Annotated in this window: 48 protein-coding genes (2 of these 48 only partly in view); 26 read left to right on the top strand and 22 right to left on the bottom strand. The window is 73.6% G+C overall.

Translation table 11 applies throughout. The annotated features are described in order from the left end of the window. Positions 1 to 168 carry the 3' portion of a caspase family protein gene (locus WMF43_RS27640; protein WP_437668998.1) on the top strand. 1557 nt of this gene lie to the left of the window's left edge, so the window shows 168 of its 1725 coding nt (coding positions 1558–1725); the start codon falls outside the window, past its left edge; it ends in the stop codon at positions 166 to 168. Here the strand turns inward: WMF43_RS27640 and WMF43_RS27645 are convergent. After that, positions 155 to 2698, bottom strand: a complete 2544-nt coding sequence (locus WMF43_RS27645) for a protein kinase domain-containing protein (RefSeq protein WP_437669000.1) — start codon at positions 2696 to 2698, stop codon at positions 155 to 157. The two genes, WMF43_RS27640 and WMF43_RS27645, sit on opposite strands and share 14 nt — an antisense overlap. Positions 2699 to 2797: 99 nt before the next feature. Here WMF43_RS27645 and WMF43_RS27650 point away from each other — a divergent pair, with 99 nt between their 5' ends. After that, on the top strand, positions 2798 to 4384 hold the full coding sequence (locus WMF43_RS27650; protein ID WP_437669002.1) for a sigma 54-interacting transcriptional regulator: 1587 nt from the start codon (positions 2798 to 2800) through the stop codon (positions 4382 to 4384). Here the strand turns inward: WMF43_RS27650 and WMF43_RS27655 are convergent. Beyond that, positions 4336 to 4605 carry a hypothetical protein gene (locus tag WMF43_RS27655; protein ID WP_437669004.1) on the bottom strand — a complete coding sequence of 90 codons (270 nt, stop codon included), beginning with the start codon at positions 4603 to 4605 and terminating at the stop codon, positions 4336 to 4338. The genes WMF43_RS27650 and WMF43_RS27655 overlap by 49 nt on opposite strands. A gap of 23 nt (positions 4606 to 4628) precedes the next feature. On the opposite strand from WMF43_RS27655, the gene WMF43_RS27660 reads away from it, so the two are divergent. The 6 genes from WMF43_RS27660 to WMF43_RS27685 all read left to right on the top strand — a co-directional run bounded on the left by WMF43_RS27660 (position 4629) and on the right by WMF43_RS27685 (position 9412). After that, entirely contained in the window at positions 4629 to 5228 is a 600-nt protein-coding gene (locus WMF43_RS27660) for a hypothetical protein (RefSeq protein WP_437669005.1), read from the top strand. A gap of 117 nt (positions 5229 to 5345) precedes the next feature. Beyond that, positions 5346 to 7397: an OPT family oligopeptide transporter gene (locus tag WMF43_RS27665; protein ID WP_437669007.1), complete on the top strand. Its 2052-nt coding sequence runs from the start codon at positions 5346 to 5348 to the stop codon at positions 7395 to 7397. Between the two features lie 198 nt (positions 7398 to 7595). After that, positions 7596 to 7838: a hypothetical protein gene (locus WMF43_RS27670; protein WP_437669009.1), complete on the top strand. Its 243-nt coding sequence runs from the start codon at positions 7596 to 7598 to the stop codon at positions 7836 to 7838. 55 nt (positions 7839 to 7893) lie between these two features. Continuing rightward, positions 7894 to 8130 carry a hypothetical protein gene (locus WMF43_RS27675; protein ID WP_437669011.1) on the top strand — a complete coding sequence of 79 codons (237 nt, stop codon included), beginning with the start codon at positions 7894 to 7896 and terminating at the stop codon, positions 8128 to 8130. Between the two features lie 48 nt (positions 8131 to 8178). Next, positions 8179 to 8349: a hypothetical protein gene (locus WMF43_RS27680; RefSeq protein ID WP_437669013.1), complete on the top strand. Its 171-nt coding sequence runs from the start codon at positions 8179 to 8181 to the stop codon at positions 8347 to 8349. Between the two features lie 130 nt (positions 8350 to 8479). After that, complete coding sequence (locus tag WMF43_RS27685) at positions 8480 to 9412, top strand: LysR substrate-binding domain-containing protein (RefSeq protein WP_437669015.1); 933 nt, start codon at positions 8480 to 8482, stop codon at positions 9410 to 9412. Between the two features lie 103 nt (positions 9413 to 9515). Here the strand turns inward: WMF43_RS27685 and WMF43_RS27690 are convergent, their stop codons facing one another. Further along, entirely contained in the window at positions 9516 to 10724 is a 1209-nt protein-coding gene (locus tag WMF43_RS27690) for a PAS domain S-box protein (RefSeq protein ID WP_437669017.1), read from the bottom strand. Positions 10725 to 11133: 409 nt separating this feature from the next. On the opposite strand from WMF43_RS27690, the gene WMF43_RS27695 reads away from it, so the two are divergent. The 4 genes from WMF43_RS27695 (at position 11134) to WMF43_RS27710 (ending at position 14941) form a co-directional block, all read left to right on the top strand. After that, positions 11134 to 12222, top strand: coding sequence for an ABC transporter substrate-binding protein (locus WMF43_RS27695; protein WP_437669019.1), 1089 nt, complete (start codon positions 11134 to 11136; stop codon positions 12220 to 12222). A 2-nt stretch (positions 12223 to 12224) separates the two neighbouring features. Next, on the top strand, positions 12225 to 13094 hold the full coding sequence (locus WMF43_RS27700) for an ABC transporter ATP-binding protein (RefSeq protein WP_437669021.1): 870 nt from the start codon (positions 12225 to 12227) through the stop codon (positions 13092 to 13094). Next, the gene (locus WMF43_RS27705; RefSeq protein ID WP_437669023.1) at positions 13087 to 13920 is read left to right on the top strand and encodes an ABC transporter permease; all 834 of its coding nucleotides are present in this window, start codon (positions 13087 to 13089) and stop codon (positions 13918 to 13920) included. Before WMF43_RS27700 ends, WMF43_RS27705 begins: the two co-directional genes overlap by 8 nt. Positions 13921 to 14011: 91 nt before the next feature. After that, a complete protein-coding gene (locus tag WMF43_RS27710) occupies positions 14012 to 14941 on the top strand; it encodes an aldo/keto reductase (protein WP_437669025.1) in 930 nt (309 codons plus the stop codon). A gap of 71 nt (positions 14942 to 15012) precedes the next feature. Here the strand turns inward: WMF43_RS27710 and WMF43_RS27715 are convergent, their stop codons facing one another. The 5 genes from WMF43_RS27715 to WMF43_RS27735 all read right to left on the bottom strand — a co-directional run bounded on the left by WMF43_RS27715 (position 15013) and on the right by WMF43_RS27735 (position 21103). Further along, a complete protein-coding gene (locus WMF43_RS27715) occupies positions 15013 to 15924 on the bottom strand; it encodes an alpha/beta fold hydrolase (protein ID WP_437669027.1) in 912 nt (303 codons plus the stop codon). Continuing rightward, entirely contained in the window at positions 15921 to 16565 is a 645-nt protein-coding gene (locus WMF43_RS27720; protein ID WP_437669029.1) for a TetR/AcrR family transcriptional regulator, read from the bottom strand. The genes WMF43_RS27715 and WMF43_RS27720 overlap by 4 nt, the downstream gene beginning before the upstream one ends. 237 nt (positions 16566 to 16802) lie before the next feature. Further along, the gene (locus tag WMF43_RS27725) at positions 16803 to 18101 is read right to left on the bottom strand and encodes a hypothetical protein (RefSeq protein ID WP_437669031.1); all 1299 of its coding nucleotides are present in this window, start codon (positions 18099 to 18101) and stop codon (positions 16803 to 16805) included. Further along, positions 18040 to 19092 carry a matrixin family metalloprotease gene (locus tag WMF43_RS27730; RefSeq protein ID WP_437669032.1) on the bottom strand — a complete coding sequence of 351 codons (1053 nt, stop codon included), beginning with the start codon at positions 19090 to 19092 and terminating at the stop codon, positions 18040 to 18042. Before WMF43_RS27730 ends, WMF43_RS27725 begins: the two co-directional genes overlap by 62 nt. A 1-nt stretch (position 19093) precedes the next feature. After that, positions 19094 to 21103 carry a hypothetical protein gene (locus WMF43_RS27735; protein ID WP_437669034.1) on the bottom strand — a complete coding sequence of 670 codons (2010 nt, stop codon included), beginning with the start codon at positions 21101 to 21103 and terminating at the stop codon, positions 19094 to 19096. A 111-nt stretch (positions 21104 to 21214) separates the two neighbouring features. Between WMF43_RS27735 and WMF43_RS27740 the strand changes: the two genes are divergently transcribed. Beyond that, positions 21215 to 21835: an FKBP-type peptidyl-prolyl cis-trans isomerase gene (locus WMF43_RS27740; protein WP_437669035.1), complete on the top strand. Its 621-nt coding sequence runs from the start codon at positions 21215 to 21217 to the stop codon at positions 21833 to 21835. A gap of 132 nt (positions 21836 to 21967) precedes the next feature. On the opposite strand, the gene WMF43_RS27745 is transcribed toward WMF43_RS27740, so the two are convergent. Together WMF43_RS27745 and WMF43_RS27750 are read right to left on the bottom strand one after the other, a co-directional pair. Beyond that, on the bottom strand, positions 21968 to 22825 hold the full coding sequence (locus WMF43_RS27745; protein ID WP_437669037.1) for a serine/threonine protein kinase: 858 nt from the start codon (positions 22823 to 22825) through the stop codon (positions 21968 to 21970). 213 nt (positions 22826 to 23038) lie between these two features. Next, positions 23039 to 23455: a hypothetical protein gene (locus WMF43_RS27750; protein ID WP_437669039.1), complete on the bottom strand. Its 417-nt coding sequence runs from the start codon at positions 23453 to 23455 to the stop codon at positions 23039 to 23041. A 202-nt stretch (positions 23456 to 23657) separates the two neighbouring features. Here WMF43_RS27750 and WMF43_RS27755 point away from each other — a divergent pair, with 202 nt between their 5' ends. Continuing rightward, complete coding sequence (locus tag WMF43_RS27755; RefSeq protein ID WP_437669041.1) at positions 23658 to 24374, top strand: tetratricopeptide repeat protein; 717 nt, start codon at positions 23658 to 23660, stop codon at positions 24372 to 24374. A 20-nt stretch (positions 24375 to 24394) separates the two neighbouring features. On the opposite strand, the gene WMF43_RS27760 is transcribed toward WMF43_RS27755, so the two are convergent. Together WMF43_RS27760 and WMF43_RS27765 are read right to left on the bottom strand one after the other, a co-directional pair. Beyond that, the gene (locus tag WMF43_RS27760; RefSeq protein ID WP_437669042.1) at positions 24395 to 24763 is read right to left on the bottom strand and encodes a hypothetical protein; all 369 of its coding nucleotides are present in this window, start codon (positions 24761 to 24763) and stop codon (positions 24395 to 24397) included. A gap of 12 nt (positions 24764 to 24775) precedes the next feature. Next, positions 24776 to 25141 (bottom strand): hypothetical protein, encoded by a 366-nt coding sequence (locus tag WMF43_RS27765; RefSeq protein ID WP_437669044.1) that lies wholly within the window; start codon positions 25139 to 25141, stop codon positions 24776 to 24778. Between the two features lie 343 nt (positions 25142 to 25484). Between WMF43_RS27765 and WMF43_RS27770 the strand changes: the two genes are divergently transcribed. After that, entirely contained in the window at positions 25485 to 26195 is a 711-nt protein-coding gene (locus tag WMF43_RS27770) for a nucleotidyltransferase family protein (RefSeq protein WP_437669046.1), read from the top strand. On the opposite strand, the gene WMF43_RS27775 is transcribed toward WMF43_RS27770, so the two are convergent. From WMF43_RS27775 to WMF43_RS27785, 3 genes are all read right to left on the bottom strand, one after another. Next, positions 26184 to 27329, bottom strand: coding sequence for a DegT/DnrJ/EryC1/StrS family aminotransferase (locus WMF43_RS27775; RefSeq protein ID WP_437669047.1), 1146 nt, complete (start codon positions 27327 to 27329; stop codon positions 26184 to 26186). The genes WMF43_RS27770 and WMF43_RS27775 overlap by 12 nt on opposite strands. Before the next feature lie 65 nt (positions 27330 to 27394). Next, entirely contained in the window at positions 27395 to 28393 is a 999-nt protein-coding gene (locus WMF43_RS27780) for an SDR family NAD(P)-dependent oxidoreductase (RefSeq protein WP_437669049.1), read from the bottom strand. Positions 28394 to 28454: 61 nt separating this feature from the next. Further along, a complete protein-coding gene (locus WMF43_RS27785) occupies positions 28455 to 28898 on the bottom strand; it encodes a hypothetical protein (RefSeq protein ID WP_437669051.1) in 444 nt (147 codons plus the stop codon). A gap of 111 nt (positions 28899 to 29009) precedes the next feature. On the opposite strand from WMF43_RS27785, the gene WMF43_RS27790 reads away from it, so the two are divergent. Then, a complete protein-coding gene (locus WMF43_RS27790) occupies positions 29010 to 29870 on the top strand; it encodes an endonuclease/exonuclease/phosphatase family protein (RefSeq protein WP_437669053.1) in 861 nt (286 codons plus the stop codon). 182 nt (positions 29871 to 30052) lie between these two features. Beyond that, positions 30053 to 30943 carry a cysteine synthase A gene (gene cysK, locus WMF43_RS27795; protein WP_437684095.1) on the top strand — a complete coding sequence of 297 codons (891 nt, stop codon included), beginning with the start codon at positions 30053 to 30055 and terminating at the stop codon, positions 30941 to 30943. Here the strand turns inward: cysK and WMF43_RS27800 are convergent. The 4 genes from WMF43_RS27800 to WMF43_RS27815 all read right to left on the bottom strand — a co-directional run bounded on the left by WMF43_RS27800 (position 30931) and on the right by WMF43_RS27815 (position 38761). Continuing rightward, on the bottom strand, positions 30931 to 32502 hold the full coding sequence (locus WMF43_RS27800; protein ID WP_437669055.1) for a complex I subunit 4 family protein: 1572 nt from the start codon (positions 32500 to 32502) through the stop codon (positions 30931 to 30933). The two genes, cysK and WMF43_RS27800, sit on opposite strands and share 13 nt — an antisense overlap. After that, complete coding sequence (locus WMF43_RS27805; protein ID WP_437669057.1) at positions 32499 to 33950, bottom strand: NADH-quinone oxidoreductase subunit 5 family protein; 1452 nt, start codon at positions 33948 to 33950, stop codon at positions 32499 to 32501. The genes WMF43_RS27800 and WMF43_RS27805 overlap by 4 nt, the downstream gene beginning before the upstream one ends. Continuing rightward, on the bottom strand, positions 33940 to 37017 hold the full coding sequence (locus WMF43_RS27810; protein ID WP_437669059.1) for a YbcC family protein: 3078 nt from the start codon (positions 37015 to 37017) through the stop codon (positions 33940 to 33942). Before WMF43_RS27810 ends, WMF43_RS27805 begins: the two co-directional genes overlap by 11 nt. 79 nt (positions 37018 to 37096) lie before the next feature. Continuing rightward, entirely contained in the window at positions 37097 to 38761 is a 1665-nt protein-coding gene (locus WMF43_RS27815; protein ID WP_437669061.1) for a SulP family inorganic anion transporter, read from the bottom strand. Between the two features lie 290 nt (positions 38762 to 39051). On the opposite strand from WMF43_RS27815, the gene WMF43_RS27820 reads away from it, so the two are divergent. The 3 genes from WMF43_RS27820 to WMF43_RS27830 all read left to right on the top strand — a co-directional run bounded on the left by WMF43_RS27820 (position 39052) and on the right by WMF43_RS27830 (position 42375). Then, the gene (locus WMF43_RS27820; protein ID WP_437669063.1) at positions 39052 to 39639 is read left to right on the top strand and encodes an RNA polymerase sigma factor; all 588 of its coding nucleotides are present in this window, start codon (positions 39052 to 39054) and stop codon (positions 39637 to 39639) included. Next, a complete protein-coding gene (locus tag WMF43_RS27825; protein ID WP_437669065.1) occupies positions 39636 to 40244 on the top strand; it encodes a hypothetical protein in 609 nt (202 codons plus the stop codon). The genes WMF43_RS27820 and WMF43_RS27825 overlap by 4 nt, the downstream gene beginning before the upstream one ends. A 229-nt stretch (positions 40245 to 40473) precedes the next feature. Next, positions 40474 to 42375 carry a hybrid sensor histidine kinase/response regulator gene (locus WMF43_RS27830; protein ID WP_437669067.1) on the top strand — a complete coding sequence of 634 codons (1902 nt, stop codon included), beginning with the start codon at positions 40474 to 40476 and terminating at the stop codon, positions 42373 to 42375. 129 nt (positions 42376 to 42504) lie between these two features. Here WMF43_RS27830 and mazG read toward each other — a convergent pair whose 3' ends face one another. Continuing rightward, the gene (mazG, locus tag WMF43_RS27835; protein ID WP_437669069.1) at positions 42505 to 43359 is read right to left on the bottom strand and encodes a nucleoside triphosphate pyrophosphohydrolase; all 855 of its coding nucleotides are present in this window, start codon (positions 43357 to 43359) and stop codon (positions 42505 to 42507) included. A 268-nt stretch (positions 43360 to 43627) separates the two neighbouring features. On the opposite strand from mazG, the gene WMF43_RS27840 reads away from it, so the two are divergent. Continuing rightward, on the top strand, positions 43628 to 44902 hold the full coding sequence (locus WMF43_RS27840; RefSeq protein ID WP_437669070.1) for a hypothetical protein: 1275 nt from the start codon (positions 43628 to 43630) through the stop codon (positions 44900 to 44902). 742 nt (positions 44903 to 45644) lie between these two features. On the opposite strand, the gene WMF43_RS27845 is transcribed toward WMF43_RS27840, so the two are convergent. Continuing rightward, entirely contained in the window at positions 45645 to 46631 is a 987-nt protein-coding gene (locus WMF43_RS27845; RefSeq protein ID WP_437669072.1) for an Rpn family recombination-promoting nuclease/putative transposase, read from the bottom strand. Between the two features lie 234 nt (positions 46632 to 46865). Here WMF43_RS27845 and WMF43_RS27850 point away from each other — a divergent pair, with 234 nt between their 5' ends. Then, positions 46866 to 47693, top strand: a complete 828-nt coding sequence (locus WMF43_RS27850) for a Cof-type HAD-IIB family hydrolase (protein WP_437669074.1) — start codon at positions 46866 to 46868, stop codon at positions 47691 to 47693. 21 nt (positions 47694 to 47714) lie between these two features. Here the strand turns inward: WMF43_RS27850 and WMF43_RS27855 are convergent, their stop codons facing one another. Next, on the bottom strand, positions 47715 to 51071 hold the full coding sequence (locus WMF43_RS27855; protein WP_437669076.1) for a hypothetical protein: 3357 nt from the start codon (positions 51069 to 51071) through the stop codon (positions 47715 to 47717). Between the two features lie 154 nt (positions 51072 to 51225). Here WMF43_RS27855 and WMF43_RS27860 point away from each other — a divergent pair, with 154 nt between their 5' ends. The 4 genes from WMF43_RS27860 to WMF43_RS27875 all read left to right on the top strand — a co-directional run. After that, positions 51226 to 52584: a hypothetical protein gene (locus WMF43_RS27860; protein ID WP_437669078.1), complete on the top strand. Its 1359-nt coding sequence runs from the start codon at positions 51226 to 51228 to the stop codon at positions 52582 to 52584. Next, a complete protein-coding gene (locus WMF43_RS27865) occupies positions 52581 to 53807 on the top strand; it encodes a DUF3500 domain-containing protein (RefSeq protein ID WP_437669080.1) in 1227 nt (408 codons plus the stop codon). The genes WMF43_RS27860 and WMF43_RS27865 overlap by 4 nt, the downstream gene beginning before the upstream one ends. A 545-nt stretch (positions 53808 to 54352) precedes the next feature. Then, positions 54353 to 55390, top strand: coding sequence for a deoxyhypusine synthase family protein (locus tag WMF43_RS27870; RefSeq protein ID WP_437669082.1), 1038 nt, complete (start codon positions 54353 to 54355; stop codon positions 55388 to 55390). A 42-nt stretch (positions 55391 to 55432) separates the two neighbouring features. Further along, positions 55433 to 56408, top strand: partial view of an NAD-dependent epimerase/dehydratase family protein gene (locus WMF43_RS27875; RefSeq protein WP_437669084.1) — the 5' portion only. 68 nt of this gene lie beyond the right edge of the window; 976 of the gene's 1044 nt are visible here — the first part of the coding sequence; it begins with the start codon at positions 55433 to 55435; its stop codon lies beyond the right edge, outside the window.

Raw genomic sequence — 56408 nt, forward strand, 5'->3', positions numbered from 1 at the left:
AACGTGTCGCGGCCTCTTGGCGCGTGGGCCGGCGAGGTCGAGTTCGTGCGGAGAAACTGGGGCACCTCACTCCTCTTCATCACGGACGAGCCCCGCTCCTGGGACCTGCACGGCAGCAGCGCGCTCGGCGCGGTGTACCGTTACAGAAGGACGATCAACACGACCTAGCCACCCGGAAGCCCACCACCGGCCGGCGGATCGACGGCCGCCCGCCGAAGCGGGCCGCCGCGCGGCCCATGATCATCCCGCCGGCCCACGCGCCGCCCTTGATCACCCGGAAGTCCGGGTCGTCCAGCGCCGCGGCTTCGAGCCGGAGCCGCCCTCCCTCGACGCACGGCCCCTCGTGCTTCCAGACGTTCTGACACCAGTCGCGGGTGTTCCCCGCGAGCCCGCGGACGCCATGAGGGCCCTCGTCGAACGGATGACCGTTCACCCCCTCGAGGCTGGGCTCGTCGGGGGTCGAGCCGACCACACAAGCGAAGGTCGGCTCGACGTGATCGCCCCACGGCAACAGGCGACCGTCCACGCCGCGCGCCGCCTTCTCGCGCTCCAGCTCGTCGGGCAATCGCCACGGGAGCCCCGTCCGCGCGGCGAGCCATCGCGCATACGCCGTGGCGGCGTGCCAGTCGACGAGGACCACCGGCCATTCGGGGCGAAAGCGCAGCCCATCCCGATCCGGCGGCAAGCAGAACAGCCCGGACCGATCGCGATCGAGCGCGGGCTCGCCGGCGCCCTCCGAGAGGGCCTCGTGAGGCCTCGGGCAGGCCGCAAGCGCCTCAGCCTCGCGCCCGCTCGCGACGAGGTCGTTCAGGAACTCGAGGTATTCACCGGTCGTGACGGGAAACCGCCGCATCACGAACCCATCGATCCACACCCGCTGGCGCGGCAGGCTGTCCGGCGTCGCCGCGTCGCCGCCGATCCAGCACCACCCCGCCGGCACGTACACATCGTCCGGCCCGAGATCTGCCTCGGCCGGCAGCGCGATCGGGCGCGGCCTCTCCTCCGCCGGCGCCCACCCGTCCCAGCAGCCATCCCGCTCGATCAGCACCGGATACCGCACCTCGGCGCGCCCCGGCGCGCGCAGCCGGAGCAGGTAGCTCCCCCGCTGCAACGGGGCCTCGACGAGCGGCGTCGGGCCCAGCACCCGCTCGCGCGCGAGCACGAGCCGCCGGTCCTCGAGCACGAACCGCTCGACGATCACCGCCGCGCCCGGCGGCTCCGTCGCCAGCGTCAGCGCCCCGTCGCCCCGCAGGAACGCCGCGTGCCGGCCCCGATCGTGGATGCGCAGCATCTCCTCGGCGCGCGCCGCGTCCTCGTCGCGGTGCCCTAGCTCCGCCTCGACGAGGCGCGCCCGGTGGTGATCCGCCAGCATCACGTGCGCCTCGGGCAGGTCGCGATCCAGGCTCAGCGCGCCGTGCACCGCCTCCAGCCACCGCGCCTCCGCGAGCGCCGCGGCGCGGCCCATGCGCGCGGCCTCGTCCTCCTGCGCCCACGCCGGGCGCTTCTTCTCGATGGGGTCGAAGGGGCGCAGCTCGGCCTGCAGCGCGCGCGCCCTCGCCTCGGCCCCGGCCGCCTCCGCGCGCAGCGCCGCGATCTCCGGCGCGAGCGAGCGCGCCTGATCCAGCGCGGCCATCGCCTGCTCGCGCCGCCGCACCCCGTCGAGCCACGCCACCACGTCGGCCGCGAGCGCCTCGGCGCTCGGGTAACGCTCGGCGATCTCGCGGCGCATGGCCCGCTCCACCACCGCGCACAGCTCCGCCGGCACCGGCGGGCCGCCGCGCGCCGCCTCGATGACGGGCCGAGGGGGGCCCGCGAGCAGCGCCGCGAGGATCTCCCGGCCGTCTCGGCCGCGGTACGGCGGCGCGCCCGTGAGCAGGCCATACAGCACCGCGCCCAGCGCGTAGACGTCGCTCGCCGGGCCGTGCAGCGCGGTGTCGCCGCGGGCCTGCTCGGGGGGCATGTACGCGGGCGTGCCGAGGACGTCGCCGTAATGCGTCAGGCCCTCCGCGAGGGCGCCCCCCGGCGGGCCGCTGATCCCGCCCTCGTCCGGATCGGCGACGTCGACCCGGCGCGCGAGGCCCCAGTCCATCACCAGCACCTCGCCGAACTCGCCGACCATCAGGTTCTCGGGCTTGAGGTCGCGGTGGACGACGCCGCGGCTGTGCGCGTACGCGATCGCCTGGGCGACACGCACGAACGCGTCGACGAGGCGGCGGAAGGTCCAGCCCGTCGGCGTGGCGCCGAAGCCGCCCTGGCCCGAGCTCGCGTGCAGCTCGTCGATGACGGCGCGCAAGGTGCGGCCGCGGACCTCCTTCATGGTGAACCACAGCCGGCCGTCCGGGAGCTCGCCGCGGTCGTAGAGCGCGACGATGCCGGGGTGCTGCAGCGCCGCGGTGATGCGCGCCTCGACGAGGAAGCGGCGGCGCAGGTGGGGCGCCGCCGCGTGCTCCGCGCGCAGGAGCTTGATGGCGATGACGCGATCGAGCAGGGTGTCGCGCGCGCGCCGCACCTCGCCGAACGAGCCGGCCGCGATCGCGCCGAGGTCCTCGTAGCGGGCGGGGAGCTGGACCTCCAGGGCCGCGCCGCGCGCCGACGCCGTCCGCACGACGGCGCTGCCTCCGCCGCCGCGGTCCACCTCTATCGTCTCGTCGAACGGGGCGGTGAGGTCTCCGGCCGGCTCGTCGTGGGGGCGCGCCATGAAGGTCCCGGGTGCTCGGGGAGATTACCACCAGGCGTTGACGGCGGATCGAGCGCGCGCGTATGACCGAGGCTTCGGATGGCGCGGACACCGCCCGGCATGCCAGAAGGCTCCTCCACCCTCGACGCCGGCAGCGCGAGCGCGGCGGTCCCGGCGGAGCGCGCGGAGGTGCTGGCGCTGATGATCGCGTGGGCCCCCGCCGAGCCGGATCGCGCGGGCGAGGTGGCGCTGTTCGAGCCGGAGGGCGGGGCGCGGATCCTGGGGCGCGGGGAGCCCGCGGGCGGGGCGGGCGGCGAGCGGGTGGTGTTCGTCCGGCAGCGCCCCGGCGCGCAGCAGCGCACGGCGCCCCTCGCGAGCCCGGGGCTGTCGCGGGAGCAGCTCCGCGTCACGCTGGAGCACGGCGCGCTGCGCGTGCAGCGCCTCGGCAAGTGCCCCATGGAGGTCGGGGGCGAGGGCGTCGAGCGCTGCACCCTGCGGCCCGGCGACGCGCTGCTGCTCCGGGGTCAGCTCCTGCTGCTCTGCACGCGGCGGCCGTGGGCGATCGAGCCGCTCCGCAGCGCGAGCCTCGCCGGCGCGCCGCCCTTCGGCGCGGCGGATCGCTTCGGGATCGTGGGGGAGAGCCCCGCGGTATGGCGGCTGCGCGACCGCATCGCGTGGACGGCCTCCGTGGACGAGCACACGCTGGTGCTCGGCGGGAGCGGATCGGGGAAGGAGCTCTGCGCGCGGGCGGTGCACGCCCTGTCGGCCCGCGCGAGGGGGCCGTTCATCGCGCGGAGCGCGGCGACGATCCCGGAGAGCCTGATCGACGCGGAGCTGTTCGGGAACGTGAAGGGTTATCCGAACCCGGGGATGCCGGAGCGCCCTGGCCTCGTCGGCGCTGCGAGCGGGGGGACGTTGTTCCTCGACGAGATCGGGGAGCTGCCGCAGGAGCTGCAGGCGAACCTCCTGCGGGTGCTCGACGAGGGGGGCGAGTACCACGCGCTCGGCGCGTCGTCGGCGCGGCGCTCGAGCTTCCGGCTGATCGGCGCGACCAACCGGGACGCGTCGGCGTTGAAGCACGACCTCGGGGCCCGGCTGGTGGTGCGGCTGGAGGTGCCGGGGCTCGACGAGCGGCGCGACGACATCCCGCTGCTCGTGCGCCACCTGCTCGCGCGCGCGGTCGAGAAGAGCCCCGAGGCGATGCGGCGGTTCCTGCCCGCGGGCGGCGCCGCCGAGCCGCGGGTCAAGGCGGGCCTCCTCTCGCACCTGCTCGCGCGCCGCTACGCGACGAACATCCGCGAGCTCACCGCGCTGCTGTGGCAGGCGATGTCGGCGAGCGCGGGCGACGCGATCGAATGGCGGGGCGACGCCATCGAAGGGAGGGGCGGCGCGATCGAAGGGAGGGGCGACGCGATCGAAGAGAGGAGCGTCGCGCTCGAAGGGAGGGGCGGCGGGGCGACGCGCTCGGATGGCGAGGCGGCGCCGGCGCCGCCTGCGGCGCCGGAGGTGAGCGCGGGGGACAGGCCGCCTCCGGCGGAGCCGAGCCCCCCCGAGGCGCCGGAGCCGTCCGCCGAGGAGGTGCGGGCGAGCCTCGAGCGGCACCGCGGCAACGTCACCCGCGCGGCGCAGGCGCTGGGGCTGTCGAGCCGGTACGTGCTCTACCGGCTGATGAAGCGATACGGGATCGGGTCGGAGGAGGGAGGCTGAAGCTTCGTCACACCTTCGCGATCGACGACCACGCTCTCCAGGTCGCCCGGCGCAAAGAAGAAGCGCTCGCGGAGCTGGACGAAGGGCGCGTCGAGGTGCTCGTCCTCGTGGCCCTCCGGGCGCGACCGGCTCGCCAGAAGACGCTGCCGGTCGCGCGCAAAGCTGGTAGACTGAAGCCGCCTTGAACGATTACGCGGGCCGGTGCGGAAGCTGCGCGGCATACACTCGGGTGCATGAGGATCCCGTGCGCGGCCGCGTCGGCGAGTGCGCGCTCGAGGTGTACCCCCCGCCGATCAAGGCGACCGCGACGTGCGCCCGCTACCGCCCGAAGGGCGCGCCCCCGCCGCCCCCGCCGCCCCGGGCCGCAGGCCAGCCGCGCGGCTCGGGCGGCAGGTCGCGCGCGCCGGAGCGGGCGCCGTCGCCGGAGCGCCGGACCGGCGCGCCCGCGGCGCCCCTCCGCTCAACGCTTCCAAGGGAGATCGACATCGACATGGATATCGACGAATTCCGCCGCGTGCTGCGCGAGGTGCTGTCCGAGGAGCTCGGCGTCGGGCGCGCGGAGATGGGCGGCCGCTGGGAGGGCGGGGAGCTCGTGCTCCGCCCGGGCAAGGAAGGCACGGCCGAGAAGCGCATCCCGCTCGACGTGTTCTTCCACAAGATCGTCATGCTCCGCGACAAGCTCCGGGTGCTGGAGCAGAAGCTCAACGCGCACGAGGGGCTGAGCGACGCGGAGAAGGTCCAGCTCCAGGCTTACATCACCGGCTGTTACGGGACCCTCACCACGTTCAACGTCCTCTTCTCCCGCCGCGAAGACGGCTTCATCGGCAGCGGCAAGGACGACTGAGCATCTCCTGAGCCGACCAGCCGGCCAGAGCGGCGGCCAGCGCGGCGGCCAGCGCGGCGGAAGGCCCGCGCCGCGTGCAGCCCACCATGGTAGAAGGCGCGCGGAGGTCGCCGCGCCATGGCCATCAAGCAGCTCACGCCCGAGCAGATCCAGACGATGTCCCTCGAAGAGAAGGACACGTGGTGGCTGAAGAACGTCTACCGCGGCGACATGCCCCAGCTGACGTGGCGCTCCGCCGTCACGGGCATGCTCCTCGGCGCCTTCCTGTCGCTCACGAACCTGTACATCGGCGCGCGCACCGGCTGGGCGCTCGGGGTCGGCATCACGAGCGTCATCCTGGCCTTCGCCCTGTTCAAGGTCCTCTCCAGGCTCGGCCTGGGCCGCGACATGACCGTGCTCGAGAACAACGCGATGCAGTCGATCGCGACCTCGGCCGGATACATGAACATGCCGCTCTTCACGAGCCTCGCGGCCTATTCGATGGTCACGACCACCATCATCCCGATGGGCCAGGCGATGGTCTGGATGTTCGTCCTCGCCGTGCTCGGCGTGCTGTTCGCCTTCCCGATGAAGAAGCGCTTCATCAACGACGAGCAGCTCCCCTTCCCCGAGGGCATGGCCGCCGGCGTCGTCATGGACGCGCTGCACGAGAGCGACGAGAAGGAGGGCCTCTTCAAGGCGAAGCTCCTGATCGGCAGCGGCCTCCTCGGCGCGGCCATCGAGCTCCTGCGCGACGAGAAGGTGATGCGCGTGCTCTTCGCGCTGAAGAACATCCCGCTCTATTACGACGAGTTCCTCTATAACGGCCGCTTCGCCGAGCTGCTCAAGCGCTGGGGGCTGTCCCCCGCCCTCCGGGGCGTGCCCCTGAACGAGCTCACGATCCGGTTCGACACGAGCCTCATCTTCATCGCCACCGGCGGCCTGATGGGCATCCGGGCGGGCGTGTCGCTCCTCGTCGGCGGGGTCCTGAACTACTGGATCCTGGCCCCGATCCTGATCGAGCGCGGGATCATCCTGCCGAGGAACGGCCATTACGGCCTCGGGCAGATCACCATCTGGGCGCTCTGGGGCGGCGTCGCGTGCATGACGACGTCCTCGCTCTACGCCTTCTTCTCCAAGCCCAAGGTCATCCTCGACGCGTTCAGGGGGATCGGCAAGAGGGGGGGGAGGACGGACGTGCTCGCGGACATCGAGCTGCCCATGAAGGTGTCGCTCATCGGCGTGCCCGCCGTCGGCCTGGTCGTCGTCGCGCTCGGGCACCTCTGGTTCGGCATCTCCTGGTGGCTCGGGGTGATCGCGATCCCGCTCGTCTTCGTCTTCTCGCTCATCGCCGTCAACTCGACGGCGATCACCGGGATCACCCCGATCGGCCCGCTCGGCAAGCTGACGCAGCTCAGCTACGGGTTCCTCGCGCCGAAGAACATCTCGACCAACCTGATGACCGCCGGGATCACGGCGGAGGTCACGGGCAACACCGCGAACCTGCTCATGGACATCAAGCCGGGCTACATGCTCGGCGGCAAGCCGCGCCACCAGGCCGTGGGGCACGTGCTCGGGGCGGTCTCCGGGCTCGTCCTCTCGGTGCCCGTCTGGTACCTCGTGCTCATCCAGGGGGACATCGGCCGCTACGGGACGGACAAGATGCCGGTCCCCGCCGCGCTCACGTGGAAGGCCGTCGCCGAGGTGCTGATGAAGGGGCTCGACTTCCTCCACCCGACCGCGAAGTCCGCGATCCTGATCGGCGCGATCGTCGGCGTCCTCGTCGAGATCACGCGGCAGCTCACGAAGGATCGATTCCCCCTCTCCGCGGTCGCCCTCGGCCTCGCGTTCATCCTGAGCTTCACCGACATCTGGACGATGTTCCTCGGCTCCTTCGTCTTCTGGCTGCTCCAGCGGCGCGCCGCGCGGTGGTCCGCGGCGCAGGAGCGAGAGGAGCGGCTGAGCCAGACGTCGCCCGGCGGTCTCGGCGCGTCGCCCGCGGAGGCCAAGCGGCCCTGGTACACCCTGGCCGCGGACAACACCGAGGCCATCTGCGCCGGCGTGATCGCCGGCGGCTCGCTGATGGGCATCGGCCTGAGCGTGCTCGGCGTGCTGGTGCTGCCGGACGTGCTGGAGGCCGCGCGCATCTCGAAGGCCGTCGAGCAGCTCCTCGGCGGCCTGCCGAAGTGAGCGGCCGCGGATTCGCCCCAGTGTGACAGAAATGCGCGTCGCCTCGGCCGCGGGCGAACCGTCGCGAGCCGCTCACGAAGCGGCGCGTCGCGGTCGTGCAACGGGCGGCGCGACGCCGCTGCTGGCGCGGTTCATGCAGTCCTGATCTCACCGCGTCAACACGAACCCACGAGTGGACGCGCGAGGAAAGGACAGTCGATGCCGGTTACCCCGCCCCCGTCCCGAGGAATGCCCACCCCCGCGCCGGTCGGTGACCCCGACACGGAGCTGCCGGTCATCGATCCGGTGCCGGCAGAGCCCCCGCGCGGTGATCCCGACCCGGACGAACCGCCGCGTCGGGATCCCCCGCCGCCTCCGCCCGAGCCGGGAGAGCGCTCGCCGGAGATCGAGGACCCGCCGGCGCCGGGACAGCCTCCGAAGGATCCCGGCGTGATCGCCTAGCCGAGCTGCGTCGGCCGGGCGGTCGAGCGGCATCCCCAACCGCCGAGAGGTTTCCATGACCACGTGTGACTGCTGCGGCAATACGTACGACAAAGCCTTCCAGATCATGGTGGGCGGCGCGACTTACACGTTCGATTGCTTCGAGTGTGCGATTCACAAGCTCGCGCCCGTGTGTGCCCATTGCGCCTGCAGGATCGTGGGCCACGGCGTCGAGGCCGGCGGGGCGTTCTACTGCTGTGCGCACTGCTCGAAGCAGGAAGGCATCGACGGCGCGATCGATCGCGTCGCGTGAGCGGACGCCGGGCGCTGGAAAGAGCGGCTCACCTCGACCGCCGGCGCCGTGGGATCGCAGCGCGAGCACGGCGCCGATCCGCTGCCCGTCGGCGGCGCGGCCGGCGAGGGCCGCGCCGCCGACGTGGCGCTCTCCGCGGGGGGCGGCGACGCGACCACATCGACGGCCAGCGCCGAGCCGAGGACGAGGAACAGCGCCGCGGCGCCCAGGTGGCCGTGAACCAGCGTAAGCATGGATCCCTCCTTCGACGCGAGGCGGGCGCCTCGCTCACCAGGAAACTAGCCCTCGAAGGGGGGCGTGATAACCCTGGTCGGCCGACGAAGATTGCGTCGCGGAGGGAAACAATCGCATGGATCCGGCGAGCGGCCACCTGGGCGAGATGAGGGCGTTCCTGGAGGTCGCGCGCCGACAGAGCTTCTCGGCGGCGGCGAAGGCGCTCGGGCTCACGTCGTCGTCCGTGAGCAAGCAGGTCGCGCGCCTGGAGGAGCGCCTGCGCGTCCAGCTCCTCCGGCGCACCACGCGCCGCGTGGGCCTCACCGACGCCGGGCACCTCTTCGCCGAGCGCGCCGGCCGCATCCTCGCGGACGTCGAGGAGGCGGAGCGCGCCGTCGCGGACCTCGACGGGACGCCGCGGGGGACGCTGCGCATCTCCGCGTCCACCGTGCTCGGGCAGATCCGCGTGGCGCCCGCCGTGGTGGCCTGCCGCGCGCGGTACCCGGAGCTCCGGATCGAGCTCGATCTCACCGACCGGATCGTCGATCTTGTCGCCGAGCGCGTCGACGTGGCGGTCCGCCTGGCCGTCGAGATCTCCCCCGCGTCGCTGGTCGCGCGGCGGCTCACCGGCGACGTGCGGGTGCTCTGCGCGAGCCCCCGGTACCTGCGCCGCCACGGGACACCGCGGCGCCTCGAGGACCTGGCCGACCACGACTGCCTCACGTTCAACCTCGAGCCGGTCGCCCGCTGGACGCTCGTGGGCCCCGAGGGGGAGCGCGTCATCCCGGTGAGCGGCTCGCTCCGCTCCAGCGACACGCTGATGCTGCGCGACGCCGCGGTCGCCGGCCTGGGCCTCGCCAACCTGCCGGACTACGCGGTCCACGAGCAGCTCGCGGACGGCAGCCTGCGGCAGGTGCTGCCGGAGTACGGCCGGTCGAAGCGCTCCCTCTTCGCGGTCCACGCCGCGCCCGCGCGCGCCGCGGTCCGCGTCTTCGTCGAGATGCTGGCTAAGATGATGGCGCCGCCCGGCGCGGCGCGGCCCGCGCGGGAGCCGCCCGGGGGCGGTTGACCGACCTGGCCCTCTGCGGGTCTGCCCTCTGCGGGTCTGCCCTCTGCGGGCCTGACCTCTGCGGGCCTGACCTCAGCCCACCTTGCCCTTAGCGGGCTTGCCCTCAGCCCACCTGCCCTCTGCGGGCCTGCTCCGCCGCGCGCTCCTTGCTCATCTGGCGGATGCAGTGCTGGAGCGCCGCCCGGAGGTTCGACAGCGTCGTGATGCTGTTCAGATCGATCCCGAGCGACACGATCGTCTGGGCCACGTTCGACCGGATCCCCGTGACGATGCCCTCCGCGCCGAGCAGCCGTATCGCGCGGACGAGATCGAGGAGGTAACTCGCGGTCTTCGTGTCCACCATCTCGACGCCGGTGAGGTCGAGGATGGCGTACCGCGCGCTCGTGCGGACGACCGCTTCGAGCAGCGTATCCATCACCTCGGCGGTCCTCGAGCTGTCGAGGATCCCGATCATCGGCAGCGTGAGCACGCCGTCCCAGACCTGGATGATGGGCGTCGACAGGTCGCGGATGACCTGCTGCTGCCGCTCGATCAGCTCCAGCTTGGCCCGGAGCTCCTGCTCCCTGCGCTTCGTGTCGCTGACGTCGAGCGTGAGCCCGACGACCGAGCCCACCTCGCCTCGCTCGTCGCGGATGGGGATCTGCCAGTTCTCCCAGGACACGCCGTGCGTCGAGGTGCTCGAGTACCCCGGCTCGCCCGCGAGCGCCCGCCGCATCACATCGAGCCCGGCGTCCTGGCCATAGAGCTCGAGCACGTTCTTGCCGATGTGTTGCCCCTGCTCGAGCCCCGCCTGCTCGAGCGCCTTGCCCTCGTGGAACGTGAAGATCCCGTCGCGATCGGTCGCCCAGACCACGATCGGGAGCGTCTCCGTGATCGTGCGCAGGATCTGCTCCTTCTCCCGGTAGCGGCGGGTCTGCGCGCTCCGCGCCGTCACGTCCTGCCCGAACGCCCCGACGCCGCGCACCTCCCCGCGTTCATCGACGACACGCGCGGCGCTCCACTCGAAACACACCTCGGCGCCGTCCTTGCGGAGGTGGGTCCATGTGCGGAGATGAGGAGAATCCTCTTCCAGGAGCCGCCGCCACGCCTCTGGCTCGCCCGACGCCGGCAAGAGCTCGTCCACGCGGCGGCCGAGCGCCTCCTCCCGCGGGTAGCCGAGCAAGCGCTCGGCCGCCGCGTTCCAGCCCTCGATCGTGAGGTCGCGGCGGTACTCGACGATCGCCAGCGGGGCCTGCTGAAGCAGCAGCAACGCGCGCTGCCGCGCCAGCGCGTCGGCGTCGACTTCCTCCGGAGACGCGGGGCTAACACCCATGATGTGAAAATTTAACCCGAACGTTCGCCAGCCGTCGAGATCTGCCTCCGGCCGCCTCGGCCTGCCCGCTTGCCCCCGGCGGGACCGCGCCGGAGCCGCCTGTTTGCTGCTGAAGCAGCACCTCCCGCGCATCACCTGCTGCGGGAGCAACAACCCGCCGTCCAAGATAGCGGATTTACGTCTGTAGGATGGACCCCGGGTTGGTACGTCGCGTGCTCATCACCTCCCGCACGCTCGACGAGGGCGCCCCGCAGCCTTGGCTCGATGAGCTCAGCGCAGCGCCGCGGTGTGCACCAGGTTGCGGGATTCACAGGCTTTTATGCAGGATGGGCTCGACTTTCGACATGCACCTGGGCCGCTCGGCCCAGCCCCTTACAGCCCCCCACCCCTCGTCGCGCCCCACCTCGTCGTGCCCCGTGCCGCGGAGCCCCGTGTCGTCGAGCTCGCGTGGCGGAGCCTCGCGGCGCTGCTCGTCGCGCTCGTCGTCGCCGGCTGCTCGAAGGGCTCCTCGCCGGCGGCCGGCGACGGCGCCGAGGGCTACGAGAAGCTCGAGCTCCGCTACGAGGGGGGCGTCGGCGTCTCGTTCCCCGAGCTCGCCGAGGACCTCGGCTTCCTCGCGCCGCTCAAGTTGAACTTCGTCGGCAGCTCCATCAGCGGACCACACAACATCCAGTCGGTCGTGACGGGTGACACCGACTTCGGCGGCGCCTTCAACGGCGCCGTCATCAAGCTGTTCGCGGCCAGGGCGCCGATCCAGGCGGTGATCGGCTACTACGGCGTCGACCGGGAGACCTGGAGCGGCTTCTACGTCCTCGACGACAGCCCGATCAAGAGCCCGCGTGATCTCATCGGCAAGAAGATCTCGGTGAACACGCTGGGTGCGCACTCGGAGTTCATCCTGAAGGAGTACCTGCTCCGGAACGGCCTGAGCCGCGAGGAGGTGAGCCAGGTGACCCTGGTGGTCATCCCGCCGATCAACAGCGAGCTCGCGCTCCGGCAGAAGCAGGTCGACGTCGCCACGCTCGGCGGCATCCTGCGCGACAAGGCGATCGAGCGGGGCGGGGTCCACCCGCTGTTCACCGATTACGACCTGTTCGGCGCGTTCACCGCGGGCAGCTACGTGCTCACGAAGGAGTTCATCCGCGACAACCCGAGGAGCGCGCGGAAATTCGTGGAGGCCGTGGCCAAGGCCATCGACTGGGCCCAGCGCACGCCGAGGCAGGAGGTCATCGCGCGGTTCGAGAAGATCGTCGCGCAGCGGGGCCGGAACGAGGACACGTCCATCCTCAAGTACTGGCGGAGCACCGGGGTGGCCGGCAGAGGGGGCCTCATCTCGGACAGCGAGTTCCAGGTGTGGATCGACTGGCTGGTGAGGGACGGCGAGCTCAAGCCGGGGCAGGTCCAGCTGGGCGAGCTGTACACGAACGAGTTCAACCCGTTCTGGAAGGCCGATCCGAAGGCGGATCGCGCCGTCCTCCAGCGCGGGCAGCAGGAGTAGCCATGATCAACAAGATCCAGTTCCAGAGCGTGAGCAAGACGTTCGCCGTCAAGGGCGCGGCGGGGAGCAAGGCCGCGGCGCGGTTCACGGCCATCGAGGACCTCTGCCTCGACGTGCGGGCCGGCGAGCTGATGGTGATCGTCGGGCCGAGCGGCTGCGGCAAATCCACGCTCATCGACCTGCTCGGCGGCCTCTCCGAGCCGACGACCGGCCGGCTCCTGCTCGACGGCAAGCCGATCAAGGGCCCGGCGCTCGACCGGGGGATCGTGTTCCAGCAGTATGCGCTGTTCCCCTGGCGGACGGCGCTCGGGAACATCGAGTTCGGCCTCGAGGCCAAGGGTGTGCCGGAGGCGCAGCGCCGGGACATCGCCCGGAGGTACCTGGACCTCGTGAGCCTCTCCGGCTTCGAGGACCGTTATCCGCACGAGCTGTCCGGCGGCATGAAGCAGCGCGTGGCCATCGCCCGGAGCCTCGCCTACGACCCGGACGTGCTGATGATGGACGAGCCGTTCGCGGCGCTCGACGCGCAGACGCGGGAGTCGCTGCAGGCGGAGCTGCTCCGGATCTGGGAGAAGTCGCGCAAGACCATCCTCTTCATCACGCACAGCATCGACGAGGCGGTGTTCCTCGGGCAGCGGGTCGCGATCATGACGTCGCGGCCTGGCCGGGTGAAGCGGATCATCGACGTCCCGCCGGAGCTCCGGCAGGTCGAGGACGCGCGGTCGTCGCCGGAGTTCGGCCGGCTGCGCCACGAGATCTGGACGCTCCTGCGCGAGGAGGTGCTCAAGGCGGAGGAGCAGGAGCGGAGCAAGAAGCTCAAGGTGGCGGTGGAGAGCCGCCCGGTCGCGGGCGTGGTGGCGGTCAATGGCTAGTTTGGAACAGTCGATCGAGCTGCACGGGCAAGCGCAGCAACCCGACCTCGTGAGCGACCTGGGGCGGCGGCTCGGCCGCGCCGTGGCGCGGTCCTGGATCCTGCTCCTCGTGGCCGCGATCTGGGAGACTGCGCCGCGGGTAGGGCTCGTGGAGGCCGCGTTCCTGCCGCCGCTGTCCGAGGTGCTGGCGACGGGGTGGCAGCTCCTCCGGAACGGGCAGCTGCTCAGCCATATCAAGGCGAGCCTGTCTCGCTCGCTGCTCGGCTTCAGCCTGGCGATCCTGATCGGCGTGCCGCTCGGGCTCGCGATCGGGTGGTACAAGGCGGTCGCGGACGCGATCAACCCGCTGCTCGAGGTGCTGCGCAACACCGCGGCCCTCGCGCTCCTGCCCGTGTTCCTGCTCCTGCTGGGGATCGGGGAGGCGTCGAAGGTGGCGCTCGTGATCTACTCGTGCACCTGGCCGATCCTGCTCAACACGATCAGCGGGGTGCGCGGGGTGGATCCGCTGCTCATCAAGTCGGCGCGGACGATGGGGCTGTCGCCGCTCCAGCTGTTCCGGAAGGTCATCCTGCCGGCGGCGGTGCCGACGGTGTTCGTGGGCATCCGCCTGGCGGGCGCGTACTCGCTGCTCGTCCTCGTGGCGGCCGAGATGATCGGCGCCAAGGCGGGGCTCGGCTACCTCATCATCTACGCGCAATACAACTTCCAGATCCCGAGCATGTACGTCGGCATCGTGACGATCACCGCGCTCGGGCTGACGTTCAACCAGCTGCTCATGCGGCTGGAGCAGCGCTTCACCTCGTGGAAGGTCGCTCCGAAGGAGTGACCCCCGGGGCGGCGACGTCGCCGCGGCGGCGTCGCGGCGTCGCGGCGTCGCGGCGTCCAACGCTCATCGAACCACAGAGAGAGAGGACCACGTGAATCGCATCGTCCTGGGCCGGACCGGCCTGGAGGTCAGCGTGCTCGGCCTGGGCGCCGGGGGCGACAGCCGCCTCGGCTCCGGGCGCATCGCCGAGGCGGACTCGATCCACCTCGTCCGCGCGGCCATCGAGCGCGGCGTGAACTTCATCGACACCGCGGAGGCGTACGGGACCGAGGGGATCATCGGCAAGGCGCTCCGCGAGGTGCCGCGCGACCGCGTGGTGATCTCGACGAAGAAGACGACGCGCCTCGACGCGCCGCTGCGGGCGGAGGACGTGGTCTCGTCGCTGCACGCGAGCCTCGAGCGGCTCGGCACGGACCACGTCGACATCTATCACCTGCACGGCGTGCTCCCGCACCACTACGCCGACCTGCGCGAGCGGATCGTCCCCGTCCTGCTGCGCCTGCGCGAGCAGGGCAAGCTCCGCTTCCTCGGCATCACGGAGGCGTTCGCCGCCGATCCGTCGCACGCGACGCTCGAGCAGGCGCTCCGCGACGACCTGTGGGACGTCGTGATGGTCGGGTTCAACCTCCTGAACCAGTCGGCGCGGGCGAAGGTATTCCCGCTGACGCGGGCGAAGAACGTGGGCACGTTGATCATGTTCGCGGTCCGGCGCGCGCTGAGCCGGCCCGAGCGCCTGAAGGAGCTGCTCGACGAGCTGGCGGCGCGGGGCAAGGTGCCGAGCGAGCTCGCCGCCCGAGGGCTGGAGGGGCTGCTCGCGGGGGCGGACGTCGCGTCGCTCCCCGACGCGGCGTACCGCTTCTGCAGGGACGAGCCCGGCGCCCACGTGATCCTGTCGGGGACGAGCAGCGTGGCGCACCTGCTCGAGAACGCGCGCTCGATCGAGGCCCCGCCGCTCCGGGAGGAGGTCCGCGCGCGGCTCGTCGAGGCGTTCGCGCACGTGGACGACGTGTCAGGCCACTGAGCGGTCCGCGCCGGCGGGCGCTCGGCTGGCCTCACGCGCTCACGCGCTCACGCGCTCACGCGCTCACGCGCTCACGCGGCCGGGGCGGCGAGCCCGGGCGAGGCGGCGGGCGGCGCGAGGAAACGCGCGATGCGCGCGCCGAGGCGCGCGCGGAAGGCGTCGTCGGTGGGGGGCGAGTGGCGGCACCCCTCGAGCAGCTCGGTCTCGGCGCGGGGCATCAGCGCCTTCGCGCGCGCGATCAGCTGCGCGCCGGGGAACTGGACGTCCTCGTCGGCGCCGAACACGAGCGCCGGGCGCGTGAAGCCGGCGAGGGTCTCGGGCTTGGCGAGCGGCGGGAGCCGGAAGTCGAGCCGGTAGCTCCGCAGGGCGTCGCCGATGTAGGGGATCCACACGTCGTCCTGGGTGGTGAACATGCCGGCGGCGACGCGGGCGAGGCGCTTCTCGGAGGGGAACGCGCGGTAGAGGGCCATCGGGATCCCGACGCGCACCATGCCTTGCCACACCGAGCCCGTCACCAGGCCCCCCGGCACGATGAGGACGAGCCGGTCGATCCGGGCGGGCGCGAACTCGGCCGCGCGCAGGGCCACGAGGCCTCCCCAGCTCACGCCGAGCAGGTGCACGCGCGCGAGCCCGAGCGCGTCGAGGACGTCGGTGAGCCACTCGGCGTAGGCGGGGCCGCCGGGCGGGACGCGGACGTCGGCGCTCTTGACGGACTGGCCGATCACGTCGACCGCGTAGACGCGGAAGCGCTGGACGAGCGCGCCGAGCTCGCCCATGAGGTGCGCGGAGCTCGCGAGCGCGCCGTGCAGGCAGACGAGCGGCGGCGCGTGCTCGGGGCCGGCGACGAGCACGTGCGTCGCGCCGAAGCGGGTCGCGACCTCGCGCGACTGGGTCGGGAACGTGAGCCTGTCGCGGAACCGCTCGTACCAGGACGCGATGCGCGCGCGCGCCTCGGGGCTTTCGAACATGATCGATGACGTCATCGAGACCTCCCGGTGTGCTCTGCGGGGCGGAGGCCGCAGAGGTGCTGTGCGACGAGCCGATCGAGGAGCGCGAGGGGCGCCGGATGGGCGCCCTGGACCCACGCGATCAGCGTGAAGTAGTAGAAGGAGAAGAACGCGACCCCGAAGAGCGCGGCGTCGGCGCCCTCGGCCACCTCCCCGCGCGCGCGCGCGGCGTCGAACAGCGCGGCGACGCGGGCGTGCACCGAGGCGACCTGCCCGGTGAAGCGCTCTTGCCAGGGCGGGTCGGCGAAGAGCGCCTCGCGGAGCAGCGTCTTCGAGAGCGCCGGCCGGCGGGCGTAGTACGCGAAGAACGCGGCCGCGAGCCGGTGGAGCTGCTGCTCGAGCGTCCCCGGCTGCTCGTCGGCGACGGCCTCGGCCGCGGCGGCGGCGAGGTCGTCGAAGAGCGCGGCGTGGAGCAGGTCGCGCTTGTCCTGGAAGTGGAGGAGCACCGTGCCCGCCGCGACGCCCGCGTCCGCGGCGATGGCGCGGACGTTCGCCGCCTCGAACCCGTGGCGCTCGAAGTGGTCGCGCGCGGTCTCGAGGATCCGGGCGCGCGTCGCCTCCTTCTGGGCGTCGCGGCGACCCTGAGCGCGGTCTGGCTTTTCAGTGAACGCGTTCACTGAACATGTTCATTACATGGATGAGGCCGGCGTGCAAGCGGATCGCGGACGCCGCGCGCGGACCCGGCGCGCCGAGGCCACACGCGGCGCTCAGCGCGGAGCGCGCGGGTGGAGGACCGGGATCGGCGCGCCTCGGCGGCTGCTCCGGAATCGGCGCGCCTCGGCAGCCTGCTCCGGGATCAGCTCGCCTCGGCGGCCTGCTCCGGGATCAGCGCGCCTCGGCAGCCTGCTCCGGGATCAGCTCGCCTCGGCAGCCTGCTGCGTCTGCGCGCGCGCGCGGAGGCGCTGCCGCGCCGAGGGCCCGCCGGGGTGGCGCACGGAGGCGACGGCGCGGTCCGTGGCGGCGCGCCAGTACTGCGCGACGTCCTCGCGGTCCGTGAGGAGGACGTCGATCGGGCCGTGGTCGCTCTCGATCTCGACGGCGAAGCGGTCGCCGCGAGGCCTCGCGTGCACGCCGTGGACCTCCCCGGCGGAGATGGCGGCGCCGAGCCTGCCCTCGGGGCGCAGATCGATCGCGCCGGTGCGGCTCACCCAGGGGGCGACCACGAAGCGGCCCGGCGCGAACGACGCGACCGGCGCGGAGCGCGCGGCGTACCGCGACGAGAACCTGGCGACGCCGAGGAATGCGTAGCCCGTGAGCGAGAGCAGCGCCGCGGCGCTGCCGACGCCCAGGGCGACGCCGCCGTCGCCGGCGGACGCGCTGCGCATCACCTGGATCCAGAGGGCGAGCGCGGCGATCAGCAGCGCGCCGCCGATGAGCCCGTTGCGCGTCGCGGACCCGCGCGGGCCGCGGCTCGCGTGGTCCCGCAGGACGAGGAGCTCGCCCTCACTGCGGATCGCGAACCGCGCGAGCGCGCCGGCGGAGAGCGGGGGCGCGGGCTCGGGCGCGGCCTCGGGGAGGGGTCGCGGCGCGATGGCGTCCGGCGGCTCGGTCCCGCGCGCGGTCTCCAGCGGGACGCGCAGCGCGGCCGCGAGCGGCGCGGCCACCGCCTCGACGAGCGCGCCGGCGCGGGCGGCGTCGAGATCCTGCGCCTCGGCGACGAGCAGGCGCTGCGCGGCCCCGGCGCGCGCGCTGGAGGACGGAGGCGCGGCGAGCGCGAGCCAGGCGGCGGCGTAGGTCCGCTCGCGGGCGCACGTGGCCGCGCCGCAGCACGGGCGTTGCGCCGCGGTCACCTCGACGCGCACGGCCTCGCGCGCCCCGGCCGCGCCCTCCCCTGCCCCGCCCGCCGTGAACCGCGCCACGTCGCCGGCGAGCCTCAGCGGGGCGAGCCGGACGGCGCTCGCGCCGGGCTCGATCCGGAGCCAGACGGGGTCGCGCGGCGCCGGGGCGAAGGCCGTGTGCTGGTCGCGGCCCGGCGCGCCGAGCTCCGGCGCGACGCGGAGGAGCAGCGGCGCGGCGCCCGGCGCCGAGAGGGCGCGCGCCGCGCCGGCCGGATCGCCGAGCGGGTCGAGGGCGGGGGCGTCGCTGTCGGCCTCAAGACAGCGGAGGGCGCGCGCGACCTCCGCGTCGAACGCTGCAGGGCTCGGCTCGGGCATGGCGGCACGTTTGCCCCGGCTGCGCTGGGTTGTAAAGCGGGCCCTCCCGCGTGGATCCCGCCGCCGCGGTGCCGTGGCGCCGGCGCCGGCGCCACGGCAGCGCGGCGACCGCGGGGACGAGCAGCGCGCCGCCGGCGCCCCGCCGCGAGCCGGCGGCCGCGCAGGCGCAGCCCGCGTCGTCCTCGGCATCCCCGCCGCCGGCGCCGCTCGCCGGCGCCTCGTCGGCCCCGGTCCCGGCGCCGCCCGCGCCCGCCGTCGCGCTCGCGATCGGCGCCCCGGAGGCGGGGTAGAGCGCGCAGACGCCCTCGAGGTCGTCGTCCTCGAGGGAGCGCGGCGACACGCCGCCCGGGTAGAACACCAGCATCGTCGCGCCGAGCACGTTCGTGTGGCCGAGGCCGAGGAAGTGCCCCTGCTCGTGGGTGGCGAGCGACTGCACGTCGACGCAGCCGCCGTCGCCGCCGTCGTTCCAGCAGAAGCCCACGTTGTTGAAGACCGTGTCGGCGTCGTCGATGACGTCGTCGGGGTCCCACACCGGCATCGTGATGGCGAGGACCGCGTCGGCGTCGCCGAGCGCGGCCGGCCAGCTGTCGCTGATCCAGTGGAACACGTTCTTGCCGTCGTCGAAGTCGTAGGTGTCGTCCGTGTCGCCGAGGAGCTGGGTCGCCCACGCCGTGCACGGGGGGCTCGACCAGGCCGCGAACCCGGCCTCGATGCTGGCGACGGCGAAGCCGGAGACCTCCGCCGGGATCGTCTTCTCGTTGACGTGGTAGCGGACGGGCAGCTCGCCCCAGCGGGGGACGACCTCGAGGTCGAGCGGCGACCACGCGGCGGCCTCGCGGGATCCGGCGAGAAGCGCCAGGGCGGCGAGCAGCGCGGCGCGCGCGGAGGGGCGCCCCGCGGCGGCGGCCGCCGGCGACGCGCGCCGCGCGAGCGCGGCGGCTCGCGCGAGGACGGCGGCTCGCGCGAGGACGGCGGTCGCGCCCTTCGTCACCTCATCGGCCCTCCGGCACCACCTCGAGCTCCTCGGGCGCGGCGCCGTCGAGGGGAAGCGTCACCTCCACCCCCTCGTGGACGGGCAGGGTCGCCGCGACGGGCCAGGCGCGCGGCGCTCGGCCCTCGCCCGCCGCCACCTCGCGCACGGCGACGCCGCGCAGCGGGGCCACGCCGCCGTTGAACAGGCACGCGCGCAGCCGCCCTGCCTCCGCCGCGACCGAGCACGGGATCACGTCGGCCGTCGCGCGCCGGATCCGCTCGAGCGTCGCCTCTTCCGCGGCGGCGGCGGGCATGAGCGACAGGACCGCCTCGCGGGCGCGCGGGTCGCGGAGCCAGGCGAGCATCATGGCCGCGTGGATGCGCACCACGCGGTAACGCGCGCGCGTGAGCTGGAAGAAGGCGTCGGGCGATGCCACCCCGGTCTCGCCGTTGAGCAGGCCCGTCACGCCCGGCTCGATCTTCACCTCGGTGCCGGGCGCCTCGACGTGCCACTTCACCGCGCGCCCGGGCCCGAGCGCGCCCTCCCAGAAGAGCCCGCGCTCGGTGATCCCGGCGCGCTCGCCGCGGGCGTCGCGCCGCGCGAACGTGAGCAGCACGCGGAAGTCGCTCAGGGGAGCGCCGCTGTTGTTGACCACCGCGAGATCGAAGTCGTAGCGGCCGCGCGCCGGCCGCCGCGCGCCTCCGCCTGCGCCCGCGTCGGCCGCCTCCGCGCCGCGCGCATCCTCCGCGCCGCGCGCCGCCTCCGCGCCGCGCGCCGCCTCCGCGCCGCGCGCCGCCTCCGCGTCGCGCGCCTCCTCGCCGTCGTCATCTTCAGCGCTCTCCTGCCGCAGGATCGGCGCGATCACCCCGGCGCCGTCGTCGGGCCCGGTCGCCCCGAGCACGCTCAGGATCGGCACCCCCTCCTTCCAGAGCGGCGAATCCGCGCGGTCGCAGAGGCAGTGCGGGAACGCCGGCTCGGCGCGCTCCTTCAGCTCGCTGGCCAGGAGCGCGGCGGACGCGCTGCGGGCCGCCGGCTGGACGCCGCGCGCCGCCTGCGGCCGGCCCTGCGGCGCGTCCCGGGGCGCCGCAAACCGCTGCACGAACGCCATCGTGGCCACGATGCCGACCACCGCGAGCGCCGCGGGCACGAGCACGCGGGCCCGGAGCGGGAGGGCGGCGAGCCCCTCCTCGGCGCCGCGGGGCACGGCGGCGGGCGGCGGGGCGAGCGGCGTCGGCCGGGGCGCGAAGGCGACCGCCGCCGGCGCGCCGGACCCGGTCCGGGCGCTGGACCCCGCCGGCGCGCCGGACCCCGCCGGCGCGCCGGCCGCCGCGAGCCGCCTCGCCTCGGCGGTGAGCCGCTCCGCCTCGGCGGCGAGCCGCTCCGCCCCGGCGGCGAGCCGCTCCGCCCCGGAGGCGAGCTGCTCCGACGACGCGAAGCCCATGCGGCGCGACAGCTCCGCCACGAAGGCGTCGCGCAGGCGGTCCGAGGGCGGGCCGCCCCAGGTCGCGAGCCGCGCGGCGAAGCGCAGCGCGAGCCAGGTCGCGAGCGCGAGGAGGAGCGCGAGCGACGCGGTCCCGAGCGGGCCGCTCGCGAGGTCGTCCGGGGACAACGCGGCCGCGAGCACGCCGACCGGCGCCGGCGCGATCCAGCTCGCCAGGCGGGCGCGGAGGCGCGCGCGGTACGCGCTCTCCATGGCCTCCATCGCCGCCGGCGAGGTCACGCCGGGGAGCTCGGGGAGGTCGCCCTCGAAGCGCGCGAGCACGAAGCAGTTGTGGGGCGAGCACGCGGACGGATCGAGCGCGACGCACAGCGCCTTGCCGCGCCGGAACAGGCCCCGGATCCCGGTGTACGGCACCCCGAAGCGGACCGGCGCCGCCACGGCGCCCAGGGCGAACCCCTCGGCGTAGCCGGCGACGCGGACGAGCTCGACCTCGAGTTCCGCCTCGCCGCAGGTGAGGCGCACCGCGCCGACGGCATTGGCGCCGCCCTCGGCGATCGCCAGGGCAGCGACGGAGAACGCGCGAGCCACGGTGGCCGCACCCTAACCGCGCGGGCCGGAGCGCTGCAACGGAAACCCGGGCCGGCCGGGGCGGAGGGTGACCGTTGATCGCCCCGCGCCGGGTGCGTAAGAGGTGGCGCCATGAATCTTTCGCGAATCGCCCTCGCCCTGTCCTGCGCTGTCGTCCTCGGCCCGGTCGCGGGTTGCGAGGAGAAGGTCCCCGAGCCGGAGCTCGCCATGCCGGTCGTGAAGCCCCCCGAGCCCGAGCCGGCCGACCTCATCAAGGAAGACGTCGTCGTGGGCACCGGCCCCGAGGCGAAGGACGGGGACAGGGTCCGCGTCCACTACACGGGGCGCCTGCTGAAGACCAACGCCGAGTTCGACTCGTCGGTCGGCCGCGAGCCGTTCGAGTTCACGATCGGCGGGGCAGAGGTCATCAAGGGCTGGGACCAGGGCGTGGTCGGGATGAAGGTGGGCGGCAAGCGCAAGCTCACCATCCCCTCCAGCCTCGGTTACGGCGAGGCGGGCAGCCCGCCGAAGATCCCGGGCAAGGCGACGCTGGTCTTCGACATCGAGCTGCTCAGCGTCGGCGGCAAGGAGAGCGCGGCCGAGGGCGCGGACGCGGCCGGCGACAAGGGCGGGAAGACGGCGCCCGCAGCCGACAAGCAGGCCAAGCCCGCAGCGAAGGCGGACGCGGCCAAGGGCGACAAGGGCGGCGCGGCGCCGGCCGAGAAGAAAGAGGCGCCGAAAGAAGCGAAGTGAGCGCGGCGGCCACCCCGCTCGACGGGGCGGGCCGATGCGCGCCGGCCCCGCGGAGCGCGCGTGATGCCGGCGCGGCGCGGCGCGGCGTGATGCCGGCGCGGCGCGGCGCGCGTGATGCCGGCGCGGCGCGCGTTACGCCCAGCGGAGCTGCCGCAGGTCGTCCCAGACGTCGCGCGCGGCGTGGTAGCGGTAGGCGTCGCGGCGGCGCAGCATCTTGGCGATGACCTGGCTGAGCGGCGTGCCGAGCGCCTCGGCCTTCTGCCGCGGCGTGCCCTCGGCGATCTGCCGCGTGATCTCCTCGTACGGGGCGTTCACGTCGATCGCCGGCTGGCCGGTGTGCATCTGGTACATGAGCAGCCCGAGCTGGTAGAGGTCGCTCTGCGTCGTCGTGTAGCCCGCCGTGACGAGCTCCGGCACGAGGATCTTCGGGTTCGCGACCTGCGGGCGGAACCAGCGGGTGGTGCCGTCGAGCTGGTGGGCCACCCCGAAGTCGGTGAGCTTGACGAGCGGCCGGTGGTCGAGCTGGGAGATGAGCACGTTGCCCGCATGCAGATCCGAGTGCACGACGCCGTTGTCGTGCAGGTACTGCAGCGTCATCAGGAGCTGGCGCGCGAGCTCGACGAGCAACGGCGGCTGGAACGGGGTGCCGAGCAGCGCCCGGAGGCTCGTGTCGCAGCGCTCGAGCGCCAGGTAGAAGAGGTAGTTCACCTCGAAGGCGTCGTGGATGTAGACGATGTTCGGGTGGCGGAAGCTCTCCAGGCGGAGCATCTCGCGCGACCACTCCTCCTTGACGACCTGGTACGGCTTGTTCGCCGGCCGCAGCATCTTGAGGGCGTACGGCTGATCGAACGGCCCGATGCACTCGTAGACCGAGCCGTACTGGCCGTCGCCGATGAGCGCGCCGATCACGTACGTCCCCCGGGTGGAGGTCAACGCCGAGCCCGGGACCGGAAAGGGGATCAGGAAGCTACCGGTGGAGGACCAGCTCACGGCAGCGCCATCGTACCCGAAAACGACAGCGCCGGTTCACCCCGCACCGCGCTCCGGAAGAACCAGGCGCCGGCTCCCCCGCGCCGGGCTCCGGAAGAATCAGGCGCCGGCTCCCCCCCGTTGCGCCTGGGTCGGCTCCCGGGCCGCCCCGGGCGCGACGCGCTCCGGGGCGCGGCGGCAGGCTCCTCAGGAAGCGGCGAGCTTCCGCAGAGCTCAGGAAGCGGCGAGCTTCCGCAGGAGATCCACGGCCTCGGTCTGGTCGATGTCGAGCGCCGCGGCGACCTCGAGCAAGAGGTCGCGCTCGCTGGTCCTGACGACCCCGTCGGCGACCACGACCTGCACGGCGAGGGAGAAGGCCACCTTCCGGGCCGGCGGGCTGGCGAGCCGCTCCTTGAGCGACGCGAGCAAGGCGGGGCGGCCCTCCTTCTGGAGCCGCTCGATGACCCCATGGATGAGCTCGTCCATCGTGCTCTGGGGGATGCGGCGGTCCGTGAGCGACTCGACGCTGCGGACGAAGTGCAGCTTCTCTTCCTGGCTGAACTCGCCGTCGGCGAACGCCGCGAGGAACATCAGCTCGATGAGCGCCTCGAGGTTGGGCTCATCAAGCTTCTTCAGCGGAGGAGGGCTCATCAAGGGCATTCGCAGCGTGTACACCGGGGAACGGCGCGGGACCAGCCCCGGAGAGCGCCCGATTTTCCCGGTTCGCCTGCCCGCGCGGTTTGCCTGGCCGCGCGGCTCGCATGCCCACGCGGCTCGCCTGGCCACACGTCCGAGGCAGGCGCGTCCGTGGCGGCGTTTGGGCGAGCGCTGCGTGTATGTCATGAGTTCGAGCATGCACGTGCGCGAACTCGCCCAGGCGCTCCTCGGCGCGCTGTTCCTCTGCGGCTGCGGCGCGGCCGCCTCGACCCAGGCGCGCCACGCCGCGCCGCCCTCTTCATCCGCCTCCGCGAGGGCGCCGGCCGCCGCGGCGACGGCGGAGGCGGCGCCGCTGCCGTTTCGGCTGCCCTGCGAGGAGGACGACCTCGCCGGCTGCACGACCGGCTGCGAAGAGCACCAGGTCGAGGACTGCGTGACCCTCGGGGCGATGTACCTCCGCGGCGAGCGCGTCTCGGTCGACGTGGAGCGGGCGATGGGGCTGTTCAAGGAGGCGTGCGGCGAGGGGAGCGCGCGCGGGTGCCTGCGGCTGGGGGACGTGTACCACGACCGGATCGCGGACGGAGACGGGGCCGGCGAGGCGGCGCTCTACTGGCACGTGCGCGCCTGCCACGCGGGCGCGAACCTCGGCTGCCTCGCGGCCGGCAGGGCGTACCTCCGCGGCGAGGGCGCGAGCGCCGACCCGGAGCGCGCGGCCCTTTTGTTCCGCCACGTCTGCGACCGCGGCAACGCCCCCGCCTGCGTCGAGCTCGGGCACCTCCACGAGCAGGGCGCTGGCGTGCCGCTCGACGCGCCGAAGGCCGTCGAGCTGTTCACGAAGGCGTGCAAGCTCGGCTTCGACGAGGGCTGCCTGCTCGCGAGCCGATCCGGCGACGTGCTCCCGCCGCGCGACTGAGGCGGCGCGCCCCGCCGCGATCAGTCGGCGCGGCGGCGCTGCGCGATGTCCAGCGCGGCCGTGATCATCGCGGTGAGCTGCGTGTCCGAGACGCTCTCGGACGGGAGCACGACGAGCTCGGCGCCGATGCGCCGCGACAGCTCGACGAACCCCTCCGGATCGAACGCCCGCACGTCCTGCGTCATCACGATGGCCAGCGGGTTGAGCCAGGCCGCGCTCCCTCGCAGCGACACGAGATCGCAGGCGAGCAGGTCGGCGCCCTCGACGAACACCAGCCGCCGGCAACGCTCGGCGAGCTGCTCGCTCGCGCTCACGAGCAGCACGACCGAGGCCGATGCCGTCCGCTTGCTGCGCCCCGCGGGGCGCGTCGGTTGTTCTCGTGTGCTCATCGGCAGGCCCGGTCAGCGAGCGAGGAGCGGGAGGCCATAAGGGATCGGCGCGGCGGCGCCCTGGCCGGGCGCCCGGGCCCGCGCGCGCGCCTCGTCGTCCAGGGCGAGGTCCATGAGGAAGGAGCCGAACGGCAGGCGGAAATCCCGGTCGTTCGGCCTGGTCGCGTAGAACGCGAGCAGCGAGAGCACGGTCCCGATCTGCGCCGCGGCCGGATCGTCCTCGACCGCGGAGAAGCGGTCAGCGAGCGCGCAGAGCTGCCGGAAGAGCGGGCCGCCCGGGAGCGGGCCGGGGCTGCACATGGCGAGGGTGCCGCTGCCGCGGTATCCGAGCTTCCGGCGCTTCCTGGCGGTGGTTCGGGAGGAGGGTACCATCGTCATGATTGCTGCCCATATCGCCTGTGAGGGTTGAACCCACCCGCGCAGGGGCCAGCCTGACGCGGGGCGTTCTTCGATCACTAAAGAGCAGCCGGAAGAGAGTCAATCGAAGAGGATGTGGACGGCCGGAAGAGGGCGTCGGCGCCTCGTCCTCGCCGCGTCCTCGCCTCGTCCTCGCCTCGTCCTCGCCGCGTCCTCGCCTCGTCCTCGCCTCGTCCTCGCCGCGTCCTCGCCTCGCCCTGGCCGCGTCCTCGCCTCGCCCTGGCCTCGCCCTGCTTTCGCCTGGATCCCGCGGCGCTCGCGGAATGGCCCCCCGTCCGAGCGGCGCGTGGGTATACGTCACCGCATGAAGGCAGTCGTGCTCGCCGGCGGCAAAGGCTCCCGGCTCCGCCCCTACACCGCGCTGATCCCGAAGCCGCTGATGCCGATCGGAGATCACACGATCGTCGAGATCCTCCTCCGGCAGCTGGCGCGCGCCGGGATCAGCGACGTGGTGATGTGCATCGGCCACCAGGCCGCCCTCATCGAGGCCGTCGTGGGCGACGGGGGCCGGTACGGGCTGCGGATCTCCTACCACCGCGAGGAGACGCCGCTCGGGACCGTGGGCCCGCTCCGGGTCATCGAGCGCGACCTGCCGGAGCGCTTCCTCGTGATGAACGGCGACATCCTGTGCGACCTCGATTTCACGGCGCTCCACCGCGCGGGCGAGGCGTCCGGCGCGCCGCTCACGGTCGCCGTCTGCGAGCGGGCGTCGAAGATCGATCTCGGCGTGCTCGACCTCGACCCCGGCGGGCGCGTCGTCGGCTTCCGCGAGAAGCCCACGTACACGTTCTGGGTCAGCATGGGGATCTACGCCATGAGCCGCGGCGTGCTGCCGTTCATCCCGGAGGGCCGGCCCTTCGGGTTCGACAACCTCATGCACGCGCTGCTCGACGCCGGCGAGGAGGTGGCCACCCTCCCCTTCCGGGGCCACTGGCTCGACATCGGCCGGAGCGACGATTTCGCCGAGGCGCAGGAGGAGTTCGAGAAGAACCGGCAGCGGTACCTACCGGAGTGAGCCGGCGAGCGCCTCGCACACCGCGTCGACGTCGGCCTCCGAGAGGCGCGGGTGGAGCGGGAGCGTGAGCTCGCGGTCGGCGATCGCGTCGGTCCGCGAGAGCCCCTCCTTGCGCACCCGCCCGGACGCGCCGTGGTGCGAGAAGCGGTGGATCGGCGGGTAGTGCACGCTCGTCTGGATCCCGCGCGCCTTCATGGCCGTCATCACGGCCTCCCGCGAGGCCCCCTCGGGCAGGAGCACCGGCATGAGGTGGTGCGCGCTCTCGCCCAGCCCGCGCGCGTAGAAATCGCGGTACGGGAGCGCGACGCCGCGCAGGCCGGCCAGGCGCTCGTGGTAACGCGCCGCGAGCGCCCGCCTCCGCGCGTTGCCCTCGGCGAGCCGGCCGAGCTGCACGAGCCCGATGGCGCTCCGGATCTCGTCGATGCGGTAGTTCATGCCGGCGTCCAGGACGTCGTACGTGAACGCGTGGCCCTTGTGCCGGTCGAGGGTGAGCGTCGTCATCCCGTGCGCGCGGAGCAGCCGCATGCGCGCGTGGAGCGCGTCGTCCCTCGCGATCACGGCGCCCCCCTCGCCGACCGCGAGGTTCTTGTTCGAGAAGAAGCTCATGCAGCCGACGTCCCCGAGCGTGCCGAGCGCCCTGCCCCGGTAGGTCGCGAGCGGCGCGTGCGCCGCGTCCTCGACCACCGCGACCCCGCGCTCGGCCGCGATCGCGGCGATCGCGTCCATGTCGCAGGGGTAGCCGGCGTAGTGGACGACCGCGATCGCCCGCGTCCTCGGGGTGATCTTGCGGGCGACGTCGGCGGGATCGAGGCCGAGGTCGCCCTCGCCGACCACGTCGGCGAGCACGACCGTCGCGCCGCAGAGGAGCGCGGCGTTGGCGGTCGCCACGAACGTGAGGCTCGGGCAGATCACCTCATCGCCCGGACCCACGCCGAGCGCGACGTACGCGAGGTGGAGCGCCGCGGTGCCGTTGGTCACGGCCAGCACCCGCGGGGTGCCGAGCGCCTCGCCGAGCTTCTGCTCGAAGAGCGCCGTGCGCTCCCCCATGGTCAGCCAGCCCGAGGCGACGACCTGGCGCGCGGCCTCCGCTTCTTCAGGCCCGAACGAGAGATCGCTGAGAGGTATCTTCCACATGGCGTTCCATCCAGCCGGAGGGCGGGGCGCGGGGCGGAGGCCGCCGCCCCGCGCGGCGCCGCGCGTCAGATCGCGTACTCGCGCGGGCGGTAGTCGGCAAGGTGGCGCTCGACATAGGCGTACGTGCGCGCGAGGCCCTCCTCGAGCGTCACCCGGGGCGCGTAACCGACGAGCTCCGCGGCGCGGCGGAAGTCGGCGAGCAGCACCATCACCTCGCTCGCGTCGGGGCGCACCCGCGCCTCGTCCGTCACGAGCTCCGCGCGCTTGCCGGTCACCTCGAAGATGAGCCTGACCAGATCGCCGATCGAGATCGCGCGGCCGCTCCCCACGTTGAGCGTCTGCCCGACGGCCCGCGGGCTCGCGCCGACGAGGAGGAACCCCGCGACGGTGTCGGTCACGAAGTTGAGATCCCGCACCGGCGCGGTGCTCCCGATGCGCAGCGCGGCGCTCCCGGCGGCGAGCTGCTGCATGACGCTCGGGATGATGGCGCGCGAGGACTGCCGCGGGCCGTAGGTGTTGAACGGGCGGATGGTCGCGACCTCGAGGCCGAAGGAGAGGTGGTAGCTCTCGGCGAGCTTGTCGGCGCCGATCTTCGTGGCCGAGTACGGGGACTGGCCCGTCAGCGGGTGCGCCTCGTCGATGGGCGTGTAGCGCGCCGTGCCGTACGTCTCGCTGGTCGAGGTGTGCACCACGCGCGCGCCGTGCTCGCGCGCCGCCTCGAGCACGTTCAGGGTGCCCTGCACGTTCGTCGCCACGTACTGCTGCGGGGCCACGTACGAGTACGGGATCCCGATCAGCGCCGCGAGGTGGAACACGACGTCGGCGCCGCGCACGAGCGCGCGGACCGCGCCCGCGTCCTCGACGTTGCCGGGGACGACCTCCACCCCGGCGAGCGCGTCCTCGGGGAGCCGGTCGAGGTGCCCGCGCCGGGAGCCCGAGGTGTACCGGACGAGCGCCCGCACGCGCGCGCCCTCCCGGACCAGCGCCTCGACGAGATGGCTGCCGATGAACCCGCCGGCGCCGGTCACCACGGCGCGCTTGCCCCGATAGAAACCCTCGATCACGGCCGCGTCCGTGGCCCCTGCGGGCCCGGGCGTCAAGCGTGTACCGGGGCGCGGGGCCGGATCACTGGATCTGGATCTGATCGGTGGGCGTGTTCCCGGCCCCCTCGCCCGTGCCGAGCTCGCGGTGCACGCAGAGCCCCTGCTTGCAGTACGACTGCGGCGGGCTCTTGCAGTCGACCTTCGGCTCGTCGCACTTGCCGGTCTTGTAGCTCTCCGCCATGGGCTTGATCTTGTCGAAGGTCGCCTGGCTGACGGGCTTCGCGCAGCCCGGCCACTCGCTCTGGCGACAGTCGGCGTCCGTGTTGCAGTGCTGCGCCTTGTTCACCAGCTCGAAGGCGTCGCCGCGGAGCTTGTCGCACTCCTTGGCCTCCATCTTGCTCTCGCATCCGGCGACGGCGCCGGCGAGGAGCGCGAGCAGGGCGAGGGCTCCGGCGAGGCGGAGCGAGGTTCGAGAACGCAGGGCGGGCAGGTCTGGCCGCCCCCTTCGAGGAGCACACGCGATCATCCAGGGTTCTCCCGGTCAAGGTCGCCCTCCCACGCTGGGAGGGCAGCGGCTTGCGCCGTGCCCTTCGTATCACGGCTGGATCCGGGCGCGCAGCTGGCGTAGCCCGTCGGCATGGATCGTCCTCGAGAAGGCTCCGGGATCCGCGACGCAATGCAGAGCAGCTCCGGCATCGTCGTCCGCCACTCCCTCCGGGTGCTCACCCTGAACATCTGGAACCGGCAGGGCCCGTGGGAGGCGCGCCTCGCGCTCATCCGGAGGGGCCTCGGCGAGCTCTCGCCCGACCTCGTCGGGCTGCAGGAGGTCCTCTCGCACGAGGGCCGCTCGCTCGCCCACAGCGTCGCCGAGGGGCTCGGCTACGACGTCGCCTTCGGGATGGCGCACGACCTCGGCGGCAACGTGCTCTTCGGCAACGCCGTGCTGTCGCGCTGGCCGATCGCGCGGAGCCAGACGTTCCCCCTGCCCACCGGCGACACCGACGAGAAGCGCGCGCTCCTGTTCGCCGAGATCGACTCGCCGCACGGCGCGCTCCCGCTCTTCGTCACCCACCTCAACTGGAAGTTCCACCACGGCGCCGTGCGCGAGGCGCAGGTCGCCGCCGTGGCCGACATCGTGATGCGGGAGGCGCCGATGGAGGGGCTGCCGCCCATCGTCGTCGGCGACTTCAACGCGCAGCCCGAGTCCACCGAGATCCGCTTCATGAAGGGCCTGCACGCCCTCAACCAGAAGAGCGTGTACTTCGCCGACACGTTCGACCAGAGCGGCAAGGGCCCGGGCTTCACCTTCGATCCCCTGCGGAACCCGTTCGCGGCGATCACGCACGAGTACCCGCGCCGCATCGATTACGTCTTCGTGCGCGGCCCGGACAAGCAGGTGCGAGGCAAGCCGCTCTCGTCGCGGGTCGTCTTCGACGAGGTCGAGGACGGCGTCGCCGCCTCGGATCACTACGGCGTGCTCTCCGAGATCTCCATCTAGCACGGTCGCCTCCGGCCCTCGCACGACGCGGAACCAGAGCGGCGGTCGCCCGCCGCTCTTCTATGTACACTGGTCGCATGTCGTCCCCTCGAGGTCCGGGCGGCGGACAGCCGAGCCCGCCCGATGCGCCCGGCGAGAGCTCACCTGCCCCGCCCGCCGGCGAGGTCCGCGTCGGTCCGGTCGTGCCCGACGCGCTGGCGCTCATCGGCGGGACGCCGCTCGTCCGCCTGGCCCGGATCTCGCCCGAGGGGGGCGGCGTCGTCTACGGCAAGCTCGAGTCGATGAACCCGGGCGGCAGCGTCAAGGACCGGGCGGCGCTCGGCATGGTGCTCTGCGCCGAGCGCGACGGGGCGCTCAAGCCGGGGTCGACCATCGTCGAGGCGACGAGCGGCAACACCGGGATCAGCCTCGCGATGATCGCCGCCGTGCGCGGGTACCGGTGCGTGGTAGTGATGCCCGAGGACATGAGCGTCGAGCGCCGGCACATCCTCCGCGCGTACGGCGCCGAGATCGTCCTCACGCCCGAGGGCCAGGGGATGGGGGGCGCGGTCGCCCGCGCGATCGAGATCTGCGAGGCGACGCCCGGCGCCTGGACGAGCCGCCAGTTCCACAACCCCGCGAACCCCGGCGCGCACGCGCGCGCCACCGGCCACGAGATCCTCGCGCAGACGGGCGGCGACATCGCGGCCTTCGTCGCCGGCGTGGGCACCGGCGGCACGCTGACCGGCTGCGGGCGCGTGCTCCGGGACCGGCTGGGCCGCGCGGTCCGCATCTGCGCGGTCGAGCCCACGAAGAGCGCCGTGCTCTCCGGGAGAGGCCCGGGCCCGCACGGCATCCAGGGCCTCGGCGCCGGGTTCGTGCCGGCGATCCTCGAGCGCTCGCTGATCGACGAGATCCTCACGGTGACCGAGGCCAGCGCGACCCGCATGAGGCGGCGCCTCGCCCGCGAGGAGGGGCTGCTGGTCGGGCCGAGCTCCGGCGCCAACGTGCACGCGGCCGTGGAGGTCGCGCGCAAGGTGCAGGGGACGATCGTGACGGTGCTGCCCGACTCGGGCGAGCGTTACCTGCTCTGAGCCTCGCCGCCGCGGGCCGCGAGGCCGCTGCTCTGAGCCTCGCCGTCGCGGGCCGCGAGACCGCTGCTCTGAGCCTCATGAGACGCAGGCGCGCCCCCGGCGCCGCCTTCGACGGCGTGGAGGACCCGCTCGACCGTCGGCCCGTGGAGCGCGAGCAGCCCCGACGGGGCCACGCCCAGGGTCACGGTGAGCGCCACCATGCCGAGCAGGAACGCCCGCTCGCGGAACAGGAGCGCCTCGACCGCGGCGCCCCTCAGGGGGCGCGCGAGCGGGCCGAGGAAGGCCTGCTGGAACGCGCGGAACAGCGTGATGCCGTTGATCGCCGCGGCGGTCAGCGCCAGCACCGCCAGCACCGGGTGCACGTGCAGGATGCCGTGCAGGAGCAGGTCCTCGCCCACGAACGAGAGCGCCCCCGGCGTCCCGATCGCCGCGCACGCGAGCAGGAAGAAGAAGGCGGCCATGCGCGGCGTCCGGGCCACGAGCCCGCCGAGCGCCCGCATGTCCGCCGTGCCGGCGCGCGCCTCGAGCGCGCCGATGACCATCGCGAGCCCCGTGATCGCGATCGACGACGCGACGCTCTGCAGGAGCGCGCCGCTCACGCTCTGCGCGTTCAGCGTGGCGAGCCCGAGGAGCACGAGCCCCTTCTGGCTCGCCACGAGGTAGCCGAGCAGCCGGCGCAGATCGGTCTGGACGAGGGCGAGCACCGCGCCGTGCAGCGCGCTGATCAGGCCGAGGACGGCGAGGATCGGCATGTCCTCGGCGCAGGCCGCGGGCAAGAGCGGCACCGCCACGCGCAGGAGCACGCAGACGCCGACCGGCATCTCGGCGAGCAGGAGGGTCACGCCGAGCGGGCCGCGCTCCAGCAGCACGGGCAGCCAGCCGTGGAACGGCACGGCGGCCATGCGCATCAGCACGGCGACCACGAGGAGCGCGAAGATCGGCGCCTGCCACGCCTCGGGGACGCCGACCCGGGCGATCTCGTCGACGTCGAACGGCAAGGCGGCGCCGCGGCGCGCGGCGATCACGGCGATGGCGCCGAACGCGAGGACGAGCGGCGCCGTGCCCCCCACGAGGAAGATGCGGCAGGTGCGCCGGAGCAGCGGGTCCTCGGCGCGGACCTTCCCGATCAGGCGCGCGCCCGGGACGAGCGCGGCGATCCACGCCGCCGCGAGCACCGCGAGGTCGGCGGCGCAGAACACGGCCAGGATGGCGCTCGCGGTGGCGAGCAGCGCCGCGGCGGCGCGCCGATCGAGCGCGGCGCGCGGGCCCGCGGCGATCAAGGCGAGCAGCACGAAGCCGAGCAGCGGGAGCAGGCCGGTGGTGTAGCCGTCGACGCCGAGGCGGAGGCGCACGCCGACGAGCGGCAGGGCGGGGCCCCCGGAGGCGAGCGCGACGCCGGCGCACGACAGCGCGAGCGGCGCGAGCGAGAGGAGCAGCGTGAGCGCCGCGCCGGCGAGCGCCGCGCGCCGCGCGCCCTCGTCGGTGCGCGCCCGCGAGGCGAGGAGCGCCGCGGCCGCGGGCGCGAGGACGAGCGCCCCGAGGAGCGGGAAGGCGCTCATGGCTGCGCCCTCTCGGTGTCGCGCGCGGTCGGCTGGAACGCCATCGCGCGCGCGCCATCACCAGGCGCGGCGCGCGCGCGCCGCGCCGCCTGCGCGCCGGGCTCGTCGGCGGCGCGCTCGGGCACGCCGCTCAGCGCCGCCACCCAGCGGCGCTCGATCCGATCGAGCAGGCGCCCGACGCGCAGCAGCGGCGCGGCGACGAGGCGCTCCTCCAGCGGCTCGAGGTGAAAGCGCTCGAGGGACAGCCAGTACGCGCGCCGCACGAGCGCCGGCGGCAGGAGCCGGCCGGCCACCCCGAGGTGCGGCAGCGGCTCGCCCGCGTGCGCCGCGCGGATCTCCTGCGCGTCGCGGAGCGCCGAGGGGGCGCGCAGCATCTGGAGGCACCGCAGGCACGCGTGCGCGAACAGGTGGACGAGCGCGAGCCAGTAGAGCCCGAGCCCGATCTCCACGAACATGAGCCCGACCTGCGTCATCGTCGCGTGGGCGAGCGCGCTCTTCACGTCCGCCTGCACGCGCCCCACCATCGTGCCGTAGACGGCGGTCGCCGCCCCGACGCACGCGATCACCGCGCTCGCGGCGGGCGATCGCTCGAGCAGCGGGGCCACGCGCAGCATCAGGTACACGCCCGCGTGCACCGAGATCGCGCCGTAGAAGAGCGCGCTCGAGGGCGTCGGCCCCTCCATGGCCCGCGGCAGCCAGCTCCCCAGCGGGAACTGCGCGCTCTTGCCCATGGCGGCGACGAACAGGCACAGGGCGAGCGCCGTGGCCGCGCCGGGGCCGAGCGGGGCGGCGGTCCCGGGCCAGGGGCCGCCGCCGAACACCTCGCCCCACTGCGAGGAGTGGGCGAGATCGTGCATGAGCACCGCGCCCCCGAGCAGCCCGACGTCGCAGAGCCGGTACGTGATGTAGACGCGCACCGCCGCCCGCGGCGGCGCCGCGCGGTCGTGGAAGAAGGCCACGAGCAGCACGCTCGTCGCCCCGACGAGCTCCCAGCCGGCGAAGAGCAGGTCGACCGTGCCCGCGGACACGAGCCCCAGCATGCCGGTCGAGAACAGCGCGAGGAGCAGGAAGAACCGCGCGAACCCGGCCTCGCGGTGCAGGTACGCCACCGAGAACCTGCCGACCACGAGCGCGATCAGCGAGACGAGCACCATCATCGTCGCCGACAGCCGGTCGACGAGCAGGACGACGTCGAACTCGTAGCCGCCGACCTTGAACCAGGGGCCGAGCGCCACCGGCAGGAACGCGTAGGGCGCCGCGACCGCCGAGGCCCAGATCGCGAGCGACGCCGCGAGCGAGACCGCGAGCGCGGACAGCACGACGCGCTGGACGACGCGCTCGCTCGGCGTGCGCAGGAGCAGCAGGTAGGCCCCGAGCGCGGCGAAGGCCGCGGCCGGGGAGAGCACAGCGAGCGCGGCGAGCTTGCCGAGCAGGACGTCAGACAGCATGGATTTCGGCCTCTCGCCGCGTGGACGCGGCACGGATGAGCGCGGGCGGGACGAACCCGGCTTTTCCGGCGTACCAGTCGCCGGAGCGCAGGACCGCCGGAACGGGGTGGTCCGGGGGAGAGAACGGCGCGAAGCCGCCACCGTGGAAGCGCGCGATCTCCCCCGTCGCCGGGTCGACGCAGGCGAGCTGGATCCAGCCGTTGCCGATGAGCTCGCGGAGGGCCGGCTGCCGCGCGCACAGCGCGGCGGCCGTCTCCGTGCTCGCCTCCACGACGACGAGCAGGCGCACCGGCTCGTGGATCTCGATCATCTGCTTCGGCAGGCCGGTGCGCAGGTCGCTGAGCGATCCCTCCATGACCCCGAGCAGCGAGACGAGGTTGTGCGGGAGCTTGGTGCCGGCGCCGTAGCGGCGGTTGTCGACGCAGGAGAAGTAGTACTCGAGGTTGATCCCCGCCCCGACCGGGCCGACCGCGAGCAGGATTCGCTCGAGGATCGCGCCGGTCTTGTCCTCCGCCGGGTCGTACGAGACGAGGAACGCCCTGCGGTCGAGGAACAGCCCGCGGGTGAGCGCGCGTCGGCCGACGACGCACACGGCGTTGGTGACGTGCCCGAGCTCGGGGCGGGCCTCGCTGAGGTCGGCGGCGCGCGCCTCGACGTGGGCGAGCGCGCGCGCGGGGCCGCCGTCCTTCGGCGCCAGCGCGAACCTCCGGCAACGCTCGTGCGCGTGCAGCTCGCGCGCCGCGTCCAGGGCGCCGCGCAGCGCCGAGAGCTCGCCGCGGTGGGACGCCGGCGCGAGGTGCTGGTCGTAGAGGACGATCTCGTCCGTCGTCGTGTTGTACAGGCCGCCGAGGAAGAGGGTCCCGTCCGGGATGTCGATCCCCCGCGCGCGGAGCAGGGCGCGGACCTCGGGGTCGTTCGCCATGCCCGCGAACAGCCGGGCGTTCGGGCCGCCGTGGCGGCCGCCGCAGGCGCCGCAGTCGTACGCCGACTGGTGCGGGTTGTTCACGCTGGTCGATCCGTGGCCGAGCACGGCGACGATCGGCGCGAACCCGCGCGTGAGCCCCATGTTCTCCAGCGTGGCGGCCACCCGGGCCGCCTTCTGCGCGGCGGTGAACGGCCGCCCCTCGCCGCCTTCGGCCGAGCCCTCCTCGTGCGGGCTGTGGAGCCGCGTCGGCACCGGGGGGAGCAGGCGCCGCTCGAGCGCGCGGCGCAGCCGCGCCGTCGCCCGCGGAAAGAGGATGCGACCGACGAGCGGGAGGGTGGAGAGCAGGCCCAGGGTCGGCGTGAGCAGCACCCCGCGCGCCATCGTGCGGGTGCTGCGCCCGAGCGCGTGCACGAGCCGCGCCCAGCGCCTCCTGCGGGCGCTCCGGCGCTGGCCCGCCTCCTCCTCGTGCGGCCGCTCGACGATCTCGTGCGCCGGCTCCACGCCGACGGGGCAGAGGCTCACGTGGCCGGCGTCGTCGAGGCCGCGGTAGCGGATCGGCACGCCGAAGAACCCCGCCACGCCGAAGGTCTCGTGCCGCGGCGAGAGCTCCTCGAAATGGCGCCGGATGCCCTCGCAGCGGTCGTCGATGCAGAAGACGAGCTGGAACCGGGGCTCCGACACGGCGCGGTCCTCCTCCGGGCGGCGGAGGTTCGCGGCGATCCCGTGCAGCACCTCGACCCGGTGGTGGTGCTCGTACGCCTCGTGCAGGACGCGGCGCCGCGCGAGCTCGTCGAACGCCTCGAGCGCCTCGAGCGCCGAGACCCGCTCGGCCTCCGAGAGCGGCTCGACCTCGGCGGCCGAGAGGCCCGCGAGCTGGGCGAGCTGGAACAGGCGGAACGGCCGGCCGTGATCCGGCGCGCGGGGCGGCGGGGCGGCGGGGCGGCGGGGCGGCGGGGCGCGTCGCGCGTGCTCGGCGAGCCCGGCGAGCGGCCCTTCGTACCCGAGCCGCCGGCGCGCGACGTCGCGCAGCGCGCGCCGGGCGAGGGTCAGGCGCACGGCGAGGTACTCGATCAACGACGCGGGCGGCGATCCCTCCGGCCGGTCGCCCGGGGTGTGCTCGAGGCGGTGGATCATGCCGGCCCAGCCCGGCAGCTCGAGCAGCACGCGCAGCGTGTACCCCTCCCAGTGTTCCTCGGCGACGCCGAGCTCCTCGAGGGCGCGGACGACGACGTCGGCCGGCGACAGGCCCTCCGCGTCGAGGCGGCGGAGCTCCGCGTCGAGCCCCGCGAAGGCCGCGGCGGCGGGCCGCGAGCCCCCGAGGACCATGTCGAGGAAGCAGCGCCAGAGCCCCTGCGCCCGATCGGGCATCGCCCAGTGCGCGACGCCCTCGTCGAGGTAGGCGCCGAGCAGCCGGATCACGAGCGGATCGACGAGCTCGGCGGCGTCATCGCCGCACATCTCGAGCAGCAGATCGCGGTGCGACCGGTCGACGCCGACGCGATCGACGAGCGGCGGCTCCGCGGGCGGCGCGGGCGGCAGCGGCACGGCGCGGCAAACGTCCCAGAGCGCGAGGGCGGCGAGCGACTCCGGGTCGCGGCCGCCGCGGTCGCGGAGACGCTCGGCGAGCTCGGGGCGCGCCGCGAGCCAGCGCTCGGTGCCCTGGACGATGCGCAAGCGACGCTCGGGGGGGACGTCGGCCCGGAGCCTGCGCGTCTCCCCGGCCTCGGAGGTGCGCCAGAGGAGGCCCGCCGCGGTCTCCGCCTCGATCGGGTAGCGCAGGGCGAGCCGCTCGATCTCGCGCCGCGACAGCGGTCCCTGACGATCGTGGGCGCGCTCGTCAGCGAGCCCGGCGAAGCGCTCGGCGAGCGCCGCCTCGAGGTCCTCGTCGCGGATCCGGCCCGACGCGATGTGCGCCCGGTACTCCGCCTCGGACAGGTACGGCTCGGCCTCGAAGACGGCGGCCGCCGCGGCGACCGCCTCGTGGAACGGCAGGTGCTGGAACGCGTGCAGCGTGTTGTGGTGGACGAACACGCCGATCGGCCCCTGCGCCGGCAGGAAATGCCCGGCGTGCGCGACGGCGGCGGCGAGGCGCCCGCCTCGGGCGGCGCTCGCGTCGTGATCTGGGGAAGGCTCGCTGCTCATGAAGATACCGGATGGAAGGGGTGCTTCTCGGGCCCCGGCGAGGTCCGCCCGCTTTCACGGCGGAGGGCCTCGCCGCGGCTCAGCGCTCGGCGACGGGGGTGATGACGACCCTCTTCCTCGCCGAGAGCGGGTGCGACGACATCTGGCCGTGGCCGTCGAGGCCCGCCAGGGTCAACGTCTGCCCCTTGTGCGCCAGCGTGGCCTTGAGCTCATGCAGGTTGGACAGGGTCGTGTGGTCGACCAGGCGCGCGTCCGCGAAGTTGATCTCGATGTCGGGCGCGCTCGCGTGGCTCGCGATGCGCCGCCGGAGGCTGAGGTAGTTGCTGAAGATCGCCGCGTGCCTGACGCGCAGCACGATCCGCCCCCCCTCGACGCGCTCCTCCACCTCGGATCGGAAGAGGGTCCGCAGCGGCGCGCCGTTCATCACGTGGATGAGCAGCTTCACGACGATGCCGGCGGCGACCCCGACGAGCAGATCGGAGGCGATGCACAGCGCGGCCGTGGTGACGAAGATGGCGAGCTGCTCCGGGCCGATCCGGAGCGTCTTCACGAACTCCTTGGGGGACCCGAGGCGGACGCCCGTGAAGGTGAGCATGGCGGCGAGCGCGGCGAGCGGGATCCGGTGGATGAGCCCCGGCGCGAAGGCGACGAAGAGCAGGAGGAAGGTCCCGTGGAAGAAGTTCGACAGGCGGCTCTTCGCGCCGTAACCGATGTTCGCGGAGCTGCGGACGATCTCGGAGATCATCGGCAGTCCGCCGAGCAGGCCCGCGACCAGGTTGCCTACGCCCGTGGCGAGCAGATCCTTGTCGAGGTCGGACCGACGCTTCTCGGGATCGAGCGAATCGACGGCCTTCGCGGAGAGCACCGACTCGATGCTACCCACGAGCGAGAACATGGCGATGTACTTGATCGACCCGGGCGTGCCGACGTGGCTGAAATCCGGGAAAACGAAGGCCTGAAGCAGGTTACCCGGCAGGTTGACCAGGAAATTCGGCCCGATCGCGTACGATGTGTGGGTCGCGGCCAGCGTGTAGGTGTGCTCGTGCTCGAGGTCGAAGACGTAAGCGAGCGGCATGGCGACCGCCAGCACCAGCATCGGCGCGGGGATCTTCTGCATCCAGCGCGATCTCTTGGCGACCACCGGAAAGCCGAAGAGGAGGACCAGCGAGAGGACGCCGATCGCGGCGATCTCGGGGTTCAGCCGGGCCAGGCTGCGCGGGATCTCGAGGAGCAGGTGGAGCGGCTCCTTCGCGCTCGGCGTGACGCCGAGGAGGATGTGGATCTGCTTCGAGCAGATGATGATCCCGATGGCCGCCAGCATGCCGTGCACCACCGAGGACGGGAAGAAGTCGCCCAGCTTGCCGGCGCGCGCCAGCGCGAACGCGATCTGCGTGACCGCGGCGACGACGATGCAGGCGAGCGCGCGGCGGTAGCCGACGGCGTTGTCCCCGCCGCCGAGCTCCTGCACGGCGCCGAGCGCGATGACGATGAGGCCCGCGGCAGGCCCCTTGATGGTCAGCGGCGCGCTGCCGAGCCAGGTGGCGACCATGCCGCCGACGACCGCGGTGAGCACGCCGGCGATGGGCGGAAACCCGCTCGCCATGGCGATGCCCAGGCAGAGCGGCAGCGCGATCAGAAAGACGAGGAACCCGGAGACGAGATCGCTCTTCCACGAGGAAGGGGAAGACGAGGGCGCTTTCGCCGGCGTGGACGCCGGCGCGCTCGGAATGCTTGACCTGGACATGGCGGTGATCGGCCTCGGCTACGCGGGCGTCGTGGCGCCCACAGTTCGTCAGGACACGCCCGAAGACGGGACGACGCGCCGCGCGGTTCCCGCGTCAGGTGGCGATTTCGTGCGGTCGGCCCGGAACCTCGGCGCGGGTCCGTTCCGTCCCAGGGCCGCCGATGTACAGCCTCCCCTCCCTCGAGGTGCCGCTCCTCGCGCCGCCGCGGCGCGGACCGCCGGCGCTCCCCCGCCGTCCTTTCCACGCTAGAGTTCGGGGCGCCGACGATCTAGACGCCCGAACGTCCCTCATGACCGGATCGCGACCCCTGCTCGGTGAATCGCGCGCGCACTTCGAGTCGGCGGTGCGCCCGACGTTGCCGCGCCTTTATCGATTCTGCGTCTCTTTGTGCGGCGATCGAGATCGAGCGGACGATCTGTTCCAGAACGCGCTGCTCAAGGCCTACCTGCACGCGGGGGCGTTCGAGGGGCGCTCCGATCTCGGCGTCTGGCTCTGCGGGATCGCTCGGAACGAGTACCTGGAGGCCCGCCGGACCGAGGCGCGGCGCCGCGGCCTGCTCGATCGGCTCGTCGAGGCGTGCACCGAGGTCCTCGGCGTGTTGCCTCACGCCGAGGTCCCGAGCCCGGAGGCGACCGCGATCCTGAGCCAGGATACGGCCGTGCTCCTGGCCTGCCTCCAGGAGCTCCCGGAGGAGTTTCGCACCGTGGTGGTGCTATGCGACATCGAGGAGCTTGGTTATGATCACGTGGCCGATCTCCTCGGGATCCCCAAGGGGACGGTGAAGAGCCGCCACGCCCGCGGGCGCGCGCGGCTCCGCGATGCATACGAGCGCATGGCGGCGCAGCGCGTCGTCGCGGCGCGGGAGGAATCGACGTGAGCGGACACGACCACGATCTGCCCCCGCTTCCGCCGGATCTCGCGGCGAGCATGCGGGCGCTGCGCTCGATGAGCCCTTCGGAGACGCTGATCGAGCGCGCGCTGAGCAAGCTGCCCGAGCAGCGGGAGCGCCCGCCGGCGGAGCGCCCCGAGCGACCCCAGCCGACGAGCGGGCGCTGGCGATGGGGCGCGATCCTCGCGGCGCCGGCGCTCGCCGCGGCCGCGCTCGCCGCCGTCCTCGCGGGCGGCGGGGACGAGAGCTCTCCGGCGATCGAGCGCTCCGAGGAGCTCGCCGTCGCCCTGCCTGACGACGGGCAGGCGTGGATGCACCTCGATCTGTGGACTCACCACCACGCCGACGGGCCGGCGGTGGTCCACCTGGAGGTGCCCGAGCACGTGCGCGTGCGGCTGCCCGACGGCGAGGGCGGGGCGCTGGAGCAGCACTGTCAGCAGGAGCGGTGTGCGCTCCGGCTCACCCGGTACCGCGACGAGGCGCCGCTCAGCGTGGCGGTCGCGCAGCCGGGGCGTTACGAGATCCACGTGCTCCACGAGTCGGAAGAGGCGCGCGTGCGCGAGCGCTTCGTGCTGACGGCGGTGCGCGACTGAGCGACGGCGCACTGCAGGGCTGAGCCGCCGGTGAGCCGGGGGGGTCGCTGCCCGGGAGCCCGGCAGCGCACCGGTAAGGTTTTCCCTGGTTATGCGGTAAGGCTGCTCTGGTTGCTGCCCCGGCGAGGGCGCGCGCTATGTAGCGCGCGGCACAGGCCGAGCTCGACTGGACGCCAGGCTCCGGCGCCCCGGGCACGCCAATGTCTGCCCATGCAGTAAGCTCTGTCGCATGGCTGCGACAAAGCTCAACGCCGACCTACAATTTCGGACGCTGGTCGAGAGCGTGAAGGACTACGCCATCTTCATGCTCGACACCGAGGGCCGCGTGGTCACGTGGAACGCCGGCGCGCAGCAGATCAAAGGTTACTCCGCGCAAGAGGTGATCGGCATGCACTTCTCGCGCTTCTATCCGGCCGAGGCGCTCGAGCGCAACTGGCCAGAGAGAGAGCTCGCCGAGGCGCGGCGCCAAGGGCGCTTCGAGGATGAAGGCTGGCGCGTGCGCAAGGACGGCTCGATGTTCTGGGCGAACGTCGTCATCACGGCCATCTACGACGAGCGCGGCGAGCTGCGCGGCTTCGCCAAGGTCACGCGCGACCTGACCGAGCGCAAGCGCCAGGAAGAGTCGCTGCGGCAGAGCGAGGAGCGCTTCCGCATGCTGGTCGAGAGCGTGAAGGACTACGCCATCTTCATGCTCGACACCGAGGGCCGCGTGGCCACGTGGAACGCCGGCGCGCAGAAGATCAAAGGATACTCCGCGCAAGAGGCGATCGGCACGCACTTCTCGCGCTTCTATCCGGCCGAGGCGCGCGAGCGCAACTGGCCAGAGGCGGTGCTCGCCGCGGCGCGGCGCGACGGCCGCTTCGAGGACGAAGGCTGGCGCGTGCGCAAGGACGGCTCCATGTTCTGGGCGAACGTCGTCGTCACGGCCATCCGCGACGAGCGCGGCGAGCTGCGCGGCTTCGCCAAGGTCACGCGCGACCTGACCGAGCGCAAGCGCCTCGAGCACATCGAGTCGAACGCTCGCCGCATAGAAGAGTTCGTGGCGATGCTGGCGCACGAGCTGCGCAATCCGCTGGCGTCGATATCCAACGCGACCGGCGTCCTCAGGCTCGAGACCCAGGCGAGCGCCCAGGTCGCCTGGGCGGCCGGCGTGATGGAACGACAGGTCGGCCAGCTCGTAAGGCTCGTCGACGACCTGCTCGATGTGAGCCGCATCACGCGCGGTAAGATCATGCTGGAGTGCAAGCGCGTCGATCTCACCGACGTCGTGGAGCGCGCGGCGGAAGCGTCACGGGCCTGGATCGACGCGCGCGAGCAGGTCCTGGAGGTACGGTTGCCAGGCGAGCCGCTCTTCATCAATGGCGACCTGGCGCGGCTCACGCAGGTGGTGACCAACCTGCTGCACAACGCGGCGAAGTTCACGCCGGCGGGCGGCTCGATCCGGGTCGCGCTCGAGGCGGACGACACGCGGGCGACGCTCCGCGTCAGCGACAGCGGCGTCGGGATATCGCCCGAGCTGCTGCCGCACGTATTCGATCTGTTCACGCAGGGTGATCGCAGCCTCGACCGCGCGGACGGCGGGCTGGGCATCGGCCTGACCATCGTGCGCCGCCTGGTCGAGCTGCATGGCGGGAGGGTCCGAGCGGCCAGCGAGGGCCCCGGCTGCGGCAGCGAGTTCGTCGTGCAGCTGCCGCGGCTGGCGCAGCCTGCGGCGCAGCCTTCGCCGAGCGCGCCCGCGGAGCGAGCCGGGCAGAAGCTGCGCGTCCTCGTCGTCGACGACAACCGGGACTCGGCCGAGAGCATGGCGATGCTGATCCGGCGGATGGGCAACGAGGTGCACCTCGCGTTCGACGGTCCTTCAGCGCTCGATCTCGCGGCGCAGCTCAGGCCGGACGCCGTGCTGCTCGATATTGGCATGCCCGGCATGACCGGCCATGACGTCGCCCGGGAGCTGCGCCGCATTCCGGACCTCGCCGGGCTCTCGCTGATCGCGATGACCGGTTACGGCCAGGATGCGGATCGCCGCGCGACGCAAGAAGCCGGGTTCGACGTGCACCTGGTCAAGCCCATCAGCGCGGACGTGCTGAAACGGCACCTGGAGAACATCGCCGCCCGCGCCCGGGCGCGATGAGCCCATCGACGGGACCGCCGCGAAGCAGGGGCCCGACCCGGGCTGACGTCCAGCCTCCGGCAGCCTGGCCGCCGCGCGGCGCAGGGCGCCGGCGAGCGAGGCGAGCCCGCGAGCAGACCAGGGCCGCGGTCAGGTGTGTTGCTCGGCGCGCTTGGCCTCGTCCCAGTAGCCGTCGAGCTCCTCGAGGGTGAGCGTGTCGTCGGCCGCCTTCGCCGGCCAGCCCCCGTGCCGCTCGACGACCCGCCGCTCGACGTGCTCGAAGCGACGGGTGAACTTGTCGATGGTCCGACGCAGCGCGCCCTCGGCGTCGACGCCGGCGTGGCGCGCCAGGTTGCCGAGCGCGAAGAGGACGTCGCCGAGCTCCTCCTCGATCGCGTCCTTGTCGCCGCTCGCGAACGCCCGGTCGAGCTCCCCGAGCTCCTCCTCCACCTTCGCGCGCGAGCCCCGCGCGTCCGGCCAGTCGAAGCCGACGCGCGCGACCTTCTCGCCCACCCGCTGCGCCCGCGTCAGCGCCGGCAAGCTCCGGGGCACGCCGCCGAGCACGCCGCGATCCTTTCCCTGCCGCGCCCGCTCCGCCGCCTTGATGCGCTCCCAGTTCTGGAGCACCTCGTCGGCGTTCTCGGCGCTCTCGTCGGCGAACACGTGGGGGTGGCGCCGCACGAGCTTCTCGCAGATCGCCGCGACCACATCGTCGGGGCCGAACGCCCCCTCGGCCCGGGCGAGCTCGGCCTGGAAGACCACCTGGAGCAGGAGGTCGCCGAGCTCGCCGCACAGCTCCTTGCGATCGCCGCCGTCGATGGCGTCGATCACCTCGCAGGCCTCCTCGAGCACGTAGCGTCGCAACGAGGTGAAGCTCTGCTCGCGATCCCAGGGGCAGCCGTCGGGGGCGAGCAGGCGCTGCATCAGCTCGACGAGGCGCGGGAACGTGCGGCCGGCCTGCTCGGGCAGCGGCGGGACCGCCACGGGATCGAAGGGGCGAGGCATGGGGCAGCTACGTAGCGCAAACCGCTCCCGCTGAGGAGGCCGAGGAGGCGGTGTCTGGCGCAGGTGGGCCGGCGTAGGGAGAGCGAGGGAGAGCGCGGCGAAGGCGAGAGGGAGGCGAGAAGGGGGCGAGAGGGCGAGCGCGAGGAGGAACACGTGAAGCCAGACGAACGCGCGCGTCCGTCTGGCTTCACGCGCCGGAGCGTGAGAGAAAGATAAAGAAGACGTGGAGACGCAGGGGGGATCGGGCGGCGGGAAGCGGCGAAATCCCATGAAGAGCGCAGGGTACGTGGTGCTGTTCACGATTGCCGGGTGCTCGCAGGGGGTGTGTCGGTGCCCGGAGAGCGTGCCGGGGGTGGCGCCGGGGACGGGAACGGGGACGGGCCCGGCGGCGGTGGCGCCGGAGGCAGGGGCAGCGGGAACGGCGCAGCCCGGGGCCGAGGCCGGGACCGGCGAGCAGGAGGCCCTGGACGAGCAGATCAAGCCGCTGCGGCGGGGCGGGCGGCGGCTCGTCGCGGAGCCGCCGGACGACGCGGAGGAGGCGGCGTACGGCGCCTGGGTGACGGCGGCGGCGCGCGCGGCGCAGGGCCGGCAGCCGCCGCCGGCCGCGCCGGCGGGGTTCGCGCTGCGGGTGGTCCCGGGCCGCGATCTGTGGGTGCTGTCCGAGGACGGCTCGCGCCGCCGCGGGGCGGCCGCGGTGGTGCTGCGCGCAGGGGCCGCGGCGCCGCTGATCGTCGAGGCGCCGCACACCTTTTTCGACCGGGGGACGTTGCCGATCGCGCTCGCGTTGTTCGAGGCGCAGCGGGCGCGGGCGCTGATCGTCAACACGTCGCACCGGTACGGCGGGGGCCCCAGGCCGGGCGACGCGGGGCCGGACGACGAGGGCGCGGAGAGCGGGAGCGGAAGCGCGGACGAGGAGGGCGCGGGCGGCGGGGCGCAGGGCGCAGGCGGCGCGGCGCAGGGCGGGGCCGGCGCGACGCAGGGCGCGGGCGGCGGGCGGCGGGGAGCGGCGGGCGGCGGGGAGCGGGACAGCGGGCGCGGCGGGGCTCGCGACGACGACCTCGCCGCCCGCGCGCGCACGGCCGCGGCGCTCGCCTTCGCGGACGTGGCGCACGCCGAGCGATCGTTCTTCCTGTCGGCGCACCGGGCGCTGCTCCAGAGCTTCCCCGGCGCGCCGGCGGTGCAGCTGCACGGCTTCCAGGACAGCTCGGCCCCGGACGCCGCCGCCGTCGTCAGCGCCGTGGGGCCCGGCGCCGATCTCGACCGGCTGCTCGGGCCGCTCCGGGCGGCCGTCGGCGACGGCAAAGTCCTACCCTACCCGGCCGAGATCAAGAAGCTCGGCGGCAGCACGAACGTGCAGGCGCGCTGGTCGCGGCAGGTGGGCGCGCCGTTCTATCATGTCGAGCTGTCGCGCACGCTCCGCGACAAGCTGGTCGAGGACGCCGAGCTCCGCCGCCGCTTCGCGGGCGCGTTCGCGGGGATCGCGGCGGGCAAGGAGGCAGGCCCGGCGGAGGGCGACCGCGCCGCGCCGGGCGCGGCGCGCTGAAGGGAAGCGCTGAGCGCAAAAGGAGCAACCCCCATGAGCGACGGAGCTCACAGCCGCCGGCGGCCTTTGCGCCTTTGCGCCTTTGCGTTGAAATCTCTCTTCTTTCGCCGTGATCCCTGCCAAGACCTCTGCGGAACCAGGGGACGCTCTGGGGCCCCCACGTCGCCGGCCATCCCGGTGCAGGATGACGCGGGGCCCCGGGAAACCGCCCGCTCGCACGGAAGCTGCGCGCAGGAGGGCGGCTCCAGGGCGAAGCCGGTCCCACCGCCCCTGTGCCCCCGGATCACCGCTCCCGAGGCGGTCCCACCGCCCCCGTGCCCCCTGGATCACCGCTCCCGAGGCGGTCCCACCGCCCCTGTGCCCCCTGGATCACCGCTCCCGAGGCGGTCCCACCGCCCCCGTGCCCTCTGGATCACCACTCCCGAGGCGGTCCCACCGCCCCCGTGCCCCCTGGATCACCACTCCCGAGGCGGTCCCACCGCCCCCGTGCCCCCTGGATCACCACTCCCGAGGCGGTCCCACCGCCCCCGTGCCCCCTGGATCACCACTCCCGAGGCGGTCCCACCGCCCCCGTGCCCCCTGGATCACCACTCCCGAGGCGGTCCCACCGCCCGGCTGTCGTGGTGGGAGGCAGATAAGCGCCGGTCGGTGTGGATCAATGCCCCCTCCGAGGCGCTCGCGAGCCCGAGGCGGACGGCGACGACGCGGCCTCCGCGTGGTGCCGCGACGCGAGCCAGGCGCATCAACGCGCGGTCAGGACGTCGTCGAGCGTGGGCGCGGTGAGCACGCGCTCGGTCCAGCGTTCGATCTGCGCGGCATCGGCGGCGAGGACACGCGCCGCGATCGGCTCCGGCAGGTCGCTGAAGCGCAGCCGGAGCAGCTTGAGCAACGTGCTCCGCTGCCCTTCGAGCCGGCCCTCACGTTCGCCCGCCAGCCGGCCCTGCTCGCGAAGGTAGTCTGCGATGGTCACGATTTCCTCCTTGGCCTCCGGTCCCGCCGCCACCAGCAATCTCTGCATCAGCTCCTCGGGCTGGGGTGGGTCGGCGATGGTCAAAATATACCGCCACACGAGCGCAAGTGCAGCCCTCCCGTCCGGCGCGCGACGCACCTCCTGGACCACCTCGTCCCACTCGGACAAACGGGCCACCAGCTGCTCGGGATCGCGGGCATGCCGAAAGCACCACAGCACCAGCCGCCCCAGCGCCGTCATCGCGCGCGCTCGCAGCGCCTCGTCCGGCTCCGCGCTGACGTCGTCCAGCACGAACCGGAACTGCGGCACATGCTCGGCCATCAGCGCCAGCGTTCCCGGAGGAACGTCCAGCAGCTCCTGAAACGCGACCGCCCCGGTCCAGCCGGTCTCGCTGTGGTGCAGCACCACCGGCAGGATGGCCGGGAGGCGCGTCTCCTTGGGGTGCCGCTTCAGGTAGGCCTGCCAGATCCGCACCATGTACCCAAGCAGACGAAATGCCATCAGCGGGTCCGTCGTGCTCTGGTGCTCGAAGAGCACGTAGAGGAACACCGACGTCTCCTCCAGCGTGGCGGTGAACAGCAGATCGCTGTGGCTCTCGGCGAGCTCTTGATCAATGAAGCTGCCGGGCTGCAGCGTCAGCGACGCGAAGTGGATGCGGGCGGCCAGCGGGGCGGAGAACACCTGGCGCAGCGCCGCGGCGGCGTGCTCCGGGTGGCAGAACGTGGACTTGAACAGGGCGTCATGAGGGGTGGACGTCATCGACTGATCCCCCGCAGGGCGCTGCGCGCCGGCGGCGGGGCTCCACGCAAGGATTACGAGAGCGACGGCGCCGTGATTTGAGATCGCGCCGCGGCAGTAGCCCGACCCAGGTTGGCGCGACGCGCACCGCGCCCCCTTGGGGCGCTCGCGCTCGCGAGGCGAACCGGCCCCGCTCCCTCGACCCGACCCAGGTTGGGCAACCACCCGAAGCGTGCTACGCGTCGCCTGGTCCGCATGGGAGCCCTCCGACTCGTCGCGCTCGATCTCGACGGCACGCTGCTTCGGACGGATGGCTCGATCTCCGAGCGGACGCGCAGCGCCCTCGCGGTGGCCGAGGCGGCTGGGCTGACGCTCATGTCGGTGACCGCGCGACCGCCCCGGCGCGTGCGACAGGTCGCGGCGCAGACCGGCCTGCGCGGTACGGCCATCTGCAGCAACGGTGGGCTCGTCTATGACGTGACCACCGGCGCCGTGCTGCGGCAGAACCGGCTGTCGGCTGCCTCCGCGTCGGCGCTCATCGAGCGCCTGCGCGCGGCCGTACCCGGCGTGGCCTTCGCGATCGAGGCGGGGATCCTGTACGGGTGCGAGCGCGGCTACGTGATCCCGAGCGAGCACCCGAACGATCGCGACGACCCGCAGATGCGGCGGGGCGATGCGGTCGCGTTGTGCAGCGAAGGCGTCACCAAGCTGATCGTCCAGCACCCCGGCCGGCCGCTCGAGGAGCTCTTGCACATCACGCGCGCCCACGCGGGCGCGCTCGCGAGCGTCACGCACTCCGGCTCGAGCTTCGTCGAGGTCGCCGCGGCCGGCGTCACCAAGGCGCTCGCGCTCGAGGCGTACTGCGCCGAGCACGGCATCGCGGCGGCGCAGGTGATCGCGTTCGGCGACATGCCCAACGACCTGCCGATGCTCGGCTGGGCAGGGCGCGGCGTCGCCGTGGCCAACGCCCATCCCGACGTGCTCGCGGCCGCCGACGAGGTCACGAGCTCCAACGATCACGACGGCGTCGCGCTCGTGCTCGAGCGGCTCGCGCGCCTCGACTTCGCTCCGAGCTGGTCCTGAGCGCGCCTCGGCCCCGGCGCCTCACGGCGGCATCACGAACGACGCCGGCCCCGCCACGGCGGGGGACGGGTCCTGCCGGTACCGCTCGAGCAGCGCGCGCCGCTCCGCCGTCCAGCCGCTCTTCGGCGACGCCGCCTGGAGGAGCGCTTCCAGCGCGAGCCGCCGCAGCCGCGGATCGGGGCTCTCCCGCAGCTGCTGCTCGAGGAGGGAGGGGTGCACGCAGGCGTGCACCGCGGACATCGCCGCGACCATGACGTCGTGGTGCAAGAGATCCCGCCGGCCGAGGTCGGAGAGCGCCTGCGCGAGCGCCCTCCAGTCGAGCAGGCGCGCCGCGAGCCCGAGGTACTGCGGCGCGGCCAGCGCGTCCGCGTTCAGCGCGGCGAGCAGCCCCTTGCCGACGGCCACCTGGTGCGGCGCGGCGTAGGGGCCGAGCCGCGACGAGACCACGGACAGCAGCGCCACGAGGTGGCGGCGCTTCGGGACGAGCTCGCGGAGCCGCCCGACCACCACCTCGACCTCCGCCGGCTGCATCCGGGTGAGCGCGGCGGCCAGCGCCTCCGCCGCCTCCTCCGGCGCGGGCGCGTCCAGGTGCCCGAGCAGCCGGAGGAAGAGCGACCGCTCCTCGTCCCGGAGCGGCAGGTGCGCCGCCCGCCGCAGCAGATCCAGCCGCGCCTCCGGCTCCGCCCGCCCGAGGATCGCCGCGAGCAGGCCCGAGACGCGCCGCTCGGCCTCGGTCGACAGCCTGCCGAGCGGGACGTCCGCGAGCTTCGAGGCCACGATCCAGTCCGGATCCCGGACCGCGCGCTCGAAGACGCCCCACGTCTCGGGCCGGTCCAGGTGGTCCCAGAGCGCCCGGAGCAGCGCGATCCGCACATCGCGGTGCGCGCCCGGGGCGTCCAGCCGGAGCAGGTCCCGGTACGCGTCGTCGCCGCCCATCTCGCCGAGCAGGCGCACGACCTCCTTGGCCACGGTCACCTTCGTGGTCGGCACCGCCCGGAGCTCCGCGAGCACCCGCGCCCGGGGCATCTCGGCGAAGGCCTTCCGGAGCGCGTAGATCGCCCAGCGCGCGCGATCGTCGCCGAGGCACGCGATCAGGACGGGCACGCCCTGGCCGGCGTCGAGCCACGGCAGGCCCCGGACAGCCATCTCGCGCAAGGGCGGCCTCGGATCCGAGGCGAACGGGGTGACCACCGACGCGTCGACGTACGCGAGCCGGACCAGCGTGGAGATGGCGAACCGCAGCGTGGGGACGTCGCGCGCCTCGTCCCGGAGCAACACGACGAGCCCGGCCGCATACCGCTCCTGCTGCCTCGCCGTCCAGCGGCCATGGCCCGCGCCGAAATCGATCACCCAGTGCGTCCGGCCCGTCGCGAACCTGCCCGTCATGGGCCGGCTCTCCAGCAGCGGATCGAGGAGGTCCTGGCGCCTCAGGCTCACGTGCCGGGCGACCGCGCCGATCAGGACGAAGCTCCGGTCCTCGCGCAGGAGCTCGGGCACGAGCCGCGCGAACCGCGGCCGGTCGTGCCGCCCGAGGAGGCGCAGCGCCTCGGCCGCGACGCCGACGAACGGGAGCTCGCGGGACAGCCGCTCCAGCGCCTCGAGCACCGGCGCCACCACCCTGAGCCGGACGCCGAGGCTGCGCGCGAGCCAGAGCACCGCCCCTGCCCGCTCGCCGGTCGTCCACGCGCGCGCGAGCTGCGCGAGCGCCGGGGTGAGGCGCTCGGCCTCCGCCCTCGTCAGCCCCTCGCCCAGCCCCGACGTCGAGGCCGATCCGCGCGCCGCGAGCAGCTTCGCGAGCCAGCGGGCCCCCCACGCCCCGTCCACGCGGAACAGCCGGACCACGAGCCGCTCCACGGCCGAGGCCGTGGCCGGCGACAGGTCCGCGGCGTCGAGCGCGTCCTGCACCACGACGCCCACGGCCTCCAGGTGCTCCGGCGCAAACCGGGCGACGGGCAACGCGGCGAGGGCGCCGATCATCGCCCGCCGCACCGGATCCTGCTCGAACTTGCGGGCGCGCACGTTCGCGAGGGCGTCCGGGAGCGCGCCCCGGTCGTGCAGGACGCTCGCGAGGAGCGCCGCCTGCGCCTTGGCCCGCTCGTCGCCCTCCGGGTGTCCCAGGAGCGGCGCGAGCACCTCCTTGGCCTCCGCGAACGGCAAGAGGCGCGCGTAGCGCACCCGCCGGTCCGGCTTGGCGACGAGCGCGGGGCAGCCGACGAGGTGCCTCCGCGCCTCCCGCTCGCGCAGGTCGCGGGGCAGGAAGTCGAGCACCTCGGGCGCGATCGTGCCGTCGGCGGCCTGGGCGGCGCAGGACCAGCGCTCGAACGCCTGCTCCCGGATCGCGCGCTCCTCGGCCGACGCCGCCTTCACGTAGCGGAACAGGAACGCGCCGAAGCCCCCTCGCCCGCCGTGGAGGAAGGCCTCGAGGACTGCGTCCCGGTCCCCGGGAGACAGCCGCAGGAACCACCGCACGCCCCGCTTGCCGTCGCTCAGCGCGCCCCAGGCGCGGCGGACGAGGTACCCGAGGCGCTCGGCGCCGAGCGCGGGCGCGACCGCGTCGAAGTTGACGACCTCGAAGGCGCCCGGAGGCCGCGCCGGGCGGCCGCCCTCGTGGCAGGCCTTGAGGAGGTCGAACGTGGCGCGCGGGCGCGCGCGGACCAGCCAGCGCAGGGCGTCGGCGGCGAACGAGGGCTCCTCGCCGAGCGCGAACAGCGCCTGGACCAGCCGGAGCGCGGCGTCGGGCGCGCGCCGGGCGAGCGGCACGAGCAGCGGCGCGAGGCGGTAACGCTGCCGGACGTCCAGCGAGCGCGAGCGCTCGATCGGCTCCCCGAACCAGCGCGCCGCGACCTCCGGGTGCCGCCCGGCGAGCCGCGCCAGGCAGAGCGGGCCGCCCGCCTCGTCGACGGCGCGCCGGTGGGCCGACACGAGCGGCTCGGAGCCGAGCGGGAGCAGGTCCACGATCGTCGGCTCGAGCCCGTTCGCGAGGCGCGCGCCGAGGAAGGCGTCCACGACCGCCTGGCGCTTCCGCCGCGCGAGATCGGTCATCACGCGCCGGAGGGCGCGGCGCTCGACGATGGCGTCGAGCGCCGCGAGCGCCTGCGCGTCGTCGCAGAAGCGGGCCGCCATGCGGCTCGCCCGCCCCCGCACGGCGCGGGACGGGTCCGAGAGGGCCGCCGCGACGCGCGCGCCGTCTTCCGAGCCGTACACGCTCATGAGCGCGAGGAGGCGCTCGTACGGCTGCGCGCTGCCCGAGAGCGCCCCGAGGAGGGCCGCGGCGCCGGCGTCGCCGCGCGCGGCGGCGCGGCCCAGCTCCACGACGCGGCGGACGCGGTCGTGGTGCGTTTGCAGCTCGAGCGCGGCGAGGAAGGGAGCGATCTCCATGGCGGAAATCGTAACACCCCACCGCCCGCGAATAGACAGCGGCGCGTTATCGTCGGCGCGCGGCCGGACGGGCCTTTGGGCCTCGAGCGGGCTCCTCGGGATCGATTGCCGCTCGGCGTGCCATCGTAGTACAAGGCCGTCGAGGAGCAGCGGCTTGAGCGACCTCGCCAATGGGATCGCGGGTGGTTTGAAGCGGCGCCCCTGGATCGGCGTCGCGCTCGGGCTGATCGCCGGCGTGACGCTCTGTGTGCTCGCGCTCCGGACATGGCAGCGGCTGGCGTCGTTCGGAGACGCGCCCGAGCGGCTGAGCGCGGGAGAGGCGCTGCGCCTCGCTCGAACACGGGCGGTATGGGTGGAGCTGACGGACGCGGAGTTCTCGTGTGAGGGGAGCGTGGAGCTCGCCGGCACGCGGTACGGCCGTCTGCTCGCGCCCTCGATCGGCGAGGCGGTGGCGCTGGTGAGCGCGGAGGGGCCGCTGTGCCCGCCGCCCGGTCGAGCGCTCCTCGGCGCCTTCGATACGATGACGGACCGACAGCGGTCCTTGCTGGTGGACAGGGGGTTGCGGGAGGCGGCGGACGAGGCCGCGCTCGTGCTCTCCCTCAAGGACGGCCCGGGCAACACGCGCGTGGGCGTCTTGACCCTGTTCGGCCTCGCTCTCGTGTGCTTCGCGCTCGCGCCCATGGGCTACATGCTGCGCAGCTCGGACGCGCAGGCGGCGCGGCGCGCCGCGGGCGCCCTGGCGCACGCGGAGCTCCGCCGGCGCCTCGCCCGAGGAGGGCTGCGCTTGCGCGCGCGTTATCTCCTGAGCGCCGCCGCCTTGACGGCGCTCATCGTCCCGACCCTCGGCGCGGTCGCGGGGATCGCCGGCGTGGGTGCGGCATACATCGCGCGCGCCGTGCTCACGCAGCCGAGCCGCTGGGCCGCCGCGGCCCCTGTCGCCGTCGACGGCCAAGCCGTCGTATCGCGCCGCGGTCATACGGACTGGACCGACGACTACCTCACGGATCTGGTCGTGAGCTTCCGTGTCGCCGGCGAGGAGCAGGAGGTGACCTACATGGTCGCCTGGGCCCCGGAGGTGTTGCCGGACATCGAGGTCCGGACGGACGGACACGAGCTCCTGACGAGCGCGGAGCCGGCCCTGAGGGTATCACGGCTGCTCGTCGCGGCCGGCAGCGCCGGGACCTGCGCCGCCATGCTGGCGCTGGTCCTCAGGTTCCTCCGCGAGACCTGGGCGAGGTTCCGCGGGCTGCGCCGCGCCGCGAGGGCCCCCGAGCTCGTGCACCTTCCGCTCCGCGAGCTCCGCGAGCTGCGCCATAACGGTTTTCTGTCCGGCTGGGAGTGCGAGTACCTCGACGCGCAGGGAAAGGTCCGCAAGGAGACGTTCGGGCGCCTCCATCGTCCCGCGCTGGATGAAGCGGGTGCCCATGTGCTCGCCGTCTGCCCGCGCGGTGCGCCGGGCGCCGAGCCGATCCCGGTGGCCGCGGACGGCTACCCGTTCCAGATCGATTCATGACGCACGCCCTACCAGGCTCGCGGTTCACCCTCTACCTCGTGCTCGTGATGACGACCTCCTGCAACAGCATGCGACCCCAGGAAGGCCTGCCCGGCGAGCCCGCGGCCGCGCCGAGCAGCCCGGCCGCGCCGGGCAGCCCCGCCGCGCCGGGCAGCCCCGCCGCGCCGGCCCAGCAGGCCGCCGGGCAGGGCGCCGCGCCCGAGCCGCCGCCGCCCGCGGGGCCTCCGGGCGCCGCGCCGCCGCCGGGCGGCGCGGCGGGACTCGCCACGGCCGAGGCGATCGCGGCCTCCGCGCGCGCCTTCCTGGGCGGCCTCGACGGCGAGGCGCGCGGCCGGGCGCTGCTCGCGTTCCAGAGCCGCGAGCGCGAGGACTGGCATTACGTCCCGCGCCGCCGCGCCGGCCTCGCGCTCGGCGACATGGACGGCGGCGAGCGCAGCGCCGCGCACGCGCTGCTCCGGGCCGGCCTCAGCCCGGAGGGGTACCGCAAGGTGGAGGGCGTCCTGCTGCTCGAGGGCATCCTCGGGGGCATCGAGGGCAACCCGGCGTTCCGCGATCCGGGCCGTTACCACCTCGCCCTCTTCGGCGAGCCCGGGCCCCAGGACCCGTGGGGCTTTCGCTTCGAGGGACACCACGTCTCGCTCAACTTCACCTCTGCCGGCGGCGGCGTGGCCACCACCCCGGCGTTCCTGGGCGCGAACCCGGCCGAGGTGCCCTCGGGCCCCCGGAAGGGCCTGCGTGTGCTCGCGGTCGAGGAGGATCTCGGCCGCGCCTTCCTGGCCTCGCTCACCCCCGCGCAGCGTCAGCGCGCCGTGATCGCCCCCTCGGCGCCGCCCGACCTCGTGACCGAAGCCTCCCGCCGGGCCACGCTGCCGGGCTTCGACGGCCTGCCCGCCGCCGAGATGACCCCGGCCCAGCGCGCCGCGCTGCTGCGCCTCCTCGAGGTCTACGCCCGCAACTTCCCGGCCGACGTCGCCGACGGGCACCTCCACCGCATCGCGCGCGCCGGCGTGGAGCGCCTGCACTTCGCCTGGGCGGGCAGCGCCGCGCCGAAGCAGTCGCATTACTACCGGATCCACGGCCCCACGCACCTCATCGAGTACGACAACCGCGGCGGCGATCACATCCACACGGTGTTCCGCGATCTGCAGGACGACTTCGGCGACAGCCTGCTCGCGCGGCACCTCCAGGAGGGCCACGGCGCCCCGGCCAGCGGTCGGCCCTAGAACGCTACTGGGCTCGGAGGGGGCACGCGCCGCATTCCTCGGGGGCAAACCGCCCGGCCCCGGCGAAAGGGCGGCTATCGACGGCCACCCGCAGCGCCTTGGACACTGCACGCCGCTCCCCCTCGGTCATCGCGCCGGACCGAACGAGCGCCACGGTCCGCTCCAGCAGCACCCGGTCCATCTCGTGCGCGACCATCCATCGAACAGCTCGTGCCGGTGCAGCCTGAGAAAGCCGAACCGTGCTCTCACGCGTGTCAGCCGCTTCATCAGCTCGAGCTGCCCGCCAGGACGCGTGCCCCCGACAAGTCTCGGCGACGGCGGGACCTCACGCGTTCGCCCTGCCCGGGCGGCGCGTGTCGCGCACACAGGTACCCGCCCACCGAGACGGTCTTGACACGATCCTCCGGATTCGTGCTACGGATCCATGAAGCCACCCGACGCTGCGATGGCGGCCCGGCCTGCGCCGGTCCGTAGAGCGTCCCTGGTGGCCTGCGCGACCCGAGACCACCGGGACGACCTCCGTGGTCGCCGAGGCTCGGTGAAACATGGCTGGGACGAAGAGCGCGTCCACGACGCTGCCCCTGCTCACGTTCGTTCTGCGCAACTACAAGAATTTCAACGCCCGCGCGACGCGCGACGCGCTGCTCGCCTACTGGAAGCACATCGATCGCGGGGGGAAGATGTTCTGGGCCGTGGCCGGGGCGATGTCCTCGGCCCAGCTCGGCATCACGCTGGCGCCCGCCATCCGCGCCGGCCTCATCCACGGCATGTCGGTGACCGGCGCCAACCTGGAGGAGTCGCTGTTCCGCCTCGTCGCGCATGACGGTTACCGCGACTTCCCCGACTACCGTTACTTCACCAAGCAGGACGACACGCGGATCCTCGAGAACCGGATGCGGCGCGTGACCGACACCAGCATCCCCGAGGACGAGGCTTTCCGTGCGGTGGAGAAGCACATCGTCCCCATGTGGGAGCGGGCGACGGCGCGCGGCGAGCGCCGCTTCTGGCACGAGTACTTCTACGAGCTGATCCGGGCGGTCGAACCCGCGCTCCACCGCGGACCGCCCGAGGAGTGCTGGCTGCTCGCCGCCGCGGAGGCCGGGCTGCCGCTGGTCGTCCCGGGCCACGAGGACTCGACCTTCGGCAACATCTTCGCGTCCTACGTGAAGCGGGGCGAGTGCAGCGCGAGCATCGTGAAGTCGGGCATCGAGTACATGGCCGAGCTCTACGATCAGTACCGCGCGCTCAGCGCCGGCGCGGGCGTGGGGTTCTTCCAGATCGGCGGGGGCATCGCGGGGGACTTCCCCATCTGCGTGGTGCCGTCGCTCAAATACGATCTCGGCGAGGCGGCCCGGCCCTGGGCCTACTTCTGCCAGATCTCCGACTCGACGACATCCTACGGCTCTTACTCAGGCGCCACGCCGAACGAGAAGATCACCTGGGACAAGCTGACCGCGGACACGCCCATGTTCGTGATCGAGTCGGACGCGACCATCGTGGCGCCGCTCCTGCTCGGAGCGCTGCTCGAGTGCAAGCGCCAACCGGCCGAGGCGCGGGCCATCATCGAGGCGCACGGCGCGTGAGCGTCGGCGGCTCTCTTTTCCCTGAAGCGAGGTTGCAAGACGATGAGCAAGAAGAAGGTCCTGATCACGGGCGGCGCGGGCTTCCTCGGGATCAATCTGGTGCGGCACCTGCTCGAGCGCGGCTATGAGGTCACGTCGCTCGATCTCCTGGATTTCGACTACCCCGAGCGGTCACGCATCCGCGAGGTGCGCGGGGACATCCGCGACGCAGCGGTCGTCGACGCGGCGGTGAAGGGGCAGGACTTCGTCGTGCACACGGCGGCGGCGCTGCCCCTGTACACGCCGGAGGAGATCTACACGACCGACGTGATCGGCACGCGCGTGGTCATGAGCGCCGCGCGCCGTCACGGCGTCGAGCGCGCCGTGCACATCTCCTCCACGGCCGTGTACGGCATCCCCGACCACCACCCGCTCTGCGAGGACGACCGGCTCGACGGCGTGGGCCCGTACGGGCAGGCCAAGATCCAGGCCGAGCTCGTGTGCCTGGAGGAGCGCGGCCGGGGGCTCGTGGTGCCCATCATCCGGCCCAAGTCCTTCATCGGTCCGGAGCGGCTCGGGGTCTTCGCCCTGCTCTACGACTGGGCGCTCGACGGCAAGGGCTTCCCCATGATCGGCAACGGCAAGAACCGCTACCAGCTCCTCGACGTGGCCGACCTCTGCGAGGCCATCTACCTGTGCATGACGAAGGATGCGTCGGTGGTCAACGACACCTTCAACATCGGCGCGAAGGAGTTCACCACCATGGGCGAGGACTACCAGGCGGTGCTCGACGCGGTGGGCAAGGGCAAGAAGATCGTGCCCTTCCCCGCGGCGCCGGCGGTGCTCGGCCTGCGCGCGCTCGAGGCGATGGGCGTGTCGCCGCTCTACAAGTGGGTCTACGAGACGGCGTCGAAGGACTCGTTCGTGTCGATCGAGAAGGCCGAGCGGCTGCTCGGCTTCGCGCCGAAGTACTCGAACAAGGACGCGCTGGTGCGCAATCTCGAGTGGTACCGGGCGCACCGGAGCGAGTTCGAGAGCC

This window comes from Sorangium sp. So ce131 (genome assembly GCF_051519095.1).
Taxonomy (GTDB): domain Bacteria; phylum Myxococcota_A; class Polyangia; order Polyangiales; family Polyangiaceae; genus Sorangium.

Coding starts and splice junctions, on each gene's coding strand:
- WMF43_RS27785 (WP_437669051.1), bottom strand. CDS start 28,898: ATGATCGCGTGTGCTCCTCGAAGGGGGCGGCCAGACCTGCCCGCCCTG.
- WMF43_RS27650 (WP_437669002.1), top strand. CDS start 2,798: ATGCCAGAAGGCTCCTCCACCCTCGACGCCGGCAGCGCGAGCGCGGCG.
- WMF43_RS27820 (WP_437669063.1), top strand. CDS start 39,052: ATGACCGGATCGCGACCCCTGCTCGGTGAATCGCGCGCGCACTTCGAG.
- WMF43_RS27850 (WP_437669074.1), top strand. CDS start 46,866: ATGGGAGCCCTCCGACTCGTCGCGCTCGATCTCGACGGCACGCTGCTT.
- WMF43_RS27770 (WP_437669046.1), top strand. CDS start 25,485: ATGAAGGCAGTCGTGCTCGCCGGCGGCAAAGGCTCCCGGCTCCGCCCC.
- WMF43_RS27670 (WP_437669009.1), top strand. CDS start 7,596: ATGCCGGTTACCCCGCCCCCGTCCCGAGGAATGCCCACCCCCGCGCCG.
- WMF43_RS27750 (WP_437669039.1), bottom strand. CDS start 23,455: ATGAGCCCTCCTCCGCTGAAGAAGCTTGATGAGCCCAACCTCGAGGCG.
- WMF43_RS27705 (WP_437669023.1), top strand. CDS start 13,087: ATGGCTAGTTTGGAACAGTCGATCGAGCTGCACGGGCAAGCGCAGCAA.
- WMF43_RS27815 (WP_437669061.1), bottom strand. CDS start 38,761: ATGTCCAGGTCAAGCATTCCGAGCGCGCCGGCGTCCACGCCGGCGAAA.
- WMF43_RS27700 (WP_437669021.1), top strand. CDS start 12,225: ATGATCAACAAGATCCAGTTCCAGAGCGTGAGCAAGACGTTCGCCGTC.
- WMF43_RS27855 (WP_437669076.1), bottom strand. CDS start 51,071: ATGGAGATCGCTCCCTTCCTCGCCGCGCTCGAGCTGCAAACGCACCAC.
- WMF43_RS27800 (WP_437669055.1), bottom strand. CDS start 32,502: ATGAGCGCCTTCCCGCTCCTCGGGGCGCTCGTCCTCGCGCCCGCGGCC.
- WMF43_RS27765 (WP_437669044.1), bottom strand. CDS start 25,141: ATGACGATGGTACCCTCCTCCCGAACCACCGCCAGGAAGCGCCGGAAG.
- WMF43_RS27830 (WP_437669067.1), top strand. CDS start 40,474: ATGGCTGCGACAAAGCTCAACGCCGACCTACAATTTCGGACGCTGGTC.
- WMF43_RS27665 (WP_437669007.1), top strand. CDS start 5,346: ATGGCCATCAAGCAGCTCACGCCCGAGCAGATCCAGACGATGTCCCTC.
- WMF43_RS27840 (WP_437669070.1), top strand. CDS start 43,628: ATGAAGAGCGCAGGGTACGTGGTGCTGTTCACGATTGCCGGGTGCTCG.
- WMF43_RS27755 (WP_437669041.1), top strand. CDS start 23,658: ATGCACGTGCGCGAACTCGCCCAGGCGCTCCTCGGCGCGCTGTTCCTC.
- WMF43_RS27775 (WP_437669047.1), bottom strand. CDS start 27,329: ATGTGGAAGATACCTCTCAGCGATCTCTCGTTCGGGCCTGAAGAAGCG.
- WMF43_RS27805 (WP_437669057.1), bottom strand. CDS start 33,950: ATGCTGTCTGACGTCCTGCTCGGCAAGCTCGCCGCGCTCGCTGTGCTC.
- WMF43_RS27865 (WP_437669080.1), top strand. CDS start 52,581: ATGACGCACGCCCTACCAGGCTCGCGGTTCACCCTCTACCTCGTGCTC.
- WMF43_RS27645 (WP_437669000.1), bottom strand. CDS start 2,698: ATGGCGCGCCCCCACGACGAGCCGGCCGGAGACCTCACCGCCCCGTTC.
- WMF43_RS27725 (WP_437669031.1), bottom strand. CDS start 18,101: ATGCCCGAGCCGAGCCCTGCAGCGTTCGACGCGGAGGTCGCGCGCGCC.
- mazG (WP_437669069.1), bottom strand. CDS start 43,359: ATGCCTCGCCCCTTCGATCCCGTGGCGGTCCCGCCGCTGCCCGAGCAG.
- WMF43_RS27760 (WP_437669042.1), bottom strand. CDS start 24,763: ATGAGCACACGAGAACAACCGACGCGCCCCGCGGGGCGCAGCAAGCGG.
- WMF43_RS27870 (WP_437669082.1), top strand. CDS start 54,353: ATGGCTGGGACGAAGAGCGCGTCCACGACGCTGCCCCTGCTCACGTTC.
- WMF43_RS27845 (WP_437669072.1), bottom strand. CDS start 46,631: ATGACGTCCACCCCTCATGACGCCCTGTTCAAGTCCACGTTCTGCCAC.
- WMF43_RS27810 (WP_437669059.1), bottom strand. CDS start 37,017: ATGAGCAGCGAGCCTTCCCCAGATCACGACGCGAGCGCCGCCCGAGGC.
- WMF43_RS27655 (WP_437669004.1), bottom strand. CDS start 4,605: ATGCCGCGCAGCTTCCGCACCGGCCCGCGTAATCGTTCAAGGCGGCTT.
- WMF43_RS27685 (WP_437669015.1), top strand. CDS start 8,480: ATGGATCCGGCGAGCGGCCACCTGGGCGAGATGAGGGCGTTCCTGGAG.
- WMF43_RS27790 (WP_437669053.1), top strand. CDS start 29,010: ATGGATCGTCCTCGAGAAGGCTCCGGGATCCGCGACGCAATGCAGAGC.
- WMF43_RS27675 (WP_437669011.1), top strand. CDS start 7,894: ATGACCACGTGTGACTGCTGCGGCAATACGTACGACAAAGCCTTCCAG.
- WMF43_RS27690 (WP_437669017.1), bottom strand. CDS start 10,724: ATGGGTGTTAGCCCCGCGTCTCCGGAGGAAGTCGACGCCGACGCGCTG.
- WMF43_RS27715 (WP_437669027.1), bottom strand. CDS start 15,924: ATGACGTCATCGATCATGTTCGAAAGCCCCGAGGCGCGCGCGCGCATC.
- WMF43_RS27740 (WP_437669035.1), top strand. CDS start 21,215: ATGAATCTTTCGCGAATCGCCCTCGCCCTGTCCTGCGCTGTCGTCCTC.